Below are 57,671 nucleotides of genomic sequence, written 5' to 3'. Positions count from 1 at the left end.
AACCGATTTTTCACGTGCTACACGTTGTTGTTCCAGTAAACGCTTTTCTGTTTCAACATCAACCGTTAACGGCTGAAGTTGAACCAACTCACCTTCGGCATTGCGTTGCACATTTTGTGTGACTAGCTCTGGTGTTTTAATATTATTTTGATGTATTTCTTCTTTGCCTTTAAGCAGTAATGCCGCCAAAAGGACACCACCACCTAATAAAACAACGCCACCCATCCAACGTTGTTTGCTATTCATTGACATTCTTCCAAATACTCCCATACCGCTTCTAATGTATGAAATGAACCACATACCAAAATCAGCTGATTATTCTTTGTTTCGTCGAGCGCTGATTTAAAAGCCAATTTCACACTGTCAAAGTGCTGCACATGTTGCCCTTGCAGCGCTTGATCCAATTGTTCAATTGGAGCTGCACGCGGGACAGTTAATGCCGCAATTTTCCACGTTTGTATGGAGTCTTTCAATAACTCTGTGACAGATTTCACATCTTTATCTGCCAACATCGAGAAAACACTGACTACTTCAGTGTACTGTTTATTGTATTTTAGGAAATTTCGCAATTGATTTAATAAAAAAGCAACACCATGCGGGTTATGCCCTGCATCAAAAATCACCGTTTTGTTCTGTATTTGGCGAACTTCAAAACGACCTTGCAGTTGTGCGTTTTGAACTCCTTCAGAAATAGCCGCTTGAGTGACAGTTAAACCACTCAATAAAACAGCAGCAACAGCTGTTGAAATATTCTCAACCGCCAATGTGCCGAGAGGTAAATTTAAAGTGGTGCCGCTAGATGCAAACATCCACGACTGACCATGCTCACTAAGTTGATAAAAATAGTCACGATTCACTGCATAAAGTTTTGCAGCACAAGCATCCGCTTTATCGATAATCGCTTGAGGGATTTGTTGTAAGCCGCCAAACACCACAGGAATATTGGGACGGATAATGCCAGCCTTTTCAAAGGCAATCTTTTCGATGGTATCGCCCAGCCAGTCAGTATGGTCTAAACCAATATTGGTGATCACCGCAACATCGGGTTCAATCACGTTGACCACATCTAAGCGACCGCCCAGACCGACTTCAAGGACCCAAACATCACATGCTTGGTCTTTAAAAATGACAAAAGCCGCGAGTGTGGTCGCCTCAAAGAACGAGAGGCTTAAATCACAATCACGGCGCGCTTGATCCACTTGTACAAAAGCATCGACCAAGCTTTGGTCATCGACCTCTACACCACGCAATTTGACCCGTTCATTAAAACGGTAAATATGTGGTGACTGATACAGTCCCACCTTATAGCCTTGCGCATTTAAAATGGCAGCCAGTGTGGTGGTGGTCGAACCTTTTCCATTGGTTCCCGCTACGGTTAAAACTTTGGCATCGGGACGCGTTACACCGAGCTTTTCAGCTACAGGAATGACCCGTTCCAATCCTAAATCAATCCCCGTAACGTGAACATGGCCCCAATAATCGAGCCATGTTTCTAAAGAGTCTGTTGCAAGTGGTGCTGTGTTCAAGACAAATTCATCAGTTTCGCGACAATACGATAAACTGTATCACGTAATGCGTGACGGTGAACAATTTGATCGATTACACCATGATCAAGCAAGTATTCCGCACGCTGGAACGGCTCTTCTAGCTTTTCACGCACAGTTTGTTCAATCACGCGTTTACCTGCAAAACCAATCATCGCTTTCGGCTCTGCAATATGTACATCACCAAGCATCGCTAAAGATGCCGTTACACCACCATAGACAGGATGGGTCAACACCACCAAATATGGCAGACCCGCGTCTTTCATTTTTTGGATGGCCGCTGAAGTACGCGCCATTTGCATCAAAGACAACATGCCTTCTTGCATACGTGCACCGCCTGAAGCAGCAAAGCAAATCAGAGGTTGTTTGTCCGCAATGGCTTTTTCAGCCGCTTGCACAAAACGGTCACCAACAACCGTACCCATTGAACCACCCATGAAGTCAAATTCAAAGGCACAGGCAACCAAAGAAATACCTTTAAGTAAACCTTGCATCACCACCAAGGCTTCAGTTTCACCTGTTTTGGTCTGTGCTTCAGTCATACGCGCTGGATATGGCTTTGAGTCGACAAATTTCAACGGATCTTTGGCTTTAAATTCTTGTCCCAATTCTGTTTGCACTTGGTCAAAGAACCAATTCAAACGATCACGGGCTTTCATACGCAAATGTTCATCACACTGAGGGCAAACATACGCGTTAAATGACATTGCAGTACGTGTAACAAGTGCATGGCACTCAGGGCATTCAATCGTTGGTTCTGTAAACGTCGCCTTGAGTGAGGTTTGCTCATCAGGTACTTGAATACCAGGTACACCACGTTCAGTCCATGGCGTCGATGGGCTTAGGATTTTCCCTGATTTAACATCTTGACTCATACTAACTCATCGAGCGCTGCTCGAAGCTCCTTGACTTTATTAACCGTTTCAACCACGGCTTGTTCTGGTGCTAAGCTTGCAAATTGCTTAACAAAAGCACTACCAACAATCACAGCATCAGCCACTCCGCCCATTGCTTTGGCAGATGTCGCATCACTGATCCCAAAACCAACACCGACAGGAATATCTGTTTCTGCTTTAATTTTTGCAATTCGGTTTGCAGCTTCAGCAACGTCTAAAGTTGCTGCACCTGTGACCCCTTTTAAAGACACGTAATAGATGAAACCACTCGCCTGTTTCACCACATCTTTAATGCGTTCGTCCGTTGAGGTTGGCGCTAGTAAAAAGATTTGATCCATATCAAATTGCTTCAATACAACATCAAGCTCTGCTGCTTCTTCTGGTGGTAAGTCCACCAGTAGAATGCCATCGACACCACATGCATGCGCAGTCGATACAAACTTTTCATAACCAATGACTTCAACTGGATTCAGATAACCCATCAATACGACTGGGGTCTCTTGATCCTTTTGACGGAACTCTTTGACCATATTCAAAGCATCTAAGGTATTGGTGCCACCTGCCAATGCGCGTTCTGCAGCAAGGGCAATCACAGGACCATCTGCCATAGGGTCTGAAAATGGAAGACCGAGTTCAATCACATCTACACCCGCCTCGACCATCTGATGTAACAAAGGAACTGTTACCTGTGGATGAGGGTCACCAGCCATAACATAAGAAACCAAAGCTTTACGCTGTTGAGATTTAAGCTGTCCAAAACGAGTGGCTAAACGTGACATAGGGTTGTGCTTTCCTTAACTTGTTTAAAATTAAAACTACTGAGGAGTTGGCTTTGTAAAAATACAAGACGCTGCATTGTAACGCTATTTTTTACTCATTGAATAGAGGACATCGCGTTCACGTTCCAATTCATTTTTCGTCAAATATTTTCAGAACAACCGTAAAGCACCATTTACTGATATTTCGGTTTTTTTCTCAATGATCAAAGATGCCTAATTTTAGGAAATACCAAAATGTCTAAGTTTTAGATAAACTTATTTTTATTTGAAAAAAAATGATAAAAATAGGCGGTTTAGCTTTTACATTTAAAGTTTTATGAAATAGCAAAACCTGCATTATACTACGCACATTCTTTCATTTCCCTATCTCCTATGACCACCGATAACTCAGGTTTAGTGCAAGCACGTGCGCTTGCGCTGTTACCGCTTATTGTTTTTTTAGCCATTTTCTTAGGCAGTGGTATTTACCATTCTGTGATTGGAACCGAGTTTGCGTTCTATCAAATGAAAGCGCCTGTTGCGGCCATTCCTGCCATTATCTTGGCGGTGTTGATTTACCGCGGTGAGCTGAATCAAGGCATCGAAACCTTTCTGCGCGGTGCAAGTCACCCGAACCTCATCTTAATGTTTATGGTGTTCATGCTGGCAGGTGCATTTGCCAGTACCACCAACGCCATTGGTAGTGTTGAAGCCACAGTGCAAATGGGCTTGTCTGCAATTCCACCCGCCTTTGTGTTACCGATGCTATTTATTATTTCAGCGTTCATTGCAACAGCAATGGGCACCTCGATGGGCACCATTGCGGCCTGTGCACCGATTGCCTTTGGTTTCTCTCAAGCCACCGATATTGCTGCTGTCTATGCCATAGGTGCGGTCGTGGGCGGTGCGATGTTTGGTGATAACCTATCGATGATTTCGGATACCACCATTGCAGCCACCACCAGTCAAAAAGTTCAACTTCGAGACAAGTTTCGCGTCAATGTCTGGATTGCAGTACCTGCGGCTTTAATCACAATCGCGATTTATGTCTTTAGTATTCACCAAACCGAAACCGTTCAGTCGAAAGACTTTAATCCTTGGCTAGTATTACCCTATGTGGTGGTATTTTTCCTCGCATTCAGTCGTTTACACGTGCTTGCGGTACTTACAGTCGGTGTAGTGCTCTCTGGGGTGATGGGACTGATTACACAGCCAGAATTTACCGTCATTCAACTCAACACAGCCATCTATGATGGTTTTGTCGGTATGTTTGAAGTCGCTTTACTGTCGATGTTCTTGGGCGGTCTTTCGACCATTATGCAAAAAGAAGGTGGTCTCGACTGGCTTATTCAACGCATTTACAGCCTAACCCGTTTATTTAAAGTTGGTCGTGAGCGCGCAGGTGAAATCGGATTGAGCTTTTTGGTGGTTTTCTCCAACATTTTTGTGGCCAACAACACTGTAGCGATTATTTTATCGGGCGATATGGCACGTGAAGTCGCTAAAGAATATGGTGTAGACCCCAAACGTGCAGCAGCTTTGCTCGACATCTTTTCATGTGTTGTACAAGGGCTTATTCCCTATGGTGCACAGCTTCTCTTGGCCTGCTCGATTGCAAAGCTTTCGCCAGTTGAACTCATCGGCAGCATTTACTACTGTTGGATACTGGCGATCTTTGCCATCCTTGCAATTGCATTCCGTTTTCCACGACTGAAATCAGTCTAGTCATTTCATACATTTCAGCGCCTCCCCGAAGGCGCTTTTTTTATGCCTGCTGTTATTTCAGTTGTCGTTTCAACTGCAATAAGGTCTGACCACTATGCTGTTTATAAGCACGCGCTAAAGCAGACTGTCCCGAATAGCCGAGTTGTAAAGCGATTTCAGTCAAACTCAAACCTTGTTGTAATAAATATTCACATCGTTTCATGCGCTCTGACTCAAGTATTCGCTTAAATGAACTATCCCAGTCTTGCAACTGGCGTTGTAAGGTCCGCGTTGACAGGTGTAATTCATTAGCAATCTGTTCAATTTTAGGAGCTTCCGCATGTGCTTTAAGATAATCAGCCACGGCGCTATGAATCTGTTGTAATACGCTCTCATAACGAGGCTTGAGGGCAATTGCTACCTCTGCTTGTTTCAGTAATAGCTGCGTTAAAGAAGGATCAGCAAAGCCCGATTTTAAAATCAAACTGTCAGCACTCATCACATAGGCATAGCAGGCTTGATTAAAGCTCACTTCACAGCTATAAAATTTTTGATAATGATACTGTGCCATCTGGGCTGGATGCGCCATTTGGATTTTTAAGAACTGTAATTGATCGGGAAAAATTTTCTTGGCCAAATGCACAATGGATGCCATGGTCATTTCATTCAATGAAGCATATTTCTCATTGAGAAAAGGCCAAGTCAGCCAAATCTCACTGCCCCTTTGCTGCATCTGCATGGGACTAAATTCTGCACCATCAATCACCAAACGACTAAAACGCATCACATAACTCAGTGCTTCAGCCACGCTATTACTTCGAGTCGCCATATAACCCAAAACACCAAAATGCTCAGGTTGAATAAATTTTGCCATCTCCATAATCAACTGAGGGCAATCCAACTGTTCTCGCGTCAGTTGTAAAATCGTTTGAAAGAACGAAAATGGCGACTGGGTATCTATTGGCCGTTGTAATACATGCTCCAATTCATACTGATATTGCGCTAAACAACCGAGTTGATGAAAATCAATGCCCTGCTGTATCAGGTACATGTTCCAGAGCTGAAAATAACCATTGGGGATTTGTAATTCTTGCATGACGGCTCACCGCTATTTGACATGCGATATTTTCACATTGGCGTAAAATGTATAAAAAATGGCAATATCTGTCAAAACAAACTGCATTTTCTCCGACATACTGCAATCATCCAAGGCAAATGAAGTAAAACAAAATGAATGCCATTGTTAAAGCCCCTGTTGAACCGATTGTGCGAACCCAACTCAATTTTAAGCTCGATGAAGTGCCACGTTTTTGGTTTGGCGGTGACCCATTTCGGACGCGCATGTTCGATGCACTCAGCCTCACTTTCCCCGATGGAGAACGCTATTTTATTCAAAGTGTGCGTTTGTTTCGGGACCAAATTACAGACCCAAACTTAGCGGCTCGTGTAAGCGATTTTATTAAGCAGGAAGCACAGCATGGCATTGCCCATGACAAAATGAATCAGGTCATGCGAGAACAAGGCATGCCAGTCGATCAGTTTATTCAGCGTTTAAATAAAATCTTTAAGTTCGAATTAAGCAAACGTTCGCCGCAATACAACATTGCCATGACTGCGGCAGCAGAACATTTAACCGCACTGATGGCCGAGACTTTTTATAGCCATAAAGCCACGTTGGCTGAGGCTCATCCCTACGTGCGTGCTTTATTTGCATGGCATGCCATTGAAGAAATGGAACACCGTGATGTCGCGTTTGATGTGATGAAACAAGTCGGACATGTGCCTGAAGCGACGCGTCTATTTGCATTGGCCTTTACCACGGTGATGATGTTTGGTTTCACCACCTATCGTGCAGATGTCATGCTCAAACATGATGGCTTTAACCGTATTCAGCGCTTGCAAATGATGCGTAAAGGGCTGCCTTGGTTCTTTGGGAAAAAAGGGATACTGTCCCGCATGCGTGGTCAATATCTCGATTGGTTTAAGAAAGACTTTCATCCCAATCAACATCCTGTGATTGCACAGTACGATGTTTGGATCGATACCCTAGCAGAAAGTCATGACCCGATTTTAGCAGGTGAAGCTTTTTGGCAAGCTGGGAAATAATTCAGTAAGCGCAATGAAAGATAAAAAACCGGCATGATGCCGGTTTTTTTTATCACAGGTCTTTTTACCACTTTGCATAATGCTGTTCGAGCAATCCATATTCATTCAGCAATACAATCTCTTGATCATCCTGCTGAATCGTACCGCTAATCTTGGCTTGCCACTGACTAAACTGACTGCCCACGAGACGCAAATTTAGATTTTCAAAACGGCGCCAACCCGTGGTCACAGTTAAATTTAAGCGTTCATCTAACGAGCGAATGCTCCAACGCCCTTCTTCTTCCATTTGGAACAGAACATCACTTACGGTATAGAGCTTTCCATTCATCCACAGACAGTTTTCATTGCCAAAACTTTCATTCACACCAGAGGCTAAGTTCAGACCAATACGCTTACCCTGTGCATCCCAAAAACTACAAGAGAGCCAAAACCAAGCTGTTTCCGGTCGGAGGAAACCACAGGTATCATCTAGCGCAGCTAAGGTCCGCTCATTAAACTGAATGATCTGCCCCGCTTTATTGGTAAAAAAACCCTCACAAGCTAAGGTGGTCAATTTCTGAGTATAAGTCCAGCCATTAATCCCTGTTGGACTACACATACTCAATGGATCAGTGCCTGCACAGAAGATACGGGCGCTCAGCTTAATTTCACCATACTTGGTGACTTGAACATAACGCACCCCATTGGCATGCTGAATTTCAATTTGAAAAGGTGAATTTGCAAATACACTTTGGTTATATAAAGGCTGTTCATCTAATACGGTTTTACGCGCCAGAAAATTCACGGCGTTCCATTCAAGTACTTCATTTTTAAAATGATCGTAAATATAAACGAAACCATGCCCAGCCCAAGCAATATCAGCAATCGCTAAGCCAATGGTGTAATGCTCATGTTGAATGCTACAAAACTTAAATTTCTTATATTTCAGCTTTTTCCGCCAGCCAGTGAGCACTTCACCATATGGGGTTTTATACTGATACTTATCTAAATCAATGGTTTTTGGAAGTTCGCTAAACCGACCATAATGTGGTTGTCCGTTGGACTGTATCAAATCCATTGATGCTTTATCCTTAAGCAAAAGTTAATTAATATCCCTAAGCCTATTATGCCTATAATTTTAAAGGTGAAAAGTATTTAGTTTGTTTTTTCATCAAATTATTCGCTAAACCTACTTTTTGTTTGAATACATCACTTAAAAGAATTAGGAATAGTTCAAACTTAATTTAACATGAGATATGTATTTTCCCATGTGTTTGCATCAAACTCAGCTTCAACCAAAGCCACATAACGTCCATGTATGCAATCAATCGCAATACAGTCATCTACGTCTAAAACACGGTCAGTATGTTGCTTTTGCCACTTTTGATCAAAATATTGCTTACCAAGTTGTTTGGCTTCTGCGGCATGCGGCGCAACGACGAGTACATAACGATGTAACTCCCCAAATTCACGTGTGTCATAGCCACCTAAATTTATGAGCCACAGTTTTTCATCCTCCGCTTGGGGTTGAGCATCACTAAACTGTATTTGGTATTTTTTCCCTGCACTTTCGACACCCTCCACTTGCATCCAAGCATCAATATGTAAGCCTTTTTGCTCACCAAACCACGCATTTTTAAGTTGCGGGTAACTCTCCTCTAAACTGTCAGCGACAGCAAACACAACATCATGGACTTCAGTATTGGCGCGGGCATGGCGACCACCAAGCATGACCATAAATAGGCTGGGCATGTTTTGCTCCTTTTCAAATTAAAATGTACATGACGGAGTCTTACAGTTTGTACTTCTTATTTGCAGAGCTCGTCATGTTACTTTGGTTTTGCCCAAAGTAACCAAAGGCATTTCCGTTTGCAAAACTCGGCACATATCATCAATCCGTTCACTATATCGCAGAAACTGTATAGTTCAACTAATAGCCTGCCTCAAACAATTGCAAACAGTCTTTCCTCGAATCAAATAATTATATTAATTTTTAAACTCTTAAGCGCTCATTTTTGAACCAAAACTATCTACATAAGAAAAAATCGTGCTGAGCTTTCACCCAACACGATTCTTTAAATCTAGTCGTAAAACCTCCCCTACATGGGGGAGGCTTCAAGGAAGTAATTACATCTCAACCATTTCCACGCCATCAATACGTGCCACAGTCATCAAATCTTTATCCCCACGACCAGAAACCGTCGCAATAATAATTTGATCTTTAGACATGGTTGGCGCAAGTTTAGTCACATACGCCATCGCATGAGAACTTTCCAATGCAGGAATAATGCCTTCAATATGGGTTAAATCACGGAAACCTTGTAAAGCTTCATTGTCATTAATCGGCACATATTCAACACGATGCATATCTTTCAAGAAACTATGTTCAGGGCCTACACCTGGATAATCCAAACCTGCTGAAATTGAATGGGTTTCAATGATCTGGCCTTGCTCATCAGACATCAAATAAGTACGATTACCATGTAAAACACCAACATGACCGGCATTCAATGGTGCAGAGTGTTTGCCCGTTTCAATGCCATAACCCGCGGCTTCAACACCATACATTTTAACATCTGCATCATTTAAGAAGGGGTAGAACAAGCCCATTGCATTTGAACCACCGCCTACACATGCAACGAGTGCATCAGGTAAACGCCCTGCTTGTTCTTGAATTTGCTTGCGTGCTTCACGACCAATAATCGATTGGAAGTCACGAACCAATTGTGGATATGGGTGTGGGCCTGCGACAGTACCAATCACGTAGTAAGTTGAATCGACATTCGTGACCCAGTCACGCATCGCTTCATTCATGGCATCTTTCAATGTTTTAGAGCCACTTTCCACAGGCACAACGGTCGCACCTAATAAACGCATACGATAAACATTCATGGCTTGACGTTTCACGTCTTCTGCACCCATGAATACCACACATTCAAGACCTAAACGTGCGGCAATCGTGGCCGTTGCTACACCATGCTGACCAGCACCTGTTTCGGCAATAATACGTTTTTTACCAGACAGTTTTGCCAATAGTGCCTGACCAATGGTGTTATTCACTTTATGTGAGCCAGTATGGTTCAAATCTTCACGTTTTAAGTAAATTTGCGCCCCACCCAACTCTTTCGACCATCGCTCAGCATAATATAAAGGACTAGGACGACCTACATAGTAGGCGAGGTCACGGTCGAATTCTGCCAGAAATTGCTCATCATCCTTCATACGGAAATAGAGCTTTTCTAAGTCTTCTAATGCAGCCATTAGAGTTTCTGACACAAAACGTCCGCCATGGATACCGAAATGCCCTTTTGCATCTGGGTATTGGGTATAGTCAATCACATTACTTTGCTGATCCACGATGGACTCCTTGCATGAAGTTTTCTATAAGTTGTTGGTCTTTTATACCTTTAGCGGATTCGACGCCTCCGCTGACATCTACAGCATAAGCCCCAGTCGTCTTTATAGCGTCTTCAACATTAGTTGGGGTTAAACCACCAGCTAAAATCAAAGGAATATCCAGTTTGGGGAATTGTGACCAGTCAAAACTGTGTCCTGTCCCCCCTTTCAGTTCAGGATGCCATGCATCTAAGAGCACTGCGCTTGCCCCTGCCTGTTGAAAGCGTTGAACTTCTGCCACCACATCCATTTCAGATCTTACTTGAATGGCTTTATACCAACGACGTCCTACTTGTGCCGCAATTGCCTGACAGTCTTCTGGTGTTTCATCACCATGAAATTGAATGATATCCAGCGCCACTAGTTTTAACACATCGGCAATGTCATCCGCAGTTGCATTCACAAAAAGCCCAACAGTTTGCACATAGGCAGGCACATGTCGAATCAATTCTTTAGCTTGAGCTGCACTGACATGACGTGGACTAGGCGGGAAAAATACAAAACCAATCGCATCTGCGCCAGCTTGGACTACAGACTGTATATCTTGAATACGTGTGATACCGCAAATTTTGGCACGGGTTCGCATAGGTTATGACTCTGGCTCAACCCTATTTATAGCTGATCTATAAATAACAGGGCAAATCATTGTAATGCAATTTTTTCACCTTGCGTAAAGTTCATCCTGAAAAAATCTTTACATAGATTGTTTAATTCGCATACAAACCTTATACTTCGCTCAAATGCAATAAGTCTAAGCACTATGCTTTAGGGAAGTTGGTGAGAGTCCAACACTGCCCCCGCAACGGTAAAACGAAACGTATATCTTTATAAGTATTTGCACTTACATCACTGCACTCGTGTGGGAAGATGGATATACCAATATTGTTCGCAATATTTATATTTAAGTCCGGAGACCTGCTTATTGCGCCGTTTAACTCAATCATTCACGGGGGGTGAATGTATGGAGCCAGCATGCCAAATTTATTTCAGCCTACAGCTTTAGTGGGCGCAATCGCTATTGCGATGGGTTTCTCCGTGTCTGCATCTGCACAAGACAGCGTTAATGCCTCTTTAGATACACTAGTTGTAACTGCAACACGTTCTGAAGAAAAGATTAAAGACGTACCTGCACGTATTTCTGTAATTGATGAAAAAACCATTGAACAGTCTCCAATTACAGATCTTCCAACTTTACTTACTAAAGAAGCAGGGCTAACTGTTAAGCAAGTCGGCGGCTACGGACAAACAGCATCAGTATATTTACGCGGAACCAATGCATCACATACTTTATTTCTACAAGATGGGATGCGCTCAAATATTGCAACTGTAGCTGGGACAAACATTCCCCTTTTTGATCTTTCGGATGTTAAACAAATTGAAATCCTTAAAGGTCCAGCATCAGTCCAATACGGTACTGATGCAATTGGGGGCGTGATTCAACTCATTTCTAAGATTCCAACAGAAAACTCAATATTTACAACTGTTGAAGCTGGTGAACGTAGTACTTATAAAACCATTTTAGGTGTTGATGTTGCAGAAGACGGTTTTTATGCTCAGCTCCGCGGTCAACGTTTTGAAACTGATGGCGATCAAATTATTGCCAATGATGACCGTAAAGCAGGCTTTGACCAAAAAGGCTATAGCGCGAAAGTAGGTGTAGAAAAAGAAGCTTATGGTCTTTCTGCTGCAGTTAAAGAAAATAAAGGAACTGGCGATTATTTTTCTTACGGTGCTCCTGAAGCTTATGATTTCCTTAACCGCCTATACAATGTCCAAGGCCGCTTAAACTTTAGCGATAGCCTAACTTGGAATACGCGTCTTTCTCAATTTGAAGACCAATATGAAGTAGTAAAAGGCTCATATCCATCTATTGTAAATACTGAGCAGCAAGAAATTGACTCCAACTTAAAATGGCAATTCACCCAACACCAAAACGTACTTGTTGGTGTTGAATACAATAAAACTGAAGCAGAGAAAGTTGCAGCTTATGTAGGTGATGAAGGCTTTAAATCAGACAATGAGACGATTGGCTATTACGTACAACACCAGTTTAAAAATGACCTATTCTCAACCCAAGCAGGTGTTCGTGTAGAAGATAACCAGCAGTTTGGTACACACACTGTTGGTCAACTCGCTGCTCGCTACTTTGCCACACCAAAGACAAGTTTTTATACCAACGTAGGTACAGCGTTTAGAGCACCTGTTGTAGGCCAAATTATTTCTGAACCATCATGGTGGGGCGGTAACCCAGACTTAAAACCAGAAGAAAGTATTTCTTATGAACTAGGTTTTGATCATTCCCTTAATTACGGTATTCAACTGTATGGTTCTGTTTATCAAACCAAAGTCGATAACCTCATGGTATCTGATGCCTCTACAGGATTTAAGTTTTATAATCTGAAGAAAGCAACGTTCACTGGATCCGAGCTTGGTTTAAAGTGGAAACAGGATAGCTTATTTGCAAATGCAGAATATGCTTATGTACAACCCAAAAATGATGATACGGACAAAGATGCCCCAAACCGTCCACGTCAAAACTTTACATTATCTGCTGGTTGGGATAATGGCGTTTATGGCTTTACAACTTCTTTAGTTGCTAAAGGTCCATCTAAAGATGTTCAAGAGATTCCTGGATATGCAACGATTGATATGAATGCTTATTGGCAAATTAATCCACACGTCAAAGTTTTCTCAAACATTCATAACCTCGGTGATACAACTTATAAAGCAGCATGGAATAACGAAGTTAGTGCGTACTACCTTGCAAGCGGCCGCCTAGCTACCGCAGGAGTCACTTTCCGTTATTAATTTAATTTAAAGACTCAAAAAACAATTTAAAACAGCGCAGTTTATGGATAATGTTTTGACCGGCATTATCCTTTTTTTCATTCTTTAGGCAGGACAAATTATGGGCCACCGTTTAAGTAAAATTTATACCCGTACTGGCGACTCAGGCACCACAGGTCTGGGCGATGGATCACGTGTGACTAAAGATGATCTAAGAATTACCGCACTTGGTGATGTGGATGAACTTAATTCAACAATTGGCGTACTTCGTGCTCAAATTACCGCAAGTCAAATCACGGACAAAGCAACATGGGATAAAAGCTTAAGCCTGATTCAGCACTGGCTTTTCGACTTAGGCGGTGAAGTGTGTATTCCAAATTATCATTTGCTCCAGCCTGTTTGTATTGAGTTTCTTGAACAAGAAATTGACCGCATGAATGAAGACTTACCCATGCTAAAAGAATTTATCTTACCTTCGGGTTCTTTAGCATGTAGCTATGCACACCAAGCTCGTTCAGTATGCCGCCGAGCTGAACGTAGCTTAATGTCAGTGCACACCCGTGATCAAAATATTCAAAGCACCGCACTACAGTTGCTCAATCGTTTATCCGACTGGCTTTTTGTTGCATCCCGTGCTTTGCAGCGTGCTGAAGGTGGCTCAGAAGTACTTTGGCAAAAAAATATCAATGAAACTATTTAAACGTTTCTAAGTTTTTAGAACGAAATAGATTTTTTCGGAGTCTTGCAGTGATCAATTCACTGGAAGGCTTTCTTAGCTTACATTTCTTTCAGGAAAAGTATCCCAAACCATTTGCCAATCGTAAAACTCGCCCACAGCCATCTCTGATCGTGAATATCACAGAAGCATTTCATTCAAATTCAGTCCAAGCTCAAGCCATTACGAATCGCATTTACGCATATCTAATATCTCTGCCTTAGAATCTATCCCAATCAGATATTTTTAGCGCTACAATCACTCATAAGACGTATATAGATCAGGTTCAATATGAGAATCATCGGACATCGTGGTGCACGTGGTGAAGCCCCAGAAAATACACTCGGCGGTTTTCAATATATTCATGATCTGGGCATCCGTGCGGTCGAATTTGATGTTCGTCAGCTCAAAGACCATGAGCTGATCATTATGCATGATGACAACATGCTCCGAACCACAGGTAGTGACCAAGCACTCTACCCATTAAGCAGCACACAACTCGATGCCTATAACCAAGCACATATTTGGCTAGACTGGGAAAAGCAAAGTACGCCAACATTGCTACAAGCCCTCCAGATTATGCAGGACTTCGAACATCTTGAAGTTGAAGTCAAAGCCGTGCAAACACAAGCTGAAGCGGAACGACTGACACAACATCTCACACAGCAACTTAGAGGCTTTGAACACAGTGCGGTCATCACCAGTTTTGATCTTAAAATCCTACAAGCACTCCAAGATCAACACTCCCCATTTAAACGTGGCTTATTGATTGAAGACGATATTCAACATCTTGCGATTGAACAAGCGCTCAAATACGACTGTTGCCAAATCGGCTGGATGAACCAACTGGCAAGCGATGACTTGTTAAAAGCCACACAACAAGCGAATTTAGCCATTAGTGTTTGGACAGTGAATGACATCGAGCGCGCCAAACATTTACGTGACTGTGGCATTGATGGATTAATTACAGATTTTCCTAAAATGATGCTACAACATTTGATAGATGTGCATTGAACAGGCCACAGATTGACTTGAGTTTTACATGAGTAGTAGCAGTGAAAATGGTTATTTTTCATATTGATCGCTCTGCTACTATAAAGCCTAGAAAAGCTTCGGTAATTTCGATATCTAAACATTCGTATTCTGTTACTGTTTAGTACAATACATCTGTACAATAATGCTAGTGAACCAAGGTTCGCTCATGCTAATATGCTGTAGCTTAATCCATGCAAAAAGTAATGGATTGACCTTCCATTTATACCTCCCAAGGTTTCAGGAGTGCTGTTGGAGATGAATGCTCCCCTACCCAAAGCCCCATTTAACTGGGTTGCAATTTTTGCATTGGTTTTTCTTCCGATTGTGGCTGTGATTGCAATTCCCTTATATGCCTTTCAGCATGATTTCAGCTTAGCCGCTTGGATCAGTATGTTTGTATTACTGGGTGTTAGTAGCTTAGGTATTACTGCTGGCTATCACCGCTTATGGGCACACCGTGCTTATGAAGCAAGCTTACCTTTAAAAATCATTTTGATGATTATGGGTACCTTTGCCGTGCAAAACAGTATTTTATTTTGGAGTTCAGGTCACCGTACCCACCACCGCCATGTCGATGATATCGAGAAAGATCCGTACTCGATTAACAATGGCTTTTGGTATGCGCACATGGGTTGGATGCTTCGTGACTATCCATCAGCAGAACCGGACTTTAAAAATGCACCCGATTTACTGAATGATAAATTGGTGATGTTCCAACACAAATACTATGTTCCTTTAGTGATCAGCGTCCACATGGGTATTTTATTACCAATTGGTTGGGCTGTAGGCGACTTATGGGGGGTGTTATTGTTGGGCGGATTAATGCGTTTAATCCTCAGCCACCACGTCACGTTCTTCATTAACTCTTTATGCCACATGTGGGGCAAACGCCCATATACAGACGAAAATACCGCACGTGACAACTTCTGGTTAGCCATTGCCACTTGGGGTGAGGGTTATCATAACTACCACCACATTTTCCAATACGACTATCGTAACGGTGTGAAATGGTGGCAATATGACCCAACCAAATGGTTGATTTGGTCATGCTCAAAACTCGGTTTAGCTAAAAACTTACGTCGTATTCCGAGTTTCAATATTAAAAAAGCTGAACTTGCGATGAAGTTTAAATACGCTGAACAAGACTTAGAAGTTCATGGTCTGAATGTCAGTGATGACATTAGTTCCGCGAAAGCTCGTATTGCACAAGAGTATGATGCTTTTACCCAAACCTTAAATGACTGGGCAAAATTGAAAGAACAAGAAATTCAAGCCAAGAAAACGGCTGTGGCAGAAAAAATCCATCAAATGGATGAGAAGCTCAAAATTGAATTTCAATTGGTTGAACAGCGCTTAGGTCATCACCGTCAAACCTTGACCACACTGATGCGTAGCATCAAAAAAGCCCCTGTTTCACAATAACTAATATCTGAATTCACCATTTCAAAAGAAAGCTCCGCAAGGGGCTTTTTTTAGCAGTTCATAAAGGATAACAACATGGATATTAACAACATTCCTTTCGGTATCACCAACTGGGCCGAGATACCAACCACATGCCATACAGGTGATCAAGGTTATGCCCTATGGCGTACTCAGCAATTTGATGCGATTCGCGTGCGTATGGTGGAGTATTCTGAGAACTATTTGGCCAACCACTGGTGTTCAAAAGGGCATATCCTGTTGTGCTTAGAAGGCGAATTACACACCGAACTAGATGATGGTCGTAGCTTCACCCTCACGGTTGGTATGAGTTACCAAGTTGCGGATCAAGCCGAAGCCCATCGCTCGTCCACCTCAAAAGGTGCCAAACTGTTTATAGTTGACTAAAACAGTTGGATATATGCCTTAACACTAAAACTTTGCTATATTGATAGGGTCATGGCTTATCCCTTGTGATCCTTCACTATGCAGTTCAATTCACGCTATTCTCTCCTTCCGTCAAAGCTTTATCACCATCAACAGCCCCTGCCACTGAAAGGTGCAAAAGCGGGGCATTTCAATGCCGCTTTAGCAGAACAGTTGCAATGGTCTGAAGCCGACAAACAGTCTTGGGTAGAGATTTGTAGCGGACAAAAAACCTTTAGTGAATTTGAACCTTTGGCAATGGTTTATGCAGGGCATCAATTTGGTCAGTGGGCAGGACAGCTCGGTGATGGTCGGGGTTTATTGATCGCACAAATTCTCGATCAACATGGGCAAACCATTGACCTGCATTTAAAGGGTGCAGGCTCTACTCCTTACTCGCGTATGGGAGATGGTCGTGCGGTACTTCGCTCCGTCATTCGTGAGTATTTGGCTGGACATGCACTGAATAATTTAGGCGTCGCATCGAGTAATGCCGTAGGCTTTACCTCGTCGGCTCAAGGCGTGCAGCGGGAAAAATTGGAACTCGGTGCAATGATGTTACGTACATCAGACTGTCATATTCGCTTGGGACATTTTGAGTGGATCAACCAGTACCAACCTGATTTACTCGACGAATTTACCCAAAAATGCATCGCATGGCATTACCCCGAATGTTTAGATACGGAACAACCTGTTTTGGCATTTGCAACCCAAGTGATTCAACGGACTGCGGTAATGATTGCCAAATGGCAACTGGTCGGCTTCGCACATGGAGTGATGAATACTGATAATTTAAACATTACAGGTTCAACCCTCGATTTTGGCCCTTATGGTTTTATGGAACGCTTCCGCCCGAATTGGATTAACAATCACTCTGACTATCAAGGCCGCTATACCTATCAGCAGCAACCGAGCATTGGACACTGGAACTTATGGACATGGTTGAATAACCTCATTCCGCTTTGTCCTCAAGACTATGACAAAGAACAATGGAAGCAAGACCTTGCCGATTGCCTAGAGCACTATGAACCCACGTTCTTGGAGCACTATAAACTGGGTTTAAATCAGAAAATGGGCTTACCTCATTTCCACACGGACAGTTTTGACTGTGCCATGACCTTCTTACGGATTCTACAAACTGAACAGCTCGACTACACACAAAGCTTTACGCGTTTGCAAGAGCAGCAATATGAAATGATTAAAGATGACTGCCTTGACCGTCGTCAATTTGAAAGTTTCCTCGCGCAATATGAACAGATTCGTGCAAATCAAGACACAACAGAACTCTATGCAGCGATGCAACAAGCCAATCCTGCTTATATCCTACGCAATCACATGGCACAAAAAGCGATTGAGCTGGCTGAACGGAATGATTTCTCAGAAGTCGAACGCTTATTTGACCTGCTTAGCCGCCCGTTTGAGCGGAATGTAGCACTAGAGAAAGCTGAGGATTTAGCACCTTTGCCAACGGATGTTCCTGAAGTGATGGTGAGTTGTTCATCTTAAGCGTTTGGCTTAAACTGTGGATAAATTAAACAATATCCACAAGGCTTTCCACTAGAGTGATGATCAACATGTCCTTACACCTTATTGCTGCAAAAGCTGCACTTGCCCTGCCAGAAGTGACGTGTAGTCAGCCCTTTGGTGAAGGCTGTGATGTCTATAAAGTCATGGATAAAATGTTTTTACTCAATTCATCTTTAAGTGGCGCGGCTTTAAGTAACTTAAAAGTTACGCCTGACCACGGTGCGATGCTACGTGATATTTATCCGTATATTCATGCAGGATGGCATATGAACAAAAAACATTGGATTTCAATATATGAAGATGAAAACGTAGACTCGGATTTAGTCATTGATCTAGTACATAGCTCTTATGAGCTCGTGGTATCCAAGCTGAATAAACTACAAAGACAGCGAATCGCTGCGCTTAAAGCCATCACCTAAATATGTATTGAATGAAAAAGATTGTTAATTATTCCTATTACATTTTCTAAAGCGCAACCCTATCACTGCATCAAACAGGTCATGGATTTGAACGTATATTGTCTCGGCTAAATAGTTTTTCAACGTTTTCTACGTATTGCCCACTTTGGAACCCAAAATTCGAAACGAAAAGTGAAATGAGACATTTATAGCTGATAAAAAAAGCCCGACATCCTGTCGGGCTTTTTCGTATTGGTTAACTAGGTATAACTCCTGTCGTACCTCACATCCTAGTGTTGAACTTATCATTTTTGTTTTATGTTTTGGAACTTCCTGTTCTCTATGTCTGCATTATATAAAAAATCTTGGGACTGACCTAGACGCAATCCGCTTGAATAGTTGTAAGCAAAAACGTACATGAAAAATAAGCTTAATTAGACTTACCCCCAAAATTATCCGCAGAAATTGTGGATAGTTTTCAGGATGACCGAAGCTGAGCCTTACCCCTTAAAGTTAATTTTTGAGTACTTTAAAATCAAATTAATACCTTTCCATATTAATCTGTCCAAAATACCGCCTATCTTTTCTAAGTGTCACCGACTTAAGGGTGCATAAACATCAATACGATAGAAGGAAGTATAAAGTAGATCATTCCCCACACAACCTAACTAAAAATGATGATGAACGTCATACTAGGACGTTCTCAGATTGAATAAATACTTCATAACAGATGTAATTCTTTCAGATTATATTTTGAGATTCCCCCGATGACTAATAAACAGATCATTCAGTTTGATGAATTTACACGTGAACAGTTGATTCATGCATTAAAGAAATACGCGATGAAAGAGCTTGAGTTAGACCTTGGAAATTTCCCCGCTCAATTTTTATTTGACTTTATTGTCGAGGAGTTTGGGCCCCACTTTTACAATCAAGCCCTAACTGACACCCATGAGTGGTTAGCAGAGCGCTTCGCTTATTTGAATGATGACTTGTTTATTTTGACCAAAGAAAAATTTAAAAAACAAACTAAAAGCTGACTGGAAATATTTATCATTTATATATCAAGATAAATCCTAAAATATCAAAAATCCTATAAAAAGGACTCATATTGAGTCCCTTTCAACATCATCATCTGTGCTTTAGCTCTTCTTCGTCTTCAATGTTTTAAATAAAACAAATAACACGAGGATCCACACAGGAAGCATCAACACGGAAAGCATAAAACCTTGATTCCACATGATATATAAAATCATCAGCATAAACACTAAAACAAAATAATTGCTAAACGGTGCAAATAACGCTGGAAACTTAGTTTGAATGCCCTGCTTTTTCATACTCTGTCTAAATTTAAGATGGATCAAACTGATCATCATCCAATTCAACACCGCCGCGCTGACCACAATATAAATCAGATAACTGAGCGCTTTTTCAGGCAAAAAGTAATTCAACAGCACGCAACCAAAAATCAGTAATGCTGAAAATAAAACAGCCGCAATCGGTGTCCCTTGTCGATTAACCTGCTTAAAAACTTGCGGGGCATTGCCCTGTTCGGCCAGACCTAATAGCATGCGACTATTGGCATACATCCCACTATTACAAACAGAAACCGATGCAGTCAGAATAATAAAATTCAGTAAATGCGCTGCCCAATCAATGCCAATTTGCTTAAAAATAAGCACAAATGGACTTTTATCTAAGCCTCCCAAATCCAATTGATTCCAAGGCACTAAAGACAAAAGAATCGCCAGTGAGCAAATATAGAACAGGAAAACCCGAATCACCGTTTGATTGACGGCTTTTGGAATGTTCTTTTCAGGATCTTCGGTTTCCGCAGCCGCCATACTGATCAGCTCAATACCGCCAAAGGCAAACATCATAAAGGCCAACATATAAAACAAGCCTTCAAAGCCATGTGGGAAAAACCCACCATGTGCCCACAAATTAGTGACGGATGCGGTTGAACCGACATCAGCCGTCAACAACAGGTAAACCCCGAAGATGATCATGGCGATAATCGCCACAACTTTAATCATCGACAGCCAAAACTCAGACTCCGCATACAGTTTGACATTGGCAAGATTGGCCAACGTGATCACCACAAAAAACACCAGCACCGAGACCCACGCAGGAATATGTGGCCACCAGTAATTGACATATTTACCTATCGCGGTCAGCTCAGTCATCACCACTAAGATGTACAGCACCCAGTAGTTCCAGCCCGTTAAAAAGCCTGAAAACCGCCCGCAATATTTAAAGGCAAAGTAGCTGAATGAACCCGTCACTGGCTCATGCACAATCATTTCACCGAGCTGACGCATAATTAAAAATGCAATCAAACCGCCAATCATATAACCCAAAATAATAGATGGGCCAGCAGACTCAATAATATGTGCTGAACCTAAGAACAACCCTGTGCCAATTGCACCACCCATGGCGATCAATTGAATATGGCGGTTCTTTAAACGGCGCTGAAGTTTAGGCGTCTCGCTGCTCAAAACACATGCTCATCTGATAAAAAAATGAATTGTACCGCTTGCACAGACGATCAACCAGTCTTGCCCTTTAAAATCGCAGATTACTCGGTTTCATTTCACCAGTTGGAGATTTAAGTGAACTGCTGATTTTGATTGCCGCTTTGACTCCATCCCATAAAAAAAGCGGATAACCCAAGGCTTATCCGCTTCTACTTTTAATCAAAAAATGAATTAATCTTCAGGATATTCAAAACGGTAGCCTACCCCATATACCGCCTGAACCCATTCATGACGGTTGCCTGTTTCAGCTGCATCCGAAATCTTACGACGTAAGTTCTTAATATGGCTATCAATCACACGGTCAGCCACTTCAAAGCTGTCTGGATTGATATGATCCAGTAGCTGTGCACGTGAATAGACTTGACCCACATGCTCTAAAAACAACTCCAGTAAACGAAACTCGGTCGGCGTTAAGTTTAAAGGCTTTTGTTGATACCAAATGCGTTGTTGCGCTTTATCCATACGGAACAAAGACTGATCTTCAGGCTCAGCTTTACGCTCTAAACGACGTAACACGGCTTGGACACGCGCTACCAATTCTTTTGGGCTAAAGGGTTTACACACATAGTCGTCTGCCCCCATGTTCAAGCCAAGCACACGGTCGATTTCTTCCGTACGTGCAGTGACCATAATAATCGGCAAATCCGACTGTTCACGGACTTTACGGCAAATGGTCAAGCCATCCATACGAGGCACCATTAAGTCTAAAATCATCAGACTCGGTTTACGCTGCGTAAAGCTATCGTAAGCTTCCTGACCATCATGAAACATACTGACTTCAAAGCCCGCTGCTTCAAGATAATCGCGGACCAATTGTGCAAGTTCTACTTCATCTTCAACCAGCATAATATGTTTCATACATACTTCCTTTTGTGTTTCATTTTTTTGGGAACGTTAACTTGCAACGTAAACCACCCAAAGGCGAATGATCAAAACTCAATTCGCCGCCCAAAGCCTGAGCCAGTTTAGCCGATAAAGCCAAACCTAAACCTGTACCACCTGTGCTCCGCGTACGCGAGTCATCGACTCGGTAGAAACGCTCACCGAGTCTTGCTAGTTGCTCATCACTTAAACCATAAGGACTGTCATCGACATAGACCGTCCAATCTGTTGCGGACTGTTCCGTATGGACTCGAACCTGACCACCCGCTTCGGTATAACGAATGCTATTGCCCAACAAATTGACCATGATTTGCTTAAAGCGGTCAATATCAAGTTGTAACTCAGCGCCCTCACCTTCGACACTAATGCTTAAATGGGCCTGTTCAAATTTAGGCTTAAAGTTTTCCACTTCTTGCTCAATCACCGCCCACGGGTTCACGGTTGCAAAGTAACAGTTTAATTGCTGTGCTTCCGCTTGTGCCAAATCGGCCAAGTCATGTGTGAGTTTTTTCAAGCTGGTGACTTGGCGTAACATCGATTCAAAATGCTCAGGCGTTGGTTTTCGAATTCCGTCTTGCATCGCTTCGATCTGCGCTTGTAACACTGCCAGCGGTGTTTTCAACTCGTGCGAAGTATCTGACACCCACTGACGACGCGAAATTTCATGCTGATCTAAAATCACAGCCAGTTGGTTCAGTTCATTGGATAAATCACCCAGCTCATCGTTTCGATTCACTTTAACTTGATGCTGAAAATTACCCTTGGTTAATTCACGCGTACCATTCAACAAGCGTTGAATTGGCGTCTTAAAATAAGTCGCAAGTAACAGTGCAGCAATTAAACTGGCAAAAACGGTTAAACCATAGACCAGTAATAAATAACGCTTTTGGTTACTAAAGAAGTTAATACTCAACGCATCATCTTGATCGAGGACTGGTTTCAGCCCCAAGTACCCCACCACTTGGTTATTCACCACAATAGGACGGAAAGAAACTTGATCATCCGAGGGTTCACCGACCACAAACTGACGCTGCGTATCGTATAAAGATAACCGCGAACTAAGACCTAAACGGTCAGGCGTGGAAATAAACTGTTTTTTACCTGTGTTTTGTTTGCTCTCTTGTTCAATCTCTTCTTTTTTACGATCTGGACGGAACACATTTTGATTGGCGCTGAGTGGGAACTTTAAACCTTCAAAGGGTTGAAACTCAGAAGGTAAATTTTCCTCCAAAGCTTGCAGTTCTTGTTCGGTTAAAATCTGTTTTTCATGTTTGACTTCAGTGGTAGAGACATCACTAAGTAAGGTTTTGGTATTTTCTTTAAAATAACGCTGTTGCAGAGCAATATCGTACTGGCGGCGCAACCACCAACGAGAGAGACGGTCATAATCATCTGGCGCGGCATGTCCTTCAATCTGCAAAATTTGCGCTTGAATGGCATTGCCCCAGTCATGATAAGTGCTATAAACGCCTGCTAAGTTATCAATCAGATGATCGAGCTTTTGCATTTCCACGTCCGCCACATATTTAGCAAAATTCTTTTGCATCGTCCAATGCAGCACACCTAAACTCACCGTGGTAATCACCAAAGTGGTCAGCAATACAGTGAGGAATAAGCGTAAAGCAATCGGTACGCGGCGAATCTTCAAAAGCAATCTCTCGGTCGTTCTTTTGCCTTGTTATTGTATAGAACACTGCATCAAAAAACTCTCCATTGTTTCTACATCTTTATTATTTAATCTTTAATCATCCAAAATGACATGCTCTTGTATGGGGGAGTTGTAGAATGAATAAGATGACAAAAATTGCTTTAGCCACTGCCAGCGTTTTATCTGTAGGTGCGTTGACAGCCTGTCAATCTACCCAAGCACCAAAAGATATGGAGCAGTCGCAACATATGCATAGTCATTATCAAAAAGACCGTCATATGACACCTGAACAACGCGAACAGTTTGAAAAAATGCGTACTGAACGCAAGCAGGTCATGCAAGACATTAAAAAAGCCTGCGATGGCAAAGCAGTGGGTTCAGCAGTCCAAGTTAAAGCAGGTGAACAAACACTAGAAGGCACATGTGCGATTTCATTTAAACCGAACCGTGATGAAATGAAACGTGGTGAACACCGCCCAATGCGTGGTGATCAAGCCGATCTTGGTGAATTCCGTGGCATGCATATGCAGCGTGGCGAACCACTAACCGATGCGAAACGTGCTGAGTTAACTCAGCAATACGATCAACGTTTAGCTGAACGTCAAGCGCGCCAACAAGCTGCGACCAAAGCCTGCCAAGGTCAAACCGATGGTAAAGTCGTGCAGTTAAAAGTCGGCACACAAACAGTAGATGGCAGATGTATCGTTCACTTCCAGCCTAAAGCCCCTGTTTCAGCACCGAATAAGGCTGCTTAAGCCACTTTAAAAAGCATAAATATATAAAAAAGGCGCAAATTGCGCCTTTTTTATTGGACATAACTTTTTACGCTTTTTGACTATTTATGTCATGCCAAAAGCAGCAAAACTGTTTACACTCAGTGCACTTAGCGATTTTGAATAATATTTATTTGACTTTACAGTCACCAAGAAAAGCACCCGAACCGCTTGTACCAAATTAGAAGATGTTGCACGATTAAGTTATTCCAATCCGTGTCAAAGAAGACACGTTTTTATGTTTATTAGGATTATAAGCTGGTTAAACCAGTATTGAGGAAACCGATATGCCACAATACAAAGCGCCCTTACGTGATATGCAATTCGTACTGCATGAGCTATTGAATGCAGAAGAACACTATTCTAAATTGCCTGCATTTCAGGAAACCGTAAGCCGTGAATTGGTTGACCAATATTTAGAAGCTGCTGCAGATTTCTGTGAAAACGAATTGTCTCCAATCAACCAAAGCGGCGACCGCGAAGGTTGTACTTGGAATGATGGCGTTGTTACAACTCCAACTGGCTTTAAAGAAGCGTATCAAAAATATATCGAACTTGGCTTCCCCTCTCTTTCTGCTGAAGAGCAATACGGTGGTCAAGCATTACCTGTTTCTTTGGGTAACGTGATTTCAGAAATGGTCGGTACTGCGAACTGGGCATGGGGTATGTACCCAGGTCTTTCTCATGGTGCAGTTCGTACTTTAGAACATCACGGTTCAGCTGAACAAAAAGATGCTTACTTACCAAACCTTGTTTCAGGTGTTTGGACAGGTACGATGTGCTTAACAGAATCACACGCTGGTTCTGACTTGGGTATTATCCGTACTAAAGCTGAGCCACAAGCTGACGGTAGCTATGCAATCACGGGTGAGAAAATCTTTATCTCAGCAGGTGAACATGACATGGCTGAGAACATTGTTCACATTGTACTTGCTCGTCTTCCTGGCGCACCTAAAGGCACCAAAGGTATTTCTTTATTCATCGTACCGAAGTTTAACTTAAACGCAGACGGTAGTGTGGGTGAGCGTAACGCGGTGCGTTGTGGTTCTATCGAACACAAAATGGGGATCCATGGTAACTCAACTTGCGTAATCAACTTTGACAATGCAAAAGGTTTCTTGATTGGCCCTGAAAACCGTGGCTTAAACTGCATGTTCACTTTCATGAACACCGCACGTATTGGTACTGCTGTTCAAGGTCTTGCTGCATCTGAAGGTGCATTCCAAGGTGCATTAACCTATGCGAAAGACCGCTTGGCAATGCGTTCTTTAACAGGTCCTAAAGCACCAGAAAAAGAAGCCGATCCAATTATTGTTCACCCTGCTGTTCGTAACATGCTGTTAACTCAAAAAGCATTTGCTGAAGGTGGTCGTGCACTGGTTTACTTATTGTCTCTACATGCTGACGTGGTTGAGCAAGGTGCAACGGAAGAAGAGCGTAAATCTTCTGACAACATCTTGTCACTGCTTACTCCAATTGCAAAAGCATTCTTGACTGAAACGGGTTCTGAATCTGCAAAACACGGCGTTCAAGTGTTTGGTGGTCACGGCTTTATTTCAGAGCATGGCATGGAACAAATCGTTCGTGATACACGTATTGCGTGTTTATACGAAGGGACAACTGAAATCCAAGCACTTGACTTGTTAGGTCGTAAAGTTTTGGGTACTCAAGGTGCAATGTTGAAAGACTTCACTAAGATTATTCACAAATTTGTTGAAGCAAACAAAGACAATGCTGCAATGAAAGAGTTTGTTGAACCTCTTGCTGCTCTAAACAAAGAGTGGGGCGACTTAACCATGCAAATTGGTATGAAAGCAATGCAAAACCCAGATGAAGTGGGTGCTGCTGCGGTCGATTACCTATACTTCTCTGGTTATGTAACGCTTGCTTATCTATGGGCACGTATGGCACTTGTGGCTCAAGAAACATTGGCTGCAGGTACAACTGACGTTGACTTCTATAATGCGAAAGTCACGACAGCTCGTTTCTACTTCAAGAAGATTCTTCCACGTGTTCGCTCACACGTTGACGTGATTGCTGGTGGCGTAGAACCGTTACTTGCATTAGATGCAGAGCACTTTGCATTCTAACTAGTTAATAACTAAGTCGATATTCGAAATAGTTGTACTCTTGAGTACAGAAATGAAAAAGGACAGTCATAGCTTTGGCGGTCCTTTTTCTTTATAAATAGAGCGTTATTTCGCTTGGGTCATCTGACAACACTCTCCGTTGTTAATTAAGTTGTCCTAAGTCTACAGAGATTCAAACAATAAACAGGTGAACGAACATGCCAATTTATAATGCCCCACTTGCGGATATGAAATTTATCCTCAATGACGTTTTCAATGCAGATCAGTTCTGGCAGTCTAATGAAAATCTAGCTCATGTAGACAGTGCGACGGCTGAAGCGATCCTCGAGGAAATGGCTAAATTTGCGCAGAACGTAACCCTGCCTTTAAACCGTACAGGTGATGAAGAAGGTGCAACATTTAGCAATGGCGCAGTTACCACGCCTGCGGGTTTTAAAGAAGCGTTTAAGCAATATGCTGAAGGCGGCTGGATTGGCTTAGCGGCTGATGAAGAATGGGGCGGTCAAGGCATGCCAAAAATGCTGACGGTTCTAGCAGATGAAATGCTGTTCGCAACTAACCCATCATTCATGCTCTACCCGCTTCTTTCTGTCGGTGCTGGCATGGCGCTGAACAGCTACGCATCGCAAGAACAAAAAGAAACCTATTTACCTAAAATTTACTCAGGCGAATGGTCTGGGACCATGTGTTTAACTGAGCCACATGCAGGTACAGATTTAGGCATTATCAAAACTAAAGCTGAACGTAACGAAGACGGCACCTATAACATTACAGGGACCAAAATCTTTATTACTGGCGGTGACCACGACTTAGCTGAAAACATCATTCACTTGGTTCTAGCAAAAACTCCTGATGCACCTGCGGGTTCACGTGGTATTTCATTATTCATCGTGCCTAAATTCCTCGTGAATGCAGATGGTTCTGTAGGTGAGCGTAATGCGGCAGGTCCAGGTTCAATTGAACACAAAATGGGGATCAAAGCGTCTGCGACTTGTGTAATGAACTTTGACGGTGCCAAAGGTTACTTGGTGGGTAAAGAAAATGAAGGCCTTGCGGCTATGTTCGTGATGATGAACTACGAACGTTTGTCGATGGGTATTCAAGGTTTAGGCGCATCTGAATTTGCTTACCAAAATGCTGCACAGTACGCAACAGACCGTCTACAAGGTCGTAGCGCTTCTGGTGTTCAATCACCTGCTAAACCTGCAGACAGCATTTTAGTTCATGGTGATGTGCGTCGTATGTTGCTTAATGCACGTGCCAATAATGAAGCATCTCGCGCATTTGCAGTTTACGTGGGTCAGCAACTGGATATCACCAAGTTCTCAACCGACCCTGAAGCTGTGAAAGCAGCCAATGACCGCGTTGCACTGTTAACTCCTATTGCAAAAGCGTATTTAACCGACACAGCATTCCAAGCAACTTTAGACGCACAAATGGTCTTCGGTGGACATGGTTATATTCGTGAATGGGGCATGGAGCAATGTGTACGTGACTTACGTATTGCACAAATCTACGAAGGCACCAACGGCGTTCAGTCTCAAGATTTAATTGGTCGTAAAACCATTAAATGTGGTGGTGCATTCATTGCAGACTACATTACTGAAATCCGTGACTTTGCTAACAGCTTAGATGCGGATCTAAACTTCATTAAAGATGCAACACTCGATGCGGCAACTGAAGTGGAAGAAGTGACCAAGTATATCCTTGAACGTGCTGCTGAAAGTGCAGAGTTCCCGAATGCAGCAGCAGTAGATTACTTACATGCAGTCGGCCTACTCAGCTTTGCCTATATGTTTGCAAGAATTGCCAATGCTGCAAAAGCTAAAGATGGTGACTTCTATCAAAACAAACTGGCACTTGCAGCTTATTTCGCTCAACGTATTTTGCCTGAAATCGACTTACGTATTGCAAAAGTAAAAGCAGGTGCAGAAGTCATCATGAACTTCTCTGAAGACTACTTCACTAGCCAAGCTTAATCGCTTAAACACTGAATAAAAAATGCCTGCTTTGTCAGGCGTTTTTTTATGGCTCAGCTTTATTTTTACTTTTATACGTCATGTGCATGAAATTTGCTTATGATGCAATAAACCACCATCAACATATCAGGAGGCAGCCATGACTAACCGTGACCCTAAAATAGAGAAAATAGAAACCCTCCTCGATAAACTGGGCAATACTGCAGTAGAAAGCTTTCACTATGTGGCTTTATTTATTATTGGCTGTATGGTGATTTGGTCGGCAGGACATACCGTTTATGAGATCCTGACCATTAAACAATATGCCTCAATTGATGATATTTTACTGTTATTCATTTACCTCGAACTGGGTGCAATGGTTGGTATCTATTTCAAAACCAACCACATGCCTGTCCGCTTTTTAATTTATATCGCCATCACTGCGCTCACCCGACTTTTAATTTCCGATATCCAGCATGATCACAAAGCTGATATGGATTTGGTGATTATTACGGGTTCAATTTTAATTATGGCGGTTGCAATCTTGGTAGTGCGTTATGCATCGTGGAATTATCCTTCAGTAATTCGGGATAAACATGCCGACAAGCCTTTACCTGAAGGAAAAACACCACGCCCACAAGATGATGAACTCGCTTAATTTTTTATTGACCACTAAAAAACCCTCTGTCTAAACAACGGAGGGTTTTTGTATCAATCAAAGATTCATTTATTTTGAATCCGGCTCTAAAGCGTAGCGTCCATTTTCATAGATCCAGTGCATACCTTCAGGTGGGTCTGGCAGTCCCAAACGTCGCCAATCGGTAATCAACACATAATCACGGCTTTCAATACTGGAGTCGCCATCCCCATACACATAGCTATTGGTTTCCTGACTATAGGTTGAATAGCTGGGCGCTCGGTAAATAATACTCACACCGGGTCGCATTGGATATCCGCCATGTGGTGGATGGTGCGGAGGTGGTCTGTGATGAGGGGGTTCAATTTGAGGCGGTGATGTAGGTCTGGGCATTGCACCTTGATACGGCCCAGCATAGGTTGGGAAACGCTGGGTTTGCGAAGTCAGCGGTTTTCCATAATAACGCGTCGCTGGTTGAGCAAAACTCAGTGCAGGAAATAAGCTGAGTAAACTTATTCCATAGATTATTTTTAAATATTTCATCATCTTCCTCCACTGAGGTGAATATTATTATTTTAAACCCATTTTATGGATAAAAAATATACAAGCTGTCAATTTTAGATCACTGACCGTTATCACCGCTATAAGGTTTGAAGCAGGATTTCTTTGAAAAGCAAAAAATCGTCTATGTTTTCAGTTTATACTTAATCTTTGTTTATAAATGTATTGGATGAACAATCGTGGCTGAATTAAGTTTTGATCGACTCTATGAATATTTTGGAAAAGTGCCCAGTATTCAAAAAAATCTGATTGATGCTTATGGCACAGATGGCAAAAGTGCATGGTGGTTTAAGTTTCAAATTGATGTAGATCATCCTTTGGCATGGCAAACGGTACAAGAGCTGGGACATGTACTGAACTATATTTCTAAAAATGAGCGCCTACCGACGCAGTTTTTACCTGTGTCACCCCCGCCATATATGAATGGTGAAGCCAAGCAATTCTTGGCATGGGTCATTCAGTGTAACCATGCTGATTTTCCACCCGATGTCATTTGCGACTGGTTAGAAGCACGTCTACCGAGTCCAGTGGAAGATATTGAAAAATGGAAAATCAAAACCGATCTACATGAACTCGATAGCATGACCGATAAAGATTTGGATCAAATCATCCCGCCAAATCCTGAACAGTAAAATCTTAAAAATTAAATCTACCTAAGTCCCTCTTTAGAAAGAGGGACTTTTCATCTTGCACAATATAGGAGAAGTGCCGCTTTTTATGAAACGGCAAAAAATGGGAAAAAATTCGAAATTAAAACGTTGACAAACCACTCCATTCCATAAAGCGGTATAGCCCATATTTGAGTTTTGACTCATCTTTATATTGCTCATAGCCCACACTCATTTGACGACCATTTAAGTTCGACCATGCCCCATCAAAATATTGCTGTGCATCTGTAAACACCGCTGCGTTAGACTGGCCAATCACACGTAAATTGGTCTCCAAGTTATAATTCTTCAAATTCCGTGCGGTAAAATTCGCTGAACCTAAAATGAGCTCTGCTTCTTGCGCATGGCGTTTTAAAATCATTTTGCTATGACACTGCTCTCCTTGAGTATTACACCACCGCACTGTAATACCTGCATCGTTAAGCTCAGACGCAACTTGACGATTAGGAATTCCATTCTTTTGACGACCAAATGCATCTTTATTGGGGTCGAGTAAAATCCGAAGTTTAACGCCGCGCTTCTGTGCATCTTTTAAAGCATTGATAATTTGACGCTCAGACAAATAGAACATCGCCAAATCAATCTGATCATTGGCTTTTGCGCTATTCAACATATTGAGTGTTGCATCTAGGATTGCTTTTTCAGTCAGTACCTGTACTTGAGGCTGCGATGGATTTCCTGCAATTTCGCCCAGAATCACCATTGGTACATCGCCCTGAGACATATGTGCTACAGTTTGCTCTGTTTTCAAGACATCAATTGCGGTATTGCCTGTCACCAACAGCGCCACATTGGAATGTCGCGAACTGCCATCATGCGGATTCGCAGATGTGACCAAGGTTTTCCAACCTTCCGCGGTATCGACCACCAATGTTTTGCGGTGATTGGCTTTAAAGTTAAATAAGTTTAAATAACTACGTAGGGTAATTTTTTCATCCCCAAACGGGTTTCTTAACCAACCGCCGTCGGGATTATTGCCTGCATTTTGACAACAGATATACCAAAAACCTGACCAAATAGGGTTAGAAGCACGTAGCGGACGTAAATCGGTTTCAATCACATCCACGCCTGCCTGACGCAATTTACGGTAATGCTCAGGTAATAGCCCGCCATATACCGAGTTAATCGGGTCGGTGATGACTTTGATTTCAATATTTGGATGTAAGCTTCGCTTGACAATCAACGCATCGGTCAGCTGCCGAGTCAACGCCCGTTGTGATGCTTGAGATGTCCCCACTTCATCATTAAACAAGAACATATCCAACACAATCGTGGTTTGTGCATCTTCAATCAGTTTAAACACTGCGTTGAAAATATGATGATCTTGTTGCTGCTTGCCTTGTGCATCGATATAGGTTTGATCTGCAATAAATTTGACATCGGCATGACGTAACTTGCCCGTATAGTCCAGCCCATCAGGCAGTGGTTTAACGCTATGGTAAACTGCGGAGATTAAATAAGTCAGAGCCAATAAACCCACCACGACACCGACATAACGGGTCGATGTCCAGTTGAGCTTCTGATGTAATTTTCGAAAGATACGCATAACAAAAAACCTAATCCAATATACTCAGACTAGGTTTTATTGTTTGATTTTTCAAGAGGATTTCTGTTGTCAATGTTTTGGTAGCCTCTCCCTAACCCTCTCCTTAAAAGAGAGGGAGCACCTCCTCTTTACGGAAAAAGTTGGGGTGAAGCTTGAAATAGCACCTTAGAAACTAAAGTCCAGTCCAATTGTGAAGTTACGCCCCACTTGTGGAAGGGTCGATAAGAAAGAAGTATGCGAATAAACCGTCTCATCTAAGAGGTTATTGGCTTTGAAATACACGCGATAGTCATTGCCCTGCATATACTGACCATTATACGCCAAGCCGAGATTCACCATGTTATAGCCCTGTGTTTCCGTCTCATAGCTTGCAATTCGATCTTGCTCAAACACATGGTAGTACTCTGCCGTTCCTGACCACGTGTCACTAAAGTTCGCATTCACTTTTGTTCCTAAACGGCCAGCAGGCACCCGTGGAGCATTTTCATTGTCAATTTTGCCACGTACATAGTCACCAAAGACACTCATTTTACACACATCATTGATGGCATAAGACGCTTCTGCTTCAGTCCCATAAAAACGCGCTTTGTCTTGGGTGTAGTCTACTAGGCGGAAGTTTTCGTATCGGTCTGCGGTTTGAGCATAAATGTAGTTGTCATACCAGTTGTGGTAAACATGAACGTGATAATCAATTTTATCCGTATCGTAATGGAAACCTAACTCTAGGTTATTGGACTTTTCGACATCGAGATTTTCATTGCCACGCTCGTAGGTATTGGTTGCAAGATGCTTACCATCAGCATAAAGCTCTTGCGCCAAAGGTAAACGCTCTTGATGTGATCCAACCAAAGACAGTTTATAGTTCGGTGCAAACATCCAATTCACAGCACCCGAATAGGACACGGCATAATCATCATAGTCTTTTCGATCAGATTCAATATCAATCGTCTGCTGATCGACACGTGCCCCTAACTCAAAATGGAAGTCATTCCACTGCTTGTGTTCTAAACCAAACACGCTCCACTTTTGCGTCTTGGTCGGTTCTAAAATAGACTCTTCACCCGTGATATCTAATTTTTGTTGATTGTACTGTACGCCAACCACACCTTCCCAATCCACAATCGGCTGATGCACCATTTCTAGACGCGCATCATAACTCTTACTTTTAAAGGTAGTTGCAACACTATCGCCTTCAATTTCATCATGTTGGTAGTCGGTATAACTGGCATGGGCTCGTAACTTCTCAAACCCTGCAAGCGGATTTAAGATTTCTGTACGGAAATCATAACGTTCCGACTTCAAGTCAACCCAAGGCCCTGTCTCATGTTCGTCCCCATAATCTTCCTCACCACATCCAATTAATAAATTACCTGATACAGTGCAACTTTCATATTCATGGCTGTGCCCAGGTAAACCGTATTGATCTTGACGGTTGGTATAGGCGATACCCGCAAAACTACGCTCACCAATCCATGAACCACCAACGCTGACCGTTTTGCCTTTGGCAAAGGTATTTCCGACACGACGTTCTTTTTCGAGTTCACCCTCATGCTCATGGAAATAGTTCGGTGCAATATAGTCATTCGCTTCACGCTTTGAACCTTCAACCCGTAGAGCAAACTGACTGCCCAAAGCAACCGTCGCCCCAGCACTGGCCAACTTTTCATCACTGCCAGAATTGTAGCGTAATCCCGCAGTACCTTCTAGACCTTTTTCAGGCATGCTGGTTGGAATTTTTTGATCGGTGACATTGACCAAACCGCCCACGGTGCCTGCACTGTATAACAGGGTTGAAGGGCCACGGATGATTTCAATTTGCTTGGCCAAAATCGGATCGACCGTCACAGCATGGTCTGGCGATAAAGTCGAGACATCAGCGGTTTCTGAAGCATGTTGTAAAACTTTCACGCGTGGGCCATCTTGACCTCGAATCACGGGTCGACTTGAACCTGAACCATACTGATTTGAATATACCCCCAACTCATCGGCCAAAGCATCCCCAATGGTCGGTGCACGTTCTTTTAAGCTTTTTTGTTCGATAACCTGATCGGCGACGGCAAAATCAGCAGCGGTCTGAACGAGTGGATGTGCTTGGCTGGTCAACGTTTCAAGTTGTTGTGTTGTTGTGTCATCTGCAAAAACGGCAGGTGCGACCACCGCCAAAATAGAGAGCGTTATCAAATTTTTATGGAAAGCCATGGAACTCACTCAAGCGTACAATTTTTGAATATTGTTATAATATAACATTTCAAATTCATTGCAATAAAAAACATTCCAATCGCAGAAAAAAGATAAACTGCCCTATCCATCTAAGTCGATGTCAACGCCAACAGATCAATGCCCTTTACCATTTCACATGCCGTTCTCGCGCCCCCTTTCGCCAAACTCAGTGGTGACCGTTTACCGATTGCTGCCATTGCCATTGGCAGTATGACCCCCGATCTTTATCGACTGTTTACACAAGCCAATTCAAATACTACCCACTACTGGACTTCACTGATTCACCCCGATCTTTGGATTGGACTCAGTTTTTGTGTTTTGTGGTACGCGCTATTGCGGCCCTGTTTTTATCGTTTTTTAGGTATTCAGCATGAGTTAAGGCTGAGCAGTATGCTGCGTTTTTTTAAATTTTCTGTGGCCGTTATTCTCGCAATACTGCTCGGCACGGCTACGCATCTGTTATGGGACGGACTCACCCATGTTGATCACCGAACTTTGTTCGGACATGAGTTTCTAAGCCAGAAGATTCCTTTGTTAGGGCACTATTATCCGCTACATCGCATTTTACAAATTGGCACATCGGCACTGGCCCTCCCCTTGTTGGCGTGGATGGGTTGTCGCTATTACCAAACCTATCAGCAACATTTTCCAGTGAGTTTAAAAATCAAACGCTTTGCAATTGGACTGTTCATACTGAGCCTTTTAGGCGGTTTAGTCAGTGTTTGGGACTATGCACGTTATATCCCCACGCAAGTGTGGCAGTCAGACCTGTATTATTTTACAGGGCGAAGTATTAATGAGTTTAGCCAAGTCGCTTTACTGATTTTAATCTTTGGCTGCATTCTGTTTTTATTTTTAGATCGAGACTATCGTTTAGGCTGAATTTAGATCAATGCTTAAATGCTATTTCATGCCTTTTTTAAGCTATACCTTGAGAGTCAATGCCCAAAGAGGCATAATCCTACCTTTATTTCTGGCGGTACGCTGTTTACGTATTCGCTACCTTTAGCCATATAGTTGGATTTTTAACGCCATGATGCGAACTCATTACTGCGGTTCTTTAACCGAAACTCAAATTGATGAAACAGTAACTCTCTGCGGTTGGGTACACCGTCGCCGTGACCACGGTGGTGTCATCTTCCTTGATATGCGTGACCGTGATGGTCTTGTGCAAGTGGTTATTGACCCAGACACTCCTGAAGCATTCGCAACTGCAGACAAAGTACGTTCAGAATTCGTATTAAAAATTACAGGTCGTGTACGTCGTCGCTATGCAGGCACAGAAAATGCCAATATGGTGAGCGGTCAAATCGAAGTTTTAGGTAAAGAAATCGAAGTTCTTGCTGCATCAGAAACTCCGCCGTTCCCATTGAATGACGACAACACCAATATTTCTGAAGAAATTCGTTTGAAATACCGTTTCTTGGACATCCGTCGTCCTGAAATGTTAGATCGTTTACGTTTCCGTTCTAAGCTAACCAACCTCATTCGTAACTATTTCGAAGACAATGGTTTCTTGGACGTTGAAACTCCAATTTTAACCCGTGCAACGCCTGAAGGTGCACGTGACTACTTAGTGCCAAGCCGTGTTTCAAATGGTAGCTTCTACGCACTTCCACAATCACCACAGCTGTTCAAACAATTGTTGATGGTGGGTGGTATCGATCGTTACTACCAAATCGCAAAATGTTTCCGTGATGAAGACTTACGTGCAGACCGTCAGCCTGAATTCACCCAAATCGACGTTGAAACATCGTTCATGAGTGACGATGACATCATGGATTTAATGGAAACCTTGACCGTTAAGATGTTCAAAGAACTTCTTGATGTTCAATTCGATAAATTCCCACGCATGACGTATACAGATGCTATGCGTGACTATGCATCGGACAAACCAGACTTACGTATTCCTTTGAAATTGGTTGACGTTGCAGACCTGATGCAAGAAGTTGAATTCAAAGTATTCGCAGGTCCAGCGAAAGATCCTAAAGGCCGTATCGTTGCATTACGTGTTCCAGGTGCAGGCTCTTTACCACGTAGCCAAATCGATGAATACACGAAATTTGTCGGCATCTACGGTGCAAAGGGTTTAGCGTACATTAAAGTAAACGAGCTTGAAAAAGGTATCGAAGGCTTACAATCTCCAATCGTAAAATTCATCGAGCCAATCGTGCTTGATCTCTTGAAACGTGTTGGTGCAGAAAATGGCGATATCGTGTTCTTCGGTGCAGACAAAGCTAAAGTTGTGAACGATGCCATGGGTGCTTTACGTATTAAAGTCGGTCATGACTTGAAAATGTCGACTTGCGAGTGGGCACCGCTTTGGGTGGTTGACTTCCCAATGTTTGAAGAAACAGATGATGGCAAATGGACCTCTGTTCACCACCCATTCACACTGCCTAAATCAAGCGTTGAAGATGTGAAAAATAACCCAGGTGCTGCACTTTCTGTGGCGTATGACATGGTGTTAAACGGTACTGAAATTGGTGGTGGTTCACTGCGTATTCATAACCTAGAAATGCAAAAAGCAATTTTTGAAGCTTTAGGTATTGGTGAAGAAGAAGCAGAAGAGAAATTCAGCTTCTTACTCAACGCATTACGTTACGGTGCTCCTCCGCATGGTGGTTTAGCATTCGGTCTAGACCGTTTAGTCATGCTCATGACGGGTGGCGCGTCTATTCGTGACGTGATTGCATTCCCGAAAACCAAAACTGCTGAATGTCCATTAACGCAAGCGCCTGCACCAGTTGAATCAAATCAACTACGTGATTTGGGTATTCGCTTACGTGAAAAACCAAAAGCTGAAGAAACCAAATAATCTTTAGATTTTGATTAAAGAAACCCTGCCATGTGCAGGGTTTTTTCATTCAAGACAAGACCATCCATTCCATAGATATTTTTTAGCTTCAAATTTTCCAAAATTTCCTTTGAACTTTTGATCTATCCCCCTTACAGTGATTCACGATAGTCTATATTTTATTGCAGCAGTTCTTGCACTAAATCATTCTGTTGATTTATTCATTTATTTTGTTCTTAAGACGCTCATCTTTTTTTGATTTTATCTATCTTAGATTTTTAAGTCTCTTTGCAAAATTTTCTCTCATCTCATCTTTTCAAAAGATTTCTGAGTCAAAATATGGCTATTTATTATCTACTTAAAATCATCTCACTTTTTCCCTTGTCCTTTTTACAATACATCGCACGCGGAATTGCACACCTGCTTTACTATAGTGACTCTTCAATTAAGCGTATCACCACCATTAATCTGCAGTTGGCCTACCCTGAATTCGACCCAATAACACTCCAAAAACGCGTTCATCTCAGTATTCAAAGCCAGTGTCAGACCTATATCGAATTTTTAAAATGTTGGGGTATGTCACCACAATACAACTTAGAGTTATTAAAAAATATTCATGGTGAATCCGTTCTCACAGAGGCTTTAGCCAATAAAAAAGGCGTAATTGTGGTCATTCCGCATTTTGGCTGTTGGGAGCTGTTAAATGCATGGTTAAATGTCTATACGCAACCAATGATCATGTATAAACCCTATAAAATTAAAGGGATTAACCGCTATATTTTAGCTGCACGCCAAAAGTTTAATGCCACACTAGTTCCCACCGATGAAACAGGTATCCGCAGTATCTTCAAACACTTGAAACAAGGTGGGCTGACCGTGATTTTACCGGACCATCTACCAAAACCTAGCGGTGGTATTTATTCATATTTTTTCCAGCAAAATACTTTGTCCACGACACTTGTCTCTAAAATGGCGGCTAAAACGCAATGCAATGTGATTGGATTAAGTTGTATTCGTAATGCTGGCGCAGAGGGTTTTGATGTGTACTGTACTGAGTTATCTCAAGATATTTTATCGAAAGATCTACAGTTATCTGTGGACAGTTTAAATCTTGCCATGCAAGACATGATTAACCAAGCACCTGAACAATATATATGGTCCTATAGACGTTTTAGAAATTGTTATGGCAATATCAATGCTTATCGGATACAGCCACCAATGTAGGCTCCACAAACCAGCACGTGATTTCAAGAATTTTGAAAGAATAATTTATACTATTTCCTAACGGCCTGAATAGAATACTTTTATTCATTTGAGATCAATTCTCAGCAGTGGCATAATAGCGCACTGTTTTAGATAAGTTGTGAGCAACCGAATGGCTATGCGTCCTGAAGTCCGTCGTCGTGGTATTGTGCTAATTGTTTTTGCAATCGTACAGTGGTTTTTCATGCGCTATATTTTAGACAATCAATTATTTAATTTAACCACCTATGACCGCATTGTCTTTTTCTGTGTAAGTAGCCTTGCAGGTGCTTTTGTCATTTTTGTCGGCTTAATTTATATGGTCTTGAAAGGAAATGCGGATAAACCTAATTAGGGCCCTTTAAAAAGTAAATAAATACTTACTTTTTAAAGGGAATTTACAAAATTTATTTATTCAAAATTTCTTTAAAAATTGGCGTTAACAGTTTATTACCATACTCACTTAAATGATCACCATCTCGATATATGGGTCTTCCATTAAATTGACTGATGCACTCTCCATTTTTACATAAGATTTTGGCAGGATCTAGAACCTTTGCATTGCATCGTTGAGCACTGAAGTTAATGGCATCTCTAAATTTTCTAGATCTCTGCATATAACCTATATATGGGACAGAAGTTACAAATTTAGTTCCAAGAAGCTGGTTTCTAGCTAACATTTTGGGGACATGATTCGGCATTTCTGGGATAGGTTGCACAATATATAGCGGGTTTGTTTTTGTTATTTGGCAGAACGTCTCTTCTAATTTCAATGAAAAAATCTCAAAAACTTTTAATCTAGGCATCTCTAGATCATTATTAAAGTAAATTGCAGGTTTTTCATCTTCCACCCTACGTCTAGATGGATCTGTCTCTCCATCAATATATAAGGGAAATCTTGCAATTAGAATGATAGGAACATTTTCAAACTTTTTTGAGTTGATGAAATTAAAGCGTTTTTGATTAATCTCAGCACATTTATTTTGATGACTGCGAAATTGAGCATCAAGTAAAAGTGGGCATGCATCATTTGTTATGAACAATATACCTTCGTGATTAAGGTTTAAACTGGCTGATACAGAGGTGCTGAGCGCTGTCGCATGGCTATCACCGATCACAATGGCCTTTATTTTTTTATCATTTCCAATTTTGCAAATATTTGAGGTTTGAATATTTTCATTACAATCATATGGATTCATATCTTCAACCTCAGAAAGTATACTTAGTACTTTATCTGAATAATGGAATTTCATCCCATCAGTTTCTTTAATAATATATCCACAAGCTAAAATAATTAGAAAAATATATAAAGGCGTAATTTTATAAATTTCTCTCCATGAAGAATATCTAGGGAAATTGATTTTTTCAATAAGTTGATAACTTAAACACCCGAGTAAAATTGAAAGTGGTATTCCATACATCCACCAATCAGGAAGCACAAAGTAGAATCCAAAGACAGCCAATGGCCAATGCCAGACATATATTGAATATGACCATTTCCCAATGTAACTAAAAATAGGATTGCTAATCAATAAATTGTTCTGGTAATTGCTTACAATAATAAGATAGGCTCCCAATACTGGAATCAATGCCATATAGCCTGGCCACGGTGTATCTTTTGAAATCAAAAAATACGAAGTGCCTATTAAGATTAGTCCGAAGCACTGTGTGCTGATTTGTTGTAATTTATTCTTTAATGACCAAGGGTAGAGGAATGCTAATCCACCAAATAACATCTCCCAAGCACGGCTGGTTAGTAAAAAGTAAGCTGTTTTACTGTCTTTGTATGTTGCATACATACTAAAGATAAAACTTGCTATAAATAAACTAATTACAGCACGCTTAAGATTAGTGAAATTTAAATATTTCTTCAGTGTAATAATGATAATTGGGAAAAAAATATAGAATTGCCATTCTACAGAAAGTGACCAAGTATGTAGCAACCATTTAGTATGTTCTGCTGTATCGAAATACCCACCACCTTCCGCAAATAAAAGGTTTGAGATGAATAAAGCGCTTTTTTCAATCTGTTTGCCCAGATCACTGTAATCTGTAGGTAGTAAGTAGAACCAACCAAAAACAATTAATACTGTGGATACTGCGGCAAGTACTGGAATAATACGATTAGCGCGAGCATTGTAGAATTTGAATAAGTTAAAAGAGTCTTTCTCTACACCATTAAAAATAATGGAGGTCATTAAAAAGCCTGAAATGACAAAAAAAACATCAACTCCAGCAAATCCACCAGGTAACCATTGTGGCTTGAAGTGGAAAAGTACAACTGCAAGAACTGCAATTGCACGAAGTCCATTTATATCGTATCTAAAGTTCATTTATAGCAACTTATTCAATTACAGAATGCTGAATTTTCTCAGCAAAGAGGAGAGATGTGATTCAAGAATATTATTGCGATCACTAAGAAACAAGTACCTTCTATAAAAGATGTAAGGCAATCTATATCGAAACACACCTAGCATCTTTATGCAGATAATAGCAAAATCATAACCTCACTCAAGAATACTGCATTTCATGTGGTTCAGTCCTTGTTCAACATTATGCAAATCATTCGATAAAAGTAGGTTTTTCCTAAATCAAACTTTATGTATGGCTAGCACATAAAGTTTTGTCACTTACATTCTCTTCACTTTTATGGGAAAGATTCATAAAAATGAACACAAAAATAAAAAATTATATAAATAATAAATATCTATATTAAATCCTGAAGTTCTAACTGTATATTGATCCCCAATTGTTTCGTACGAGCATTAACAACAGCATGTCGAGTCAAAATTTTCCGTGTACTTTTAGCTAAATTTGTTGAACGCATAAACCAGCGGTAAAAAGCATTCCTACGCTGATATTTTTGAACCCAACGCTTATCACGACTGGCCTGTAAGTGCTCAATAGCAGGCTTTACAGAGTCTCCATATGCTTTTCGAGAGGTATCAAAAATGAAAGTATACTCAGGAGGAAGATTTTTCAATGTAATTTTCTTTTCTTCTACCCACTCAAGTATCAACTTCTGAAGAATAATTTGATCCCACACATCAGGTTCAGCCAACATCCTTTTCTCCCACTCATCCATAAGAAGGTATGCATTAGGCGTATTATTGATGAACATTGTCCCACTTAATAATCGATTACCATTAATAAAATGAATTGCAATATCTTCAGTAATAGAATTAAAATACGGTTTAATATCCTCCAGAATAATTGCATCAACATCAATATAAAGAACTGGCTCTTTTAATTTTCTATGAAATTCAGCAATAAAAGAAGGCTTTAATGCAATAATTCTCTGCCATTCATCTTGAGGTAGGCTTTCAAAATGAAATTTTATTCCAAATTTTATTGCAGAACATTCTAAAATTTTGGCATGTTTCGTATAAAGACTATCATCCGTATGAAATCCAAAAATTGTTAGCATGAAAGCCCTATATATATAAATAATAAAGAATAATCTTAAATAGTCATTGGGGCTTCGTCAACGAATAGGAAGTTCAAAATAACCAAATTACATAAATTCAGATAGCCAGCAATACTATCTGAATTTAATTTTAACAATATATTCCACCTTCCTAAAGCGTATCAGTTGAGCTAAAAACCGCCTAAACTCTTTTGTAAACTTACCTTTAAGCGTTAACCTTTCCTCAACTTTAGAAATATTTACTTTTCTTAATTTACGCTCTTGTGCTAAATAACTAGGTAGACTGGTTTTGCCTCTCATTAAGATAAAATCTTGGACAGAAAGCGCTGGTAACATTTGATAAACCTTATGTTCACCACTCACTAGATAGTCTTTAAACATAATATGATCGATTGGAATTAACTTATTATATTCTTTAATAAAAGCCAATAATGCACGAGCACCCTGATTTGACAAAATATAGCCCCCCTGTCCCCATATTCTTTGATTTCAAAGCAACCAATTTTCGAGTAGATGACAGGATACGCTTTGAATAAATAGAAGCACTTACTTTGGGATAAAATGCTTCTACTTTTATGATATGACTATCTTTTGGAACCGACACTCGGTTCTAGCTAGAAATAGTTGCCGCCTGTTGTCCTAAATGAATATCATCTTCAAATATACCAATGAAGTCTAGATTGTCATCACTGCTTTTTACCACAGTACAACATAGCTTAATAAACAACCAATTTCACTAAGCTTTAAGTCTAAGCTCCCGATATCTAAAAATAAATCTTTTGCTACCCGATCAATTAAATCAGGAGTAATTGCATTAAAAAAAACTGAATACTATTCCTTACTTACTAAATTCCGATGTAATATGTTCATTCTCGGAAGCCAGACTAATAACAAAGTTTTGCATAATTGTGACTGAACGATTGTACAACTAAAAAGGATTCATATGAGCGTAATCAATTAGTGTACAGCATTTCGCCCAAGATTCATACAATCTTGAACTACCAATTACCCTATCTTACTTTCAAACGCGTCTTATCTCATCTCACAACCAACACTCCTAAGTATATGATTTTAATAGTGAAAAAAATAAGGATCTTCAATACACTAGAAAAGTTAAAGTACTATAATTACAATAGTAATTTAAACATGGGTATGCAGTTTATCGAAGATAACGATTCTCTTTTAATTGCATTAATTTTTATAATTTATGAAAAGTGTTATCAAGATGAATAATGAAGTAATTCAAGTATTTGTAGGTTGTGATCCCAATAATTGTGACTTAGAACAAATGATGGTTCTTGAATATAGTCTTCGTAAGCACACTTCGCATCCTGTGAATATTACTTGGATGCAACTGAGTCATGACACAAACAGCCCTTGGTATACCAATCAGGAGACTGGTGAGGGATGGCGTACTGAAAAATGGGCTACTCCTTTTTCTGGTTTCCGTTGGGCCATTCCTGAATCGTGTAACTTCGAAGGCCGCGCAATTTACATGGATGCCGACGTCATTGTACTTTGTGATATTGCAGAACTTTGGTCTCATCCAATGCAAGACGATGCCATTGTTATCGCTAAGGGCGGCAAAAGCTCAGCGCGTCTATGTACTTGTGTATGGGATTGTAAAAAAGCCAAACAATATCTTCCAGCATTGAAAGACATTCAATCCAATCCAGATGCACATAAGAATTTAATGCGCCTTCTAAAAGAAAAACCAAATCTCGTACAACCTTATCAAGATTCTTACAATAATATTGATGGCGAAGGAATGTCGATTGAACAAATCAAAATTCTACATTACTCAGATATGGGCACGCAGTTCAGTCATATGTATTCATTATCTCGTCTTGAAGCAACAGGCCAAAAGCACTGGTTTGATGGTGAAATAATGCCTCACCCTAGGGCAGATCTAATAGCACTTTTTGATCAATATTATGACGAAGCACTAACTGCTGGATACAAACCAGAACAATATATGATTGAACCTTTTGGTGCTTTTACCAAAGCAACTCAAGCCAACTATCACGGCAATAAAATTACACGTCCAGGGCAGAAAGAATCTTGGTTCACTCAGAAGCTCAATAAATTAAAGTCTAAACTCAATAGCAACAAATTTAGACTAGATGACTAAAACTTAAAGTGACTGCTTTAGTCACAACTTAGCCAATTTTTTAAAACGTTCAACCTGAATGACTTGTTTATGATTCCTAAAAAGCTACAGACCTTACAATTATTTTTTTCAAACTTGTGTTTTAGAAGCATTTATAAAGTCGTTTATAAATTAAGTCATTCAAATCAATACAAACATAATCGCCGTTTTTGGCCGTATTATCAGGTTGAACGTGATACTGAAAATGGCTTACAAAAACTTTTTTTCAAACAGAAGTTGGTCGTCGATAATACGCAAGCTATTTGTACAGAAAATAAACCATGCATGATGATTGCAACTGGGCCATCAGTACAACGGATCCCTCCCGAAGCTTTTACCCGCTCCGACATAGATTATATTGGATTAAATGGCGCAATTTCGATGCCTAATGTTGCGTTTAAGCATTATGTCATTATTGACCATAATTTCGTTGAGAGCCGTTTTGATTTGGTGTTGAAAGTCCTCAATAGCAATTGTACGTTTTACACTACACCACGTTGTTTAGACCAGATTTTAAGAAAAGTTTTATTTCAGGATATCCAATGTAACATTAGAGTCGTAGAACCTATTACTCGCGGTGAAATTGAACCAATCTTACAGCCTAAAAAAGCGGTCGACATGCAAAAAAGTTATTTCTATACCAACAATCAATTGGGTTTTTCAACTCAAATATATACCGCGATCTTTGATTATTTTACTGTAGCCTACGTTGCACTACAGATTATTCACTCACTCCGCTATCAAGAGATTTACTTAGCTGGGTTAGACATGAATAATTTTTCCCAGCCCCGTTTCTATGAGAGTGCTGAAAATAAACAACCAACGCTTTTAGACAGATCATTAGATTTCACATTACCAGCTTTCGACTTAGCGGCACAGTTTTTTAAGGCTCAAGGAATTACCGTATATAACCTTTCTGAACATAGTGCTGTGGAAGCATTTCCAAAAGTAAATGCAAAGGACTTATTTAAATTCCAATAAAATACACCCGATTCAAGGCTATTTTTTCGAGTGCTGACTAAAAATCCAAAAGTGAGTGCTTGAAATATTGCCCTCGCGCAAAATGCTTATCCAATATCTGACGCTCTTTCCCTGCAAGTTTTATGAGATTCGGATACTCATCTGGAGCCTCACAAATAGCCAGATCAATTAGGGTCTTTTCCTTGACCCATTTATTCTTCACTTGATAGAAAAATGCATTCTCATCACAATTGATTAAAACCATACTCGGCGATATATCACGCATCACTTTCTGACATGCAACATAAGCCACGAGGTATTCTAAGCGACCTATATGCTGGAAATAATCTTGAGAATTATCATAGTTAGATTGAATATATTGAATATATTGTTTTGGCCCGATTTCAATAGCGCTAAAGAGTTCCTTAAACCATAATTGATAAAATGGATTGTGTGCTACGCTAGCCAGCAACCAGTTTTCGATTACTGGATAATCAGCTAATATGGTATTTTTTTTCCGATAATAGGCAAAACTTTGCGTTTGTGTTTGCTGGATGAGCTTTTCAATCCAATCTAATTTTTTATAAATAATAATACTCGCATCCAACCAAATTCCACCATAATGATAAATTAGGTCGAACCGAATTAAGTCTGCACGTTGTTGAGATGTTGCCTTCTGCAAAATAGGTGAAGTTAAATCAAAACTTATAAAATCCGCAACATTCTTTGGATTTAATAAATTCACGGTATAGTCAGGATGTAATTTCTCAATACGATCAATACAATGCTGAACCAAAGCTGGCATATTCCCTTCCCAATAGATCCATATCTTTTTAGGTAATTGAATGCCTTGATTCTCTAGCTTAGCCTGTAAAACAATCTGATCTGCATAGTTATCTATGGCATCACATTTATTTCGTTGTTTTAAATTAAGCAGTGTATAAAACTTTAAAATATAAAATAACTTTTTAAAAATTTTCATTTTAGTCGATCATTTAGCCTTGTATCGAAACACCTTAGGACAATTACAAATACTTATGCTTCACTGCATAAAATTTGTCGCGCCACATTCGTTTTTGTTTTTTAATCCCATAAGAAAAGCTTCGACCTTCTTTTTCTTTACGAGAAATTCCTTGTGCGGCTACAGTTCCCAAAATATCACTGTCTAAACCAGCGGGCCTTACCAAGGCTGGCCATACACTCAAACCTTTACCATTTTTACTGAGCCAGGTTTGGAAGAAAATATCAACAGGCATGGTCATTGATTTTCCTGCTTGTATAAATGCTTCTGCACCTTTGCGCGACCAAACTAAACCGAGACCACGAATAGGAAAATAAAAAGCGTGCCATAAACTCATGCCATCAATATTCGTAATATCTTTGCTCAGTTTTTTCTTTTTGGCTGCAATATTAATCAGATACCAATCCAGCTCTTTATGCTGATCGAGATACTCAATCACACCATCAAGTTTGTCTTTGAAGTCTTGGTTGATTTTCATATCATCTTCAAGTACCACCAAATAATCAGCATCCGTACTTAAAAATTGTTCCGCACAGCCATAATGACTTAAATAGCAGCCCAATTCTGAATTCATCAATCTGCGACCGAGTACGTCGTTCGCCCCTTGATCATCGTAGTTTGCAAATTCAGTTAAATCTTTACCACGACCATCGACTGCAGAAAAGCGCTCAAAAGGCCAGTTGACTTGATTCAGCTGCTGCGTTGCTCGCTCAAGTCGTTCTTGACTGCCATCCAAATTAATCAAATAAGTAACAACTTTCATGATGGACTCTTAAAAGCAATAGATTTAGGTAAATAGTCTTTAAATTTCAAATTCAAAGCTGATGATATTTTTTGAAATTGTTTCTCTTCAAATTGATCTAAACTTTGGATACAACCAAATTTAACATTAGAATTATTCAAATTTTTTAAAAATAATTCAATTGATGTTTCATTTTTCAAATATGCAATTTCGATATCATTGAAAAGCTCAGCTTGTTTGTACTTAATTTTTAAATGATTATTGAGCCCTACAGGTAAAAACTGTAAGGCACTACGAAAACGATAGGAAATTTGCTTTTCTAAAACAGATGGATGGGCTTCAAAGTATTTTTGAAATAATATTTTATCTAAAACATGTGGTCGATGATGAATCTCAAAATAGCGGCTCATCCCACACAACTCCGCACTCAACATCTGAGCAACCGTATATTTAGGCGCTAAGGGTTTAGCAAAATATTTATTCAACCCTTTACGTATATTAAATTTAGTTTTAACTAATAAATTATTAGACCAGTGCCCATAAATCTTAATATAATCATCGAGCAAGAAATCACTGATTTTAGATGGTGCATTAAAGAAAAAATCGTCATTTAAATAAATGAAATATTGCGATAAATTTGGAATATTCCAAAGCATCGTTTCAATTGTAAGTGAATTGAAAGTAGGTAAATACTGTTGGTAATTTCTAAATATTTCTTGATGATCAACCACTTGAATTTGACCAGAGCGACATAGCCCCTGCGCTTCAAACTCCCCAACAAAACTCGGCTGTTGGTGATCAGTTATAATGTAAATCGTTCCACAATACGGAACATATTTCAGAATTGAAGCAATCGAAAAATAGATTTCATCATTATGGGCAAATCGAGTGTCTTCCGCTGCACCTTTTACAACATTTTCAGGTTGAAATTGTTGACGTTTCAATCGATGATTTTCATCACTTCCATCAACCCAAGCAATAACAAAATCTAGTTTTTTCATAATTTTCTAATCAAAAGTAAACCAACATTGGGTTTTTAATGCCAAGCCTCTTTAATCCAATCTGATGGCAAGACGTAACGATACCACTTGCCACCACCACCATTTACTGCATCAGGTGGATTAATTTCCCCATGGAAAACAATAATTTTTGCACCTTCGGGTTTTACGGGTGCTTTAAAGTACGCCAAAGGTATTTTTTGCAAGCAATGATACTTATAACTTTTACACCAACTGTCAGGCCAGTAAGAGAGCTTTTTCTCTTGATCGACATACCAAGACAAATAAGCTTGCTCATTGCGGAACTTTTGACGAATTTCATCAAAATGCTCACGAAAATATGGCATCAATCCTGGAAAAGCACCCAACTTAAAACGGTAAACTGAACTATTCCCCGTAATACGCCAAGGACGCTTCCAGTCATGAATAATCAGAAAATCCCCAGAATGGGTAAAGAAACTATCGATGTTATCAACAATCACGACATCCAAGTCTAAAAAGAGCGCATTGCCTTTTAAACCATAAAGATCTGGCTCAAACGTAGACAATTTATTCCAGCCACGTTCAGGGCTCCCCTCTGGAAGTGCTAATGGAGGAATAGGAAAACACTGTACAGCAGGATCAATACCATCGGTACGGTCAGTTAAACACACCATTTTAAAGTCAACAGTAGTGTGGCGTTTTACCATGTTATACAAGCGATTAACGTAGTCCGAACCATATTTGGTCCCCCACTTCATACACAGCACAATATTCTGATTTTGTTGCTCTGTTGTATTTAAAACGTCATCATTTTCATGTATAGACATGCTTGAAACTACCGATCTACATAGTATTTTGCATCATAACATAGTCTAGGTTTGATTGAAGATTAGAGCCATAAAATCCCAAGTAATTACACGGTAATTAAACTGAAATGTATTGTTCATTTACGTGACATCTTGCTCCTGCACCGTATTATAAAATAATTCAGAATCAACAGAATGAAAATTACAGTGGTCGGTTTAGGCTATGTTGGACTCTCTAATGCTTTGATCTTAGCGCAACAGCACTGTGTCACTGCATTTGATATCGATGAAAATCGTATTCATCAGTTAAATCAAAAAATCTCCCCAATTCAAGATAAAGACATCTCATTATTCCTAGAAAATGAAAACCTTCATTTTAAAGCAACGTCAAATAAAATAGATAGTTACATCAATGCTGAGGTTATTCTGATTGCAACGCCCACCAATTACGACACCATCACCAATCAATTTGACACTTCAAGTGTGGAGCAAGTCATTCACGATATCCAGCACACTAACCCACTTGCCACCATCATCATTAAATCGACAGTACCTGTCGGCTTTACACAAAGAATGCGACTGCGATTTAACACAAACAATATTATTTTTTCACCAGAATTCTTACGTGAGGGCAAAGCACTTCAGGATAATCTTTACCCTTCTCGAATTATTATAGGTGAGCAATCGGAACGTGCTGAAACATTGGCACAACTCTTTCTTAATAGTGCCATTAAAAAAGACTGCCCTGTACTATTTACTCACTCCACTGAAGCAGAGGCTATCAAATTATTTGCCAATACTTATCTCGCCATGCGTGTCGCTTATTTCAATGAACTTGACACCTATGCTCAAGTTTTTGATTTAGATACTCGTCAAATTATTGATGGCGTGTGTCTTGATCCGCGTATTGGAAAGTTTTACAACAATCCTTCTTTTGGCTATGGTGGATATTGCCTCCCCAAAGACACTAAACAACTTTTAGCAAATTATGAGCAAGTCCCAAGTAACTTAATTCAAGCAGTTGTAGATGCAAATAGAACCCGCAAGGATTTCATTGCTGAAACGATTATTCAAAAAAATCCCAAAGTAGTTGGTATTTACCGTTTAATCATGAAATCAGGATCTGATAATTTTCGCTCATCCGCAATTTTAGGAATTATGCGCCGAATTAAGGCGCAAGGCATCAAGGTGATTATTTACGAGCCAAATATTTCAGAAAAAAAATTTGCCAATAGTAAAGTTATTCGCGATCTCAAAAAATTTAAGCAAGTCGCTGACTTAATTATTAGCAATCGTCAAACATCAGAACTAAATGACGTCCAAAATAAACTCTACACTCGAGATATTTTCGGTATCGATGACTAAACTGAAGACCAACAAAAAAGGACTCCGAAGAGCCCTTTTCCACCTAATTACTTATTTTACATAAGTTAACCAGTGTGCGTATTTCGGGTCTTCACCCTTAACCGCATTAAAGAATGTGGTTTGAATTTGTTCAGTAATAGGACCACGCGTACCTGAACCAATTTCACGGTCATCATATTCACGAATAGGCGTCACTTCAGCAGCTGTACCTGTAAAGAATGCTTCATCTGCAATGTAGAATTCATCACGTGTAATACGACGCTCAACCACGTCATAGCCCAAGTCTTTTGCGATGGTAATAATGGTTTGACGCGTAATGCCATCCAGTGCACCACCTGCGATGTCAGGTGTATGTAAAACACCATCTTTCACCAAGAATACGTTTTCGCCAGAACCTTGGCATACATAACCTTGAGGGTCGAGCAACATTGCTTCGTCATAGCCTGAATGTGCCACCTCTTGGTGAGCCAAAATCGACAAGGTATAGTTACCTGACGCTTTTGCTTTACACATCGTCACGTTTGGATGATGGTGAGTAAATGATGAGGTCTTCACACGAATACCTTTCGCCATTGCTTCGTCACCAAGGTACGCACCCCAGCTCCACGCAGCAACCACCGCATGAATCGTATTGTCTGTTGCAGCAATACCTAATTTTTCCGAACCAATAAAAATAATTGGGCGCAAGTAGCAAGACGCTAATTTATTTTCACGAACCACATCAATTTGAGCTTGCTCTAGTGTTGCTTGATCAAATGGGACTTTCATTTGATAAATTTTTGCAGAGTTCAATAAACGCTTAGTGTGTTCCTTTAGACGGAAAATAGCCGTGCCATTCGGTGTTTCATAGGCACGGACACCTTCAAACACACCCATGCTGTAGTGCAAAGTATGTGTTAATACGTGAGTTTTTGCCTCACGCCAGTCAACCAATTGTCCATCTTGCCAAATAAAACCATCACGATCAGCCAAATTCATGACACACACTCCAAATTTATATACACAGTCATGTTACCCAATGCTCACGATTGAGCTTGGATCAATTAATCTTTGCCATAATTTGCAAACGATCACTCGGGTATCGCGCCAGTCCGCAGCATTTACTTGCATGGATTGATTCGCAAGGGCTAAACGGTGGCTCTCGGCTCGTTCACTGAGATAAGCTTGAATCAATGCAGTCGCATCGTCACTGGATAAGCAACTGGCTTTTGCGGCGTCTTCAAGGATTCGTACATTGTCGGAATAATGGGCAAGATCTGGATGAGATCCGCTCCATGCCAACACAGCATACTGTGCCATAAATTCGATATCGACGATACCACCTGCGTCTTGTTTTAAATGAAAAATTCCATCTTTTTGTTGTTCTTTAGAAGAACCCAAATGGTCTTTCATTTTTTGACGCATCTTCAGCACTTCTGCGCGTACATTTTCTTCATCACGTGGCTGCGTCAAAATCCGACAGCGCAATGCTTCAAACTTATCACGCAAACTTGGCTCACCCGCAATCGAACGAGCACGTACCAATGCTTGATGCTCCCAGACCCATGCATTTTTCAACTGATATTGCTCAAAGGCTTTTAAACTGGTAACCAATACCCCTGCTTCACCCGATGGACGTAAGCGCGTATCGATTTCATAGACCCGACCATCAAGGGTCTGCGTGGTCATCAACGACATAAATTTCTGCGCAACACGCATTGCAAACTCGAACCCACTAATCGACTTCAGCCCATCTGTATCGGCTTGCTCATCCATATAATGAATAAAGACCAGATCTAAGTCCGAGCCATAACCCAGCTCAATCCCACCAACCTTGCCATAACCCACCACAGCAAATGCCAAATGATCGATCGAACAGCGCTGTCCCTCAACATCGAGCGGATAACCATGTTTCTTTGCCGTCATTTGATAGGCTAAATTTAAAGTCGTACTGACCGAAACTTCTGCAATATCGGTCAAAGCATCGGATACTTTCATCAACGGACTTTCAGCCAAGACATCACTGGCTGCAACCGCCAAAACATTGGATTTTTTAAATAGGCGCAGCACACGCATCAAATCTTCAACGTCATCAAGCTCAATACGAAGCAACTGTTGACGCAGAGAATCTTCCAAATCTTGACGGCGCGGCAGCTCAAAGTCCATGGACAAAAATTCATCCAAGAGCACTGGATAATGGGTCAATTCTTCACAAATCCATGGACTTACGGTTGCCATTTTCACCAAGCGCTGTAACGCCCCTTTACTCTCAATCAACATGACCAAATATACGGTGCGCCGCATCACAGACTCGACCAAAGGCATGAGGCGAAGCAGCGCGGCTTGCGGCTTATCTGACTGTAAAATCGCTTCAATCAAATGCGGCCAAAACATTTTTAAACGCTGCACCGCTTTTGCAGGCAGTTTTTTTAGCGCATGCCCATTCCAAAATTCATGAATGAGGTTTTTTGCATTCGCATCCAACACCTCATTTAAACGCGCCTCTAACTGACCAAAGCTTTCTACGAAAGGGTCATGCTCTTTTTCTTTAATTAAATGCTCAAATTGGTAAATAACTTTGGCGCGCTTTTGGTTTAAATGTTCAATAAATGCATCCCAGCTTACAAAACCCAAGGTGTCAATCATCCTTTGTCTAAGTTCTGGTTCCGTTGGCAAAGACTGGGTTTGTTGATCATTCAGAGCTTGAATGGCATGCTCTACACGGCGCAGAAATAAGTAGGCATCTTCCAGCTCACTGACCGCTTGCCCATCCAGCAAACCCACTTCGCCCAAATGATGCAAGCTCACTAAACATTGACGGTCTTGTAATTCTAATTTTGCCCCACCATAAATCAGCTGAAACACCTGCACAATAAATTCGACTTCACGAATACCACCTGCACCCAACTTAATATCATCTTCGATATTGCGGCGTAATACTTCACGCTCAATCATGGCTTTCATTTCGCGCATGGCTTCAAAAGCGGTGTAATCGACATACTTACGGAACACGAAAGGACGAGTCATGTCCAACAACTCATTCCCCTCTTTGCCCCCTGTCACAATCCGCGCCTTAATCCACGCATAGCGCTCCCACTCGCGACCATGCTGGCTTAAATACTTCTCCAGCGCCGCATGACTAATGGCCAATGCAGAACCATCACCCCAAGGACGTAAGCGCATATCCACACGGAAGACAAAACCATCAGCCGTGATATGGTCCAACAAGTAAATGAGTTTCTGACCCCACAAAATGCAAAACTGTTGTACGTCTATGCATTTACGACCATCAGTTTCACCTTGCTCATCAAAAGCAAAAATCAAGTCGATATCACTGGAGAGATTCAACTCTTGTGCACCGAGCTTCCCCATCGCGACCACAATTAAATCTTGAATTTTATGGTTATAACCCACAGGCTGACCATGTTTAGTCACCAATGGCGCTAAGGCAAACGCTTTTGCCACACAAATGGCTGCATCGGCAAAATCCGATAACTCTCGCGTTAGCGTCATCACATCGATCAGTTGATTGGCATCCTGCCAAATCCAGCGAAACATTAAACGCGCACGTAAAATTCGGATGGTGCGCATCCATGTAGTTTCATCACTGATCTCTTTTAAGCTATTTTGAACGACATCAAAAATTTGTTCGGTGGTCAAAGGTTGAGAAAATTGATCAATTGCATAATCTTGTTCAAGATAAACCTGATGTATAGATAGGACTTGTTCCGCATATTGACTTGCGCGCAATGTCTTTTGCAATTGCTCAGCATTCATGATCGACCCTTTCGCATTGTTTTGGTTATTTATAACAGCAGATCATGAGATTAGGGGAATTATTTTATAAGAAAAATATGATTATTCACTAAATTCTTGCTGGGATGTCTCGAGTGACAATGCTTGATGTGCGCTGTTCGAACGTGGCAGGCTGACGATAAAAGTTGAACCTACACCTTCTTTCGATGTGACTGAAATTTCACCTTTATTCAAATCAACAAAACGCTTACACAACACCAGACCTAGACCAGTCCCATTCTCCCCAGCTGTCCCCTTAAAACTAACGGTTAGTTTCGGTTCAAACAAAGATTCGATTTGCCCCAAGGTCATACCTAGACCCGTATCTTGAATGTAGATATCGATAAAATCATCACGTTTTTTGGCATCAATCGTCACAACACCTTCGCCATGCATATGGGTAAATTTCAGCGCATTTGAGACCAAGTTTTGGATCACCGAGGTCACCATATTGATATCTGCAAAAATCTTTAAATCATCGGGGACACGGTCAATCAGTTGAATATTTTTATTGATAGCCAACGCATGCAACACATCAAAAACGATTTGAGAGGACTGCTTAAGCTTGTAATGGATGGGGTGATAAACAAAGCGCCCGCCTTCTGCCATCGCCCAATTCAGTAAACTCTCCAACAAGCTATAAGTCGATTGTGCGGTATCATGCAAATAATCTGCAATGCTTTGCACACCAGACTCATCCAAACTTTTGCGCTCTTCAGCCAACACTTCTGAGAAACCAATTAAGCCATGAAAAGGCGCCCTTAAGTCATGTGCAATAATTTGGAAAAATTTGGTTTTACTGACATTCATAGCCACCTGTTGCTCATACAACTCTTTGAGCTCCGCATTTTCCATGCGCAAATGTAGCAGATTGAGAAAACCAGATGCCAGTTCATAGACATTTTCTACAGCATCTTGCATAAAAGCTTCCAACTGTTCATCAAAGAAAATCACTTGCCCTATAGATTTATCCGATGCCTTTAAATCCAATGCGATGATACGGCGATGTTCAAAGCCTAGAGCACTCACCTGCTGAGAAAGATGATGATAATGGCGATGCAGGACATCAATCGTGATATCCCCTTCAAAATGAGTAGCAAAATTGGCTTCAGCGGGTAACTGAAAAGCATTGAATGCATGTTTGCCTGCATACCAACTATAAGGTTCATTGCTAAACGTTAAAATTGCGGCATGTGCACCTAAAATTTTTCGCGCAAATTTGAGAAAGCTCTTAATTTTATTGTCATTACTGTTCACGCCCAACAATAAAGATAAGTGGCAAGCACTTAACTGTTCTGTATCAGACCCGACATCTAGCAATTGAATACCCATTTCTGCCTCATCTTTTGTGATTTTTTCGGCACAAACCTATTATTTACTTCTATTTATTAGCAAATTTTCAGCATTAAAACAATATAAAAATACAACAATACAAGCGTGGCATTTAACAAAAAAATCAATTATGTCAGGCTTTTATCTTGTGAGTACTTTCTCTTTTTGAAAAATCGTTATTTATCAGAATGATTAAAACAAAATTTTGAGTCCATTATATGAGGAAATAATTAAGCAAACCCACCCCAAACATTCAATTGCTTTAAGCCATCTGTAACGTTTTACGGCGATTTAATTCAAATCTTAAATTTCAGGCAATAAAAAACCCAAGACTGAATATGCTTGGGTTTTTTAATATCTTGGTCCCGAGGGTCGGACTCGAACCGACACGTCATCTCTGACAGCGGATTTTGAGTCCGCCGCGTCTACCAATTTCACCACCTCGGGAAGGTGTTGATGCGTATATTAAACTTTTTGAAAAACTTGTCAACGTAAGTTGGTGATGATTGGCTATTTTTAAGTCATATTTGATTTTTTAGCTTTATATTTGTGCAATTTCAGCGTTTTTCCGCAAAAACGCATATACTAAGCGCAATTTTGACCTCCCTTATTTTGACGCTGCTTTCCCATCATGCAACTTTCTGATTTTAATTTCGACCTCCCTAATGAACTCATTGCCCGTTATCCTTTAGACACGCGCAGTGCATCTCGACTATTACACCTCGATGCTCAAGGTCAGCATCATGACTTTCAATTCACCGACATTTTAGATTTGCTCGATGCAGGTGATTTACTGGTCTTAAATGACACCAAAGTGATGAAAGCACGTCTCAAAGGCAAACGTGCCAGTGGCGGAGCTGTCGAAGTTCTGGTTGAACGCATGCAAGATGCATTTATTGCACACTGCCACATCAAAGCCAGCAACACACCCAAAGCGGGAGCTGAGCTCTTTATTGGCCCAGATGCCGTTAAAGTCACAGTGCTAGGTCGTCATGAAAATTTATTTATTGTGGAGTTTTCCCAGCCAATTTTAACGGTGCTGGATTTATACGGACAACTTCCGATCCCTCCCTACTTCAATCGTGAAGCTGAAGCCATTGATACCGAGCGTTATCAAACAGTATTTAATGATCCAACCAAGTTAGCCAGTGTCGCTGCACCTACCGCAAGCTTACACTTCGACCAAAAGCTGTTGGATCAACTTGAAGCCAAAGGTATTCAGAAAACCTTTGTCACTTTACACGTCGGTGCTGGCACCTTTCTGCCTGTACGTACCAATGACATTGCCAATCACATTATGCACAGTGAATGGTGTGATGTTCCAGAGCACGCCGTTGAGCTGATTCGCCAAACCAAAGCTCGTGGCAACAAAGTCATTTCTGTTGGAACAACCGCCACCCGTGCCGTAGAAAGTGCAGCGCAGGCACATGATGGTGAACTCAAAGCGTGGACGGGAGATACTCAAATTTTTATCTATCCAGGTTATGAGTTCAAAGTGGTGGATCGTCTTATCACCAACTTCCATCTGCCTGAATCGACCCTCTTGATGTTGGTTTCAGCGTTGTCAAATCGTGATAATATTTTGACGGCTTATCAACATGCGGTAGCCAACCAGTATCGCTTCTTTAGTTATGGCGATGCCATGTTAGTCGACCAACTTCAACCCAAATAAGAACCTCACATGCCTATCGATACAATCAAGCATTCCATTCATATTCGACGTAAAAAGAATAAAGTTGTGTTTGATAATATCGACAGGCTTTGGGACATCGGCCGAGGGGCCGATTCGGCACAAGACATTCTTGACCGACTGCATCCTTGGAATGCCCCGATTACCCTGAAATTTGAAAATGTGCTGCCTATTCTACTTGGAATAGTCGGCATTTTTTTTATTGTGCCTGTGTTCTTTGTCGGAGAGCACATTTGGACCTTATTTAGCTTTTTATTTGGCTTAGGCTGCCTGCTTTGGGCTTATTTAAGTTATGAGCAAGATGATCCGCTTGAAGAGGTCACCGACTATCTTGAAAAACAAATTATCCATAAAAAATACCAGCTCAACGAGTTTACCCCTCCACAGCAAATTGGCGTGGCCCTACAACCTGCATTTTTTATTGCCCATTTAAAGCAGCTGTTTCCAATTTTTAATCAAGGCACCATCAGCAATGATATTCCTTACTACGCCAGTACCACTTGGCAGGATGAAGCAGGACAACAACATCAGGTTTTGCTGTTTCAATACCACTTTGTCGATGAAATTCGCGTGCGTGATAAAGATGGCAATGAGCTAAAAGTGAAAGAAGTGCATAAAGACTTATGGGGATGTTTTGTCTTTGAGGTACCCACGCAAGGACTCGCGATTACCGCATACAATAAAAAATTTTATTATCCTTATAGTTTTCCATGGCATAGCAGTGATATTCAGATTAACCAGAAACTCAAATTTTTTGGTACTGACCAGATGCAGATGGCCAAACTTCTCTCCCCTGCATTTGTGCTGCGTACTGCCGATTTTTTCCGTTCTCGTGAAGGCGATTTACTTTTTCATCCTGAAAAATATATCTTGTGCTATATCAGCCCACAAAACCTGTTTGAAATATCCAGCAAAGCAAAAAAAATCAATGACATTTCGACATTGCGTGGACACTTACGCACTTTTAAATTACCTTATCTAGATCGCTTAGAATCTGATCTAACGCAATTTTTAAAATAATGACATTTTGCCGTTTGAGGACTGTATGGGGCTATTGATTTTCTTCTTGATTATTATTGCAATCGTGTTTGGCATAATCGTCATTCGCAATAATATTGTGCGACACCACAATGCAACCATTCGGGCATGGTCGGATGTAGCAACCTATGAGCGTCA

Annotated in this window: 50 protein-coding genes, 1 tRNA gene and 1 riboswitch (2 of these 52 cut by a window edge); of the genes, 25 read left to right on the top strand and 26 right to left on the bottom strand. The window is 40.9% G+C overall.

The features are described 5' to 3' along the window. The 4 genes in view from MF4642_RS06690 to trpA are tightly spaced (each overlapping or abutting the next) and all read right to left on the bottom strand, a layout consistent with a single transcriptional unit that may run on beyond the window. A protein-coding gene (locus MF4642_RS06690) for an SPOR domain-containing protein (protein ID WP_004697791.1) crosses the window boundary here: on the bottom strand, window positions 1–246 show its 5' portion. The gene continues 762 nt to the left of window position 1, outside the view; the window shows 246 of its 1,008 coding nt (coding positions 1–246); the start codon lies at window positions 244–246; its stop codon lies off the left edge, out of view. Further along, window positions 243–1,526 carry a bifunctional tetrahydrofolate synthase/dihydrofolate synthase gene (folC, locus tag MF4642_RS06685; protein ID WP_078425710.1) on the bottom strand — a complete coding sequence of 428 codons (1,284 nt, stop codon included), beginning with the start codon at window positions 1,524–1,526 and terminating at the stop codon, window positions 243–245. The genes MF4642_RS06690 and folC overlap by 4 nt, the downstream gene beginning before the upstream one ends. Further along, on the bottom strand, window positions 1,523–2,419 hold the full coding sequence (gene accD, locus MF4642_RS06680) for an acetyl-CoA carboxylase, carboxyltransferase subunit beta (protein ID WP_078425709.1): 897 nt from the start codon (window positions 2,417–2,419) through the stop codon (window positions 1,523–1,525). Before accD ends, folC begins: the two co-directional genes overlap by 4 nt. Then, window positions 2,416–3,219 carry a tryptophan synthase subunit alpha gene (gene trpA / locus MF4642_RS06675; RefSeq protein ID WP_078425708.1) on the bottom strand — a complete coding sequence of 268 codons (804 nt, stop codon included), beginning with the start codon at window positions 3,217–3,219 and terminating at the stop codon, window positions 2,416–2,418. The genes accD and trpA overlap by 4 nt, the downstream gene beginning before the upstream one ends. 372 nt (window positions 3,220–3,591) lie before the next feature. Here trpA and MF4642_RS06670 point away from each other — a divergent pair, with 372 nt between their 5' ends. Further along, on the top strand, window positions 3,592–4,923 hold the full coding sequence (locus tag MF4642_RS06670; RefSeq protein WP_078425707.1) for a Na+/H+ antiporter NhaC family protein: 1,332 nt from the start codon (window positions 3,592–3,594) through the stop codon (window positions 4,921–4,923). A 52-nt stretch (window positions 4,924–4,975) separates the two neighbouring features. On the opposite strand, the gene MF4642_RS06665 is transcribed toward MF4642_RS06670, so the two are convergent. Next, window positions 4,976–5,998: an AraC family transcriptional regulator gene (locus MF4642_RS06665; protein ID WP_078425706.1), complete on the bottom strand. Its 1,023-nt coding sequence runs from the start codon at window positions 5,996–5,998 to the stop codon at window positions 4,976–4,978. 134 nt (window positions 5,999–6,132) lie between these two features. Here MF4642_RS06665 and MF4642_RS06660 point away from each other — a divergent pair, with 134 nt between their 5' ends. After that, window positions 6,133–7,008: a metal-dependent hydrolase gene (locus MF4642_RS06660; protein ID WP_078425705.1), complete on the top strand. Its 876-nt coding sequence runs from the start codon at window positions 6,133–6,135 to the stop codon at window positions 7,006–7,008. 64 nt (window positions 7,009–7,072) lie between these two features. On the opposite strand, the gene MF4642_RS06655 is transcribed toward MF4642_RS06660, so the two are convergent. From MF4642_RS06655 to MF4642_RS06640, 4 genes are all read right to left on the bottom strand, one after another. Continuing rightward, the gene (locus MF4642_RS06655; RefSeq protein WP_078425704.1) at window positions 7,073–8,065 is read right to left on the bottom strand and encodes a DUF2804 domain-containing protein; all 993 of its coding nucleotides are present in this window, start codon (window positions 8,063–8,065) and stop codon (window positions 7,073–7,075) included. A gap of 161 nt (window positions 8,066–8,226) precedes the next feature. Beyond that, on the bottom strand, window positions 8,227–8,739 hold the full coding sequence (locus MF4642_RS06650; RefSeq protein ID WP_078425703.1) for a DUF1543 domain-containing protein: 513 nt from the start codon (window positions 8,737–8,739) through the stop codon (window positions 8,227–8,229). A gap of 375 nt (window positions 8,740–9,114) precedes the next feature. Then, a complete protein-coding gene (trpB, locus tag MF4642_RS06645) occupies window positions 9,115–10,344 on the bottom strand; it encodes a tryptophan synthase subunit beta (protein ID WP_058870266.1) in 1,230 nt (409 codons plus the stop codon). Then, window positions 10,328–10,969, bottom strand: a complete 642-nt coding sequence (locus tag MF4642_RS06640) for a phosphoribosylanthranilate isomerase (RefSeq protein WP_078425702.1) — start codon at window positions 10,967–10,969, stop codon at window positions 10,328–10,330. The genes trpB and MF4642_RS06640 overlap by 17 nt, the downstream gene beginning before the upstream one ends. 144 nt (window positions 10,970–11,113) lie before the next feature. Next, window positions 11,114–11,321, top strand: a riboswitch (cobalamin riboswitch). Window positions 11,322–11,355: 34 nt separating this feature from the next. Between MF4642_RS06640 and MF4642_RS06635 the strand changes: the two genes are divergently transcribed. The 8 genes from MF4642_RS06635 (at window position 11,356) to MF4642_RS06600 (ending at window position 19,730) form a co-directional block, all read left to right on the top strand. After that, complete coding sequence (locus MF4642_RS06635) at window positions 11,356–13,191, top strand: TonB-dependent receptor plug domain-containing protein (RefSeq protein WP_078425701.1); 1,836 nt, start codon at window positions 11,356–11,358, stop codon at window positions 13,189–13,191. 100 nt (window positions 13,192–13,291) lie between these two features. Further along, on the top strand, window positions 13,292–13,870 hold the full coding sequence (locus tag MF4642_RS06630) for a cob(I)yrinic acid a,c-diamide adenosyltransferase (protein WP_058870269.1): 579 nt from the start codon (window positions 13,292–13,294) through the stop codon (window positions 13,868–13,870). A gap of 306 nt (window positions 13,871–14,176) precedes the next feature. Further along, entirely contained in the window at window positions 14,177–14,899 is a 723-nt protein-coding gene (locus MF4642_RS06625) for a glycerophosphodiester phosphodiesterase (RefSeq protein ID WP_078425700.1), read from the top strand. A gap of 276 nt (window positions 14,900–15,175) precedes the next feature. Further along, window positions 15,176–16,342 (top strand): acyl-CoA desaturase, encoded by a 1,167-nt coding sequence (locus MF4642_RS06620; RefSeq protein WP_004697764.1) that lies wholly within the window; start codon window positions 15,176–15,178, stop codon window positions 16,340–16,342. 75 nt (window positions 16,343–16,417) lie between these two features. After that, window positions 16,418–16,747, top strand: a complete 330-nt coding sequence (locus tag MF4642_RS06615) for a DHCW motif cupin fold protein (RefSeq protein ID WP_078425699.1) — start codon at window positions 16,418–16,420, stop codon at window positions 16,745–16,747. A 78-nt stretch (window positions 16,748–16,825) separates the two neighbouring features. Then, window positions 16,826–18,271 carry a protein adenylyltransferase SelO gene (locus tag MF4642_RS06610; protein WP_078425698.1) on the top strand — a complete coding sequence of 482 codons (1,446 nt, stop codon included), beginning with the start codon at window positions 16,826–16,828 and terminating at the stop codon, window positions 18,269–18,271. A gap of 68 nt (window positions 18,272–18,339) precedes the next feature. Beyond that, window positions 18,340–18,711: an MmcQ/YjbR family DNA-binding protein gene (locus tag MF4642_RS06605; protein WP_078425697.1), complete on the top strand. Its 372-nt coding sequence runs from the start codon at window positions 18,340–18,342 to the stop codon at window positions 18,709–18,711. A gap of 746 nt (window positions 18,712–19,457) precedes the next feature. Beyond that, window positions 19,458–19,730: a DUF2164 domain-containing protein gene (locus MF4642_RS06600; protein WP_078425696.1), complete on the top strand. Its 273-nt coding sequence runs from the start codon at window positions 19,458–19,460 to the stop codon at window positions 19,728–19,730. Between the two features lie 102 nt (window positions 19,731–19,832). Here the strand turns inward: MF4642_RS06600 and MF4642_RS06595 are convergent, their stop codons facing one another. The 3 genes from MF4642_RS06595 to baeS all read right to left on the bottom strand — a co-directional run bounded on the left by MF4642_RS06595 (window position 19,833) and on the right by baeS (window position 23,757). Then, window positions 19,833–21,188, bottom strand: a complete 1,356-nt coding sequence (locus MF4642_RS06595) for an amino acid permease (RefSeq protein WP_078425695.1) — start codon at window positions 21,186–21,188, stop codon at window positions 19,833–19,835. 210 nt (window positions 21,189–21,398) lie between these two features. Next, window positions 21,399–22,085 (bottom strand): response regulator, encoded by a 687-nt coding sequence (locus MF4642_RS06590; RefSeq protein WP_004697755.1) that lies wholly within the window; start codon window positions 22,083–22,085, stop codon window positions 21,399–21,401. Window positions 22,086–22,104: 19 nt separating this feature from the next. Next, window positions 22,105–23,757 (bottom strand): sensor histidine kinase efflux regulator BaeS, encoded by a 1,653-nt coding sequence (baeS, locus tag MF4642_RS06585; RefSeq protein ID WP_078425720.1) that lies wholly within the window; start codon window positions 23,755–23,757, stop codon window positions 22,105–22,107. Window positions 23,758–23,894: 137 nt separating this feature from the next. Here baeS and MF4642_RS06580 point away from each other — a divergent pair, with 137 nt between their 5' ends. From MF4642_RS06580 to MF4642_RS06565, 4 genes are all read left to right on the top strand, one after another. Next, the gene (locus MF4642_RS06580; protein ID WP_078425694.1) at window positions 23,895–24,512 is read left to right on the top strand and encodes a hypothetical protein; all 618 of its coding nucleotides are present in this window, start codon (window positions 23,895–23,897) and stop codon (window positions 24,510–24,512) included. Window positions 24,513–24,817: 305 nt separating this feature from the next. Further along, a complete protein-coding gene (locus MF4642_RS06575; RefSeq protein ID WP_078425693.1) occupies window positions 24,818–26,620 on the top strand; it encodes an acyl-CoA dehydrogenase C-terminal domain-containing protein in 1,803 nt (600 codons plus the stop codon). 197 nt (window positions 26,621–26,817) lie between these two features. Beyond that, complete coding sequence (locus tag MF4642_RS06570; RefSeq protein ID WP_004983588.1) at window positions 26,818–28,599, top strand: acyl-CoA dehydrogenase C-terminal domain-containing protein; 1,782 nt, start codon at window positions 26,818–26,820, stop codon at window positions 28,597–28,599. A 139-nt stretch (window positions 28,600–28,738) separates the two neighbouring features. Continuing rightward, a complete protein-coding gene (locus tag MF4642_RS06565; RefSeq protein WP_004697744.1) occupies window positions 28,739–29,236 on the top strand; it encodes a phosphate-starvation-inducible protein PsiE in 498 nt (165 codons plus the stop codon). Between the two features lie 69 nt (window positions 29,237–29,305). Here the strand turns inward: MF4642_RS06565 and MF4642_RS06560 are convergent, their stop codons facing one another. Next, entirely contained in the window at window positions 29,306–29,761 is a 456-nt protein-coding gene (locus MF4642_RS06560; RefSeq protein WP_227518523.1) for an RcnB family protein, read from the bottom strand. Between the two features lie 194 nt (window positions 29,762–29,955). On the opposite strand from MF4642_RS06560, the gene MF4642_RS06555 reads away from it, so the two are divergent. Next, a complete protein-coding gene (locus MF4642_RS06555; RefSeq protein WP_078425692.1) occupies window positions 29,956–30,408 on the top strand; it encodes a hypothetical protein in 453 nt (150 codons plus the stop codon). A gap of 118 nt (window positions 30,409–30,526) precedes the next feature. On the opposite strand, the gene MF4642_RS06550 is transcribed toward MF4642_RS06555, so the two are convergent. Next, the gene (locus tag MF4642_RS06550) at window positions 30,527–31,990 is read right to left on the bottom strand and encodes a phospholipase D family protein (RefSeq protein WP_078425691.1); all 1,464 of its coding nucleotides are present in this window, start codon (window positions 31,988–31,990) and stop codon (window positions 30,527–30,529) included. A gap of 165 nt (window positions 31,991–32,155) precedes the next feature. Further along, window positions 32,156–34,189 (bottom strand): zinc piracy TonB-dependent receptor ZnuD, encoded by a 2,034-nt coding sequence (znuD, locus tag MF4642_RS06545; protein ID WP_078425690.1) that lies wholly within the window; start codon window positions 34,187–34,189, stop codon window positions 32,156–32,158. 138 nt (window positions 34,190–34,327) lie between these two features. On the opposite strand from znuD, the gene MF4642_RS06540 reads away from it, so the two are divergent. From MF4642_RS06540 to MF4642_RS06525, 4 genes are all read left to right on the top strand, one after another. Then, on the top strand, window positions 34,328–35,092 hold the full coding sequence (locus tag MF4642_RS06540; RefSeq protein ID WP_078425689.1) for a DUF4184 family protein: 765 nt from the start codon (window positions 34,328–34,330) through the stop codon (window positions 35,090–35,092). A gap of 151 nt (window positions 35,093–35,243) precedes the next feature. After that, entirely contained in the window at window positions 35,244–37,028 is a 1,785-nt protein-coding gene (aspS, locus tag MF4642_RS06535; RefSeq protein WP_004697728.1) for an aspartate--tRNA ligase, read from the top strand. Window positions 37,029–37,346: 318 nt separating this feature from the next. Continuing rightward, window positions 37,347–38,231: a lysophospholipid acyltransferase family protein gene (locus tag MF4642_RS06530; RefSeq protein ID WP_078425688.1), complete on the top strand. Its 885-nt coding sequence runs from the start codon at window positions 37,347–37,349 to the stop codon at window positions 38,229–38,231. A 151-nt stretch (window positions 38,232–38,382) separates the two neighbouring features. Continuing rightward, a complete protein-coding gene (locus MF4642_RS06525; protein WP_010327507.1) occupies window positions 38,383–38,604 on the top strand; it encodes a hypothetical protein in 222 nt (73 codons plus the stop codon). Window positions 38,605–38,656: 52 nt separating this feature from the next. On the opposite strand, the gene MF4642_RS06520 is transcribed toward MF4642_RS06525, so the two are convergent. The 3 genes from MF4642_RS06520 to MF4642_RS17145 form a co-directional block, all read right to left on the bottom strand. Further along, on the bottom strand, window positions 38,657–40,582 hold the full coding sequence (locus MF4642_RS06520; RefSeq protein ID WP_058870284.1) for an acyltransferase family protein: 1,926 nt from the start codon (window positions 40,580–40,582) through the stop codon (window positions 38,657–38,659). 374 nt (window positions 40,583–40,956) lie between these two features. After that, entirely contained in the window at window positions 40,957–41,676 is a 720-nt protein-coding gene (locus MF4642_RS06515; protein ID WP_058870285.1) for a putative nucleotide-diphospho-sugar transferase, read from the bottom strand. 114 nt (window positions 41,677–41,790) lie between these two features. Next, window positions 41,791–42,132, bottom strand: coding sequence for a hypothetical protein (locus MF4642_RS17145; RefSeq protein ID WP_162841301.1), 342 nt, complete (start codon window positions 42,130–42,132; stop codon window positions 41,791–41,793). A 769-nt stretch (window positions 42,133–42,901) separates the two neighbouring features. Here MF4642_RS17145 and MF4642_RS06505 point away from each other — a divergent pair. After that, the gene (locus MF4642_RS06505) at window positions 42,902–43,807 is read left to right on the top strand and encodes a glycosyl transferase (protein WP_078425687.1); all 906 of its coding nucleotides are present in this window, start codon (window positions 42,902–42,904) and stop codon (window positions 43,805–43,807) included. A gap of 69 nt (window positions 43,808–43,876) precedes the next feature. After that, on the top strand, window positions 43,877–44,806 hold the full coding sequence (locus tag MF4642_RS06500; RefSeq protein WP_078425686.1) for a lipopolysaccharide biosynthesis protein: 930 nt from the start codon (window positions 43,877–43,879) through the stop codon (window positions 44,804–44,806). 37 nt (window positions 44,807–44,843) lie between these two features. Here the strand turns inward: MF4642_RS06500 and MF4642_RS06495 are convergent, their stop codons facing one another. Genes MF4642_RS06495 through MF4642_RS06480 form a run of 4 tightly spaced genes read right to left on the bottom strand, consistent with a single transcriptional unit; the run spans window position 44,844 to window position 48,355 of the window. Beyond that, window positions 44,844–45,767, bottom strand: coding sequence for a glycosyltransferase family 32 protein (locus MF4642_RS06495; RefSeq protein WP_078425685.1), 924 nt, complete (start codon window positions 45,765–45,767; stop codon window positions 44,844–44,846). 43 nt (window positions 45,768–45,810) lie between these two features. Beyond that, on the bottom strand, window positions 45,811–46,569 hold the full coding sequence (locus MF4642_RS06490) for a glycosyltransferase family 25 protein (protein ID WP_078425684.1): 759 nt from the start codon (window positions 46,567–46,569) through the stop codon (window positions 45,811–45,813). Continuing rightward, the gene (locus tag MF4642_RS06485) at window positions 46,566–47,549 is read right to left on the bottom strand and encodes a Stealth CR1 domain-containing protein (RefSeq protein WP_058870288.1); all 984 of its coding nucleotides are present in this window, start codon (window positions 47,547–47,549) and stop codon (window positions 46,566–46,568) included. The genes MF4642_RS06490 and MF4642_RS06485 overlap by 4 nt, the downstream gene beginning before the upstream one ends. A 35-nt stretch (window positions 47,550–47,584) precedes the next feature. Next, entirely contained in the window at window positions 47,585–48,355 is a 771-nt protein-coding gene (locus MF4642_RS06480) for a glycosyltransferase (protein ID WP_078425683.1), read from the bottom strand. Between the two features lie 174 nt (window positions 48,356–48,529). Between MF4642_RS06480 and MF4642_RS06475 the strand changes: the two genes are divergently transcribed. Next, window positions 48,530–49,699: a nucleotide sugar dehydrogenase gene (locus MF4642_RS06475; RefSeq protein WP_078425682.1), complete on the top strand. Its 1,170-nt coding sequence runs from the start codon at window positions 48,530–48,532 to the stop codon at window positions 49,697–49,699. A 51-nt stretch (window positions 49,700–49,750) separates the two neighbouring features. Here MF4642_RS06475 and MF4642_RS06470 read toward each other — a convergent pair whose 3' ends face one another. The 4 genes from MF4642_RS06470 to MF4642_RS06455 form a co-directional block, all read right to left on the bottom strand. Further along, window positions 49,751–50,677, bottom strand: a complete 927-nt coding sequence (locus MF4642_RS06470; RefSeq protein ID WP_078425681.1) for a branched-chain amino acid transaminase — start codon at window positions 50,675–50,677, stop codon at window positions 49,751–49,753. A 33-nt stretch (window positions 50,678–50,710) separates the two neighbouring features. Then, window positions 50,711–53,455, bottom strand: a complete 2,745-nt coding sequence (gene glnE / locus MF4642_RS06465; RefSeq protein ID WP_078425680.1) for a bifunctional [glutamate--ammonia ligase]-adenylyl-L-tyrosine phosphorylase/[glutamate--ammonia-ligase] adenylyltransferase — start codon at window positions 53,453–53,455, stop codon at window positions 50,711–50,713. A gap of 81 nt (window positions 53,456–53,536) precedes the next feature. Next, window positions 53,537–54,805 (bottom strand): sensor histidine kinase, encoded by a 1,269-nt coding sequence (locus MF4642_RS06460; protein WP_078425679.1) that lies wholly within the window; start codon window positions 54,803–54,805, stop codon window positions 53,537–53,539. 360 nt (window positions 54,806–55,165) lie between these two features. Beyond that, window positions 55,166–55,252 (bottom strand) — tRNA-Leu (locus MF4642_RS06455). Window positions 55,253–55,436: 184 nt separating this feature from the next. On the opposite strand from MF4642_RS06455, the gene queA reads away from it, so the two are divergent. The 3 genes in view from queA to MF4642_RS06440 are tightly spaced (at most 25 nt apart) and all read left to right on the top strand, a layout consistent with a single transcriptional unit that may run on beyond the window. Continuing rightward, on the top strand, window positions 55,437–56,477 hold the full coding sequence (queA, locus tag MF4642_RS06450) for a tRNA preQ1(34) S-adenosylmethionine ribosyltransferase-isomerase QueA (protein WP_078425678.1): 1,041 nt from the start codon (window positions 55,437–55,439) through the stop codon (window positions 56,475–56,477). 9 nt (window positions 56,478–56,486) lie between these two features. Then, window positions 56,487–57,515: a hypothetical protein gene (locus tag MF4642_RS06445; RefSeq protein WP_078425677.1), complete on the top strand. Its 1,029-nt coding sequence runs from the start codon at window positions 56,487–56,489 to the stop codon at window positions 57,513–57,515. Between the two features lie 25 nt (window positions 57,516–57,540). Next, a protein-coding gene (locus MF4642_RS06440) for a LemA family protein (protein WP_004697696.1) crosses the window boundary here: on the top strand, window positions 57,541–57,671 show its 5' end (the start). The gene runs 439 nt beyond the window's last position; the window shows 131 of its 570 coding nt (coding positions 1–131); it begins with the start codon at window positions 57,541–57,543; its stop codon lies beyond the right edge, outside the window.

The sequence above is a fragment of the Acinetobacter sp. MF4642 genome (assembly GCF_002018925.1).
Classification (GTDB): Bacteria; Pseudomonadota; Gammaproteobacteria; order Pseudomonadales; family Moraxellaceae; genus Acinetobacter; species Acinetobacter johnsonii.
Note: the sequence above shows the minus strand (reverse complement) of the source record. Positions and strands in the feature narration are given on the sequence as shown.

Bases quoted from the DNA above. Each gene is read 5' to 3' on its own strand.
- accD (WP_078425709.1), bottom strand. From the start codon at position 2,419: ATGAGTCAAGATGTTAAATCAGGGAAAATCCTAAGCCCATCGACGCCA.
- trpA (WP_078425708.1), bottom strand. From the start codon at position 3,219: ATGTCACGTTTAGCCACTCGTTTTGGACAGCTTAAATCTCAACAGCGT.
- MF4642_RS06670 (WP_078425707.1), top strand. From the start codon at position 3,592: ATGACCACCGATAACTCAGGTTTAGTGCAAGCACGTGCGCTTGCGCTG.
- MF4642_RS06665 (WP_078425706.1), bottom strand. From the start codon at position 5,998: ATGCAAGAATTACAAATCCCCAATGGTTATTTTCAGCTCTGGAACATG.
- MF4642_RS06660 (WP_078425705.1), top strand. From the start codon at position 6,133: ATGAATGCCATTGTTAAAGCCCCTGTTGAACCGATTGTGCGAACCCAA.
- MF4642_RS06655 (WP_078425704.1), bottom strand. From the start codon at position 8,065: ATGGATTTGATACAGTCCAACGGACAACCACATTATGGTCGGTTTAGC.
- MF4642_RS06650 (WP_078425703.1), bottom strand. From the start codon at position 8,739: ATGCCCAGCCTATTTATGGTCATGCTTGGTGGTCGCCATGCCCGCGCC.
- MF4642_RS06640 (WP_078425702.1), bottom strand. From the start codon at position 10,969: ATGCGAACCCGTGCCAAAATTTGCGGTATCACACGTATTCAAGATATA.
- MF4642_RS06635 (WP_078425701.1), top strand. From the start codon at position 11,356: ATGCCAAATTTATTTCAGCCTACAGCTTTAGTGGGCGCAATCGCTATT.
- MF4642_RS06630 (WP_058870269.1), top strand. From the start codon at position 13,292: ATGGGCCACCGTTTAAGTAAAATTTATACCCGTACTGGCGACTCAGGC.
- MF4642_RS06625 (WP_078425700.1), top strand. From the start codon at position 14,177: ATGAGAATCATCGGACATCGTGGTGCACGTGGTGAAGCCCCAGAAAAT.
- MF4642_RS06620 (WP_004697764.1), top strand. From the start codon at position 15,176: ATGAATGCTCCCCTACCCAAAGCCCCATTTAACTGGGTTGCAATTTTT.
- MF4642_RS06615 (WP_078425699.1), top strand. From the start codon at position 16,418: ATGGATATTAACAACATTCCTTTCGGTATCACCAACTGGGCCGAGATA.
- MF4642_RS06610 (WP_078425698.1), top strand. From the start codon at position 16,826: ATGCAGTTCAATTCACGCTATTCTCTCCTTCCGTCAAAGCTTTATCAC.
- MF4642_RS06605 (WP_078425697.1), top strand. From the start codon at position 18,340: ATGTCCTTACACCTTATTGCTGCAAAAGCTGCACTTGCCCTGCCAGAA.
- MF4642_RS06600 (WP_078425696.1), top strand. From the start codon at position 19,458: ATGACTAATAAACAGATCATTCAGTTTGATGAATTTACACGTGAACAG.
- MF4642_RS06590 (WP_004697755.1), bottom strand. From the start codon at position 22,085: ATGAAACATATTATGCTGGTTGAAGATGAAGTAGAACTTGCACAATTG.
- MF4642_RS06580 (WP_078425694.1), top strand. From the start codon at position 23,895: ATGAATAAGATGACAAAAATTGCTTTAGCCACTGCCAGCGTTTTATCT.
- MF4642_RS06575 (WP_078425693.1), top strand. From the start codon at position 24,818: ATGCCACAATACAAAGCGCCCTTACGTGATATGCAATTCGTACTGCAT.
- MF4642_RS06570 (WP_004983588.1), top strand. From the start codon at position 26,818: ATGCCAATTTATAATGCCCCACTTGCGGATATGAAATTTATCCTCAAT.
- MF4642_RS06565 (WP_004697744.1), top strand. From the start codon at position 28,739: ATGACTAACCGTGACCCTAAAATAGAGAAAATAGAAACCCTCCTCGAT.
- MF4642_RS06560 (WP_227518523.1), bottom strand. From the start codon at position 29,761: ATGATGAAATATTTAAAAATAATCTATGGAATAAGTTTACTCAGCTTA.
- MF4642_RS06550 (WP_078425691.1), bottom strand. From the start codon at position 31,990: ATGCGTATCTTTCGAAAATTACATCAGAAGCTCAACTGGACATCGACC.
- znuD (WP_078425690.1), bottom strand. From the start codon at position 34,189: ATGGCTTTCCATAAAAATTTGATAACGCTCTCTATTTTGGCGGTGGTC.
- MF4642_RS06540 (WP_078425689.1), top strand. From the start codon at position 34,328: ATGCCCTTTACCATTTCACATGCCGTTCTCGCGCCCCCTTTCGCCAAA.
- aspS (WP_004697728.1), top strand. From the start codon at position 35,244: ATGATGCGAACTCATTACTGCGGTTCTTTAACCGAAACTCAAATTGAT.
- MF4642_RS06530 (WP_078425688.1), top strand. From the start codon at position 37,347: ATGGCTATTTATTATCTACTTAAAATCATCTCACTTTTTCCCTTGTCC.
- MF4642_RS06525 (WP_010327507.1), top strand. From the start codon at position 38,383: ATGGCTATGCGTCCTGAAGTCCGTCGTCGTGGTATTGTGCTAATTGTT.
- MF4642_RS06520 (WP_058870284.1), bottom strand. From the start codon at position 40,582: ATGAACTTTAGATACGATATAAATGGACTTCGTGCAATTGCAGTTCTT.
- MF4642_RS06515 (WP_058870285.1), bottom strand. From the start codon at position 41,676: ATGCTAACAATTTTTGGATTTCATACGGATGATAGTCTTTATACGAAA.
- MF4642_RS06505 (WP_078425687.1), top strand. From the start codon at position 42,902: ATGAATAATGAAGTAATTCAAGTATTTGTAGGTTGTGATCCCAATAAT.
- MF4642_RS06500 (WP_078425686.1), top strand. From the start codon at position 43,877: ATGATTCCTAAAAAGCTACAGACCTTACAATTATTTTTTTCAAACTTG.
- MF4642_RS06495 (WP_078425685.1), bottom strand. From the start codon at position 45,767: ATGAAAATTTTTAAAAAGTTATTTTATATTTTAAAGTTTTATACACTG.
- MF4642_RS06490 (WP_078425684.1), bottom strand. From the start codon at position 46,569: ATGAAAGTTGTTACTTATTTGATTAATTTGGATGGCAGTCAAGAACGA.
- MF4642_RS06485 (WP_058870288.1), bottom strand. From the start codon at position 47,549: ATGAAAAAACTAGATTTTGTTATTGCTTGGGTTGATGGAAGTGATGAA.
- MF4642_RS06480 (WP_078425683.1), bottom strand. From the start codon at position 48,355: ATGTCTATACATGAAAATGATGACGTTTTAAATACAACAGAGCAACAA.
- MF4642_RS06475 (WP_078425682.1), top strand. From the start codon at position 48,530: ATGAAAATTACAGTGGTCGGTTTAGGCTATGTTGGACTCTCTAATGCT.
- MF4642_RS06470 (WP_078425681.1), bottom strand. From the start codon at position 50,677: ATGAATTTGGCTGATCGTGATGGTTTTATTTGGCAAGATGGACAATTG.
- glnE (WP_078425680.1), bottom strand. From the start codon at position 53,455: ATGAATGCTGAGCAATTGCAAAAGACATTGCGCGCAAGTCAATATGCG.
- MF4642_RS06460 (WP_078425679.1), bottom strand. From the start codon at position 54,805: ATGGGTATTCAATTGCTAGATGTCGGGTCTGATACAGAACAGTTAAGT.
- queA (WP_078425678.1), top strand. From the start codon at position 55,437: ATGCAACTTTCTGATTTTAATTTCGACCTCCCTAATGAACTCATTGCC.
- MF4642_RS06445 (WP_078425677.1), top strand. From the start codon at position 56,487: ATGCCTATCGATACAATCAAGCATTCCATTCATATTCGACGTAAAAAG.